Annotated in this window: 65 protein-coding genes (1 of these 65 running past the window's edge); 33 read left to right on the top strand and 32 right to left on the bottom strand. The window is 65.9% G+C overall.

Features of this window, described 5'->3' with window-relative positions; translation table 11 throughout:
- The 3 genes in view from C450_RS16765 to C450_RS16755 are tightly spaced (each overlapping or abutting the next) and all read right to left on the bottom strand, a layout consistent with a single transcriptional unit that may run on beyond the window.
- Window positions 1-229: the beginning of a transglutaminase TgpA family protein gene (locus C450_RS16765; protein WP_005045474.1), read on the bottom strand. The gene continues 2,039 nt to the left of window position 1, outside the view; only the first 229 of its 2,268 coding nucleotides appear in the window; it begins with the start codon at window positions 227-229; the stop codon falls past the left edge of the window.
- On the bottom strand, window positions 226-1,209 hold the full coding sequence (locus C450_RS16760) for a DUF58 domain-containing protein (RefSeq protein ID WP_005045473.1): 984 nt from the start codon (window positions 1,207-1,209) through the stop codon (window positions 226-228). Before C450_RS16760 ends, C450_RS16765 begins: the two co-directional genes overlap by 4 nt.
- Window positions 1,206-2,198: an AAA family ATPase gene (locus tag C450_RS16755; RefSeq protein ID WP_005045472.1), complete on the bottom strand. Its 993-nt coding sequence runs from the start codon at window positions 2,196-2,198 to the stop codon at window positions 1,206-1,208. The genes C450_RS16760 and C450_RS16755 overlap by 4 nt, the downstream gene beginning before the upstream one ends.
- Before the next feature lie 251 nt (window positions 2,199-2,449).
- Here C450_RS16755 and C450_RS16750 point away from each other — a divergent pair, with 251 nt between their 5' ends.
- Window positions 2,450-2,968, top strand: a complete 519-nt coding sequence (locus tag C450_RS16750) for a DUF5797 family protein (protein WP_005045470.1) — start codon at window positions 2,450-2,452, stop codon at window positions 2,966-2,968.
- On the opposite strand, the gene C450_RS16745 is transcribed toward C450_RS16750, so the two are convergent.
- Complete coding sequence (locus C450_RS16745; protein ID WP_005045469.1) at window positions 2,969-4,042, bottom strand: DUF5787 family protein; 1,074 nt, start codon at window positions 4,040-4,042, stop codon at window positions 2,969-2,971.
- Window positions 4,043-4,376: 334 nt separating this feature from the next.
- Window positions 4,377-4,802, bottom strand: a complete 426-nt coding sequence (locus tag C450_RS16740) for a bis(5'-nucleosyl)-tetraphosphatase (RefSeq protein ID WP_005045468.1) — start codon at window positions 4,800-4,802, stop codon at window positions 4,377-4,379.
- 159 nt (window positions 4,803-4,961) lie between these two features.
- Here C450_RS16740 and C450_RS16735 point away from each other — a divergent pair, with 159 nt between their 5' ends.
- Window positions 4,962-5,288 (top strand): uS10/mL48 family ribosomal protein, encoded by a 327-nt coding sequence (locus C450_RS16735; RefSeq protein WP_005045467.1) that lies wholly within the window; start codon window positions 4,962-4,964, stop codon window positions 5,286-5,288.
- Between the two features lie 34 nt (window positions 5,289-5,322).
- Here C450_RS16735 and C450_RS16730 read toward each other — a convergent pair whose 3' ends face one another.
- On the bottom strand, window positions 5,323-5,532 hold the full coding sequence (locus C450_RS16730) for a hypothetical protein (RefSeq protein ID WP_005045466.1): 210 nt from the start codon (window positions 5,530-5,532) through the stop codon (window positions 5,323-5,325).
- 345 nt (window positions 5,533-5,877) lie between these two features.
- Here C450_RS16730 and C450_RS16725 point away from each other — a divergent pair, with 345 nt between their 5' ends.
- A complete protein-coding gene (locus C450_RS16725; RefSeq protein WP_005045464.1) occupies window positions 5,878-7,155 on the top strand; it encodes an amidohydrolase in 1,278 nt (425 codons plus the stop codon).
- An 854-nt stretch (window positions 7,156-8,009) separates the two neighbouring features.
- Here the strand turns inward: C450_RS16725 and C450_RS16715 are convergent.
- Complete coding sequence (locus tag C450_RS16715) at window positions 8,010-10,235, bottom strand: CDC48 family AAA ATPase (protein ID WP_005045463.1); 2,226 nt, start codon at window positions 10,233-10,235, stop codon at window positions 8,010-8,012.
- Window positions 10,236-10,372: 137 nt separating this feature from the next.
- Between C450_RS16715 and larC the strand changes: the two genes are divergently transcribed.
- The gene (gene larC, locus C450_RS16710) at window positions 10,373-11,662 is read left to right on the top strand and encodes a nickel pincer cofactor biosynthesis protein LarC (protein WP_049910353.1); all 1,290 of its coding nucleotides are present in this window, start codon (window positions 10,373-10,375) and stop codon (window positions 11,660-11,662) included.
- Window positions 11,659-12,486, top strand: a complete 828-nt coding sequence (locus C450_RS16705; protein ID WP_005045460.1) for a sugar nucleotide-binding protein — start codon at window positions 11,659-11,661, stop codon at window positions 12,484-12,486. Before larC ends, C450_RS16705 begins: the two co-directional genes overlap by 4 nt.
- A 6-nt stretch (window positions 12,487-12,492) precedes the next feature.
- On the opposite strand, the gene C450_RS16700 is transcribed toward C450_RS16705, so the two are convergent.
- Together C450_RS16700 and C450_RS16695 are read right to left on the bottom strand one after the other, a co-directional pair.
- Window positions 12,493-13,104, bottom strand: coding sequence for an NUDIX hydrolase N-terminal domain-containing protein (locus tag C450_RS16700; protein ID WP_005045459.1), 612 nt, complete (start codon window positions 13,102-13,104; stop codon window positions 12,493-12,495).
- Window positions 13,101-13,832, bottom strand: coding sequence for a hypothetical protein (locus C450_RS16695; RefSeq protein WP_005045458.1), 732 nt, complete (start codon window positions 13,830-13,832; stop codon window positions 13,101-13,103). Before C450_RS16695 ends, C450_RS16700 begins: the two co-directional genes overlap by 4 nt.
- A 65-nt stretch (window positions 13,833-13,897) precedes the next feature.
- Between C450_RS16695 and radB the strand changes: the two genes are divergently transcribed.
- On the top strand, window positions 13,898-14,647 hold the full coding sequence (gene radB / locus C450_RS16690) for a DNA repair and recombination protein RadB (RefSeq protein WP_005045457.1): 750 nt from the start codon (window positions 13,898-13,900) through the stop codon (window positions 14,645-14,647).
- 335 nt (window positions 14,648-14,982) lie between these two features.
- Here the strand turns inward: radB and C450_RS16685 are convergent, their stop codons facing one another.
- On the bottom strand, window positions 14,983-16,125 hold the full coding sequence (locus C450_RS16685) for a CBS domain-containing protein (RefSeq protein WP_005045455.1): 1,143 nt from the start codon (window positions 16,123-16,125) through the stop codon (window positions 14,983-14,985).
- Window positions 16,126-16,219: 94 nt separating this feature from the next.
- Between C450_RS16685 and C450_RS16680 the strand changes: the two genes are divergently transcribed.
- The 4 genes from C450_RS16680 to C450_RS16665 all read left to right on the top strand — a co-directional run bounded on the left by C450_RS16680 (window position 16,220) and on the right by C450_RS16665 (window position 18,954).
- Window positions 16,220-16,540: a lycopene cyclase domain-containing protein gene (locus C450_RS16680; protein WP_005045454.1), complete on the top strand. Its 321-nt coding sequence runs from the start codon at window positions 16,220-16,222 to the stop codon at window positions 16,538-16,540.
- Between the two features lie 75 nt (window positions 16,541-16,615).
- Window positions 16,616-17,794, top strand: a complete 1,179-nt coding sequence (gene priS / locus C450_RS16675) for a DNA primase small subunit PriS (protein WP_005045453.1) — start codon at window positions 16,616-16,618, stop codon at window positions 17,792-17,794.
- Window positions 17,791-18,738, top strand: a complete 948-nt coding sequence (locus C450_RS16670) for a hypothetical protein (protein ID WP_005045450.1) — start codon at window positions 17,791-17,793, stop codon at window positions 18,736-18,738. Before priS ends, C450_RS16670 begins: the two co-directional genes overlap by 4 nt.
- Before the next feature lie 24 nt (window positions 18,739-18,762).
- Window positions 18,763-18,954, top strand: coding sequence for a hypothetical protein (locus C450_RS16665; protein WP_005045448.1), 192 nt, complete (start codon window positions 18,763-18,765; stop codon window positions 18,952-18,954).
- Between the two features lie 57 nt (window positions 18,955-19,011).
- Here the strand turns inward: C450_RS16665 and C450_RS16660 are convergent, their stop codons facing one another.
- Window positions 19,012-20,382, bottom strand: coding sequence for a geranylgeranyl reductase family protein (locus tag C450_RS16660; RefSeq protein ID WP_005045447.1), 1,371 nt, complete (start codon window positions 20,380-20,382; stop codon window positions 19,012-19,014).
- Between the two features lie 139 nt (window positions 20,383-20,521).
- On the opposite strand from C450_RS16660, the gene C450_RS16655 reads away from it, so the two are divergent.
- From C450_RS16655 to C450_RS16645, 3 genes are all read left to right on the top strand, one after another.
- Complete coding sequence (locus C450_RS16655) at window positions 20,522-20,851, top strand: 2Fe-2S iron-sulfur cluster-binding protein (RefSeq protein ID WP_005045446.1); 330 nt, start codon at window positions 20,522-20,524, stop codon at window positions 20,849-20,851.
- A gap of 185 nt (window positions 20,852-21,036) precedes the next feature.
- Window positions 21,037-21,381 (top strand): glutaredoxin family protein, encoded by a 345-nt coding sequence (locus tag C450_RS16650; RefSeq protein ID WP_005045445.1) that lies wholly within the window; start codon window positions 21,037-21,039, stop codon window positions 21,379-21,381.
- A gap of 93 nt (window positions 21,382-21,474) precedes the next feature.
- Window positions 21,475-22,065 carry a DUF7110 family protein gene (locus C450_RS16645; protein WP_005045444.1) on the top strand — a complete coding sequence of 197 codons (591 nt, stop codon included), beginning with the start codon at window positions 21,475-21,477 and terminating at the stop codon, window positions 22,063-22,065.
- A 55-nt stretch (window positions 22,066-22,120) separates the two neighbouring features.
- Here C450_RS16645 and C450_RS16640 read toward each other — a convergent pair whose 3' ends face one another.
- The 5 genes from C450_RS16640 to C450_RS16620 all read right to left on the bottom strand — a co-directional run bounded on the left by C450_RS16640 (window position 22,121) and on the right by C450_RS16620 (window position 24,577).
- On the bottom strand, window positions 22,121-23,092 hold the full coding sequence (locus tag C450_RS16640) for an ArsA family ATPase (RefSeq protein WP_005045442.1): 972 nt from the start codon (window positions 23,090-23,092) through the stop codon (window positions 22,121-22,123).
- 14 nt (window positions 23,093-23,106) lie between these two features.
- On the bottom strand, window positions 23,107-23,403 hold the full coding sequence (locus C450_RS16635) for a hypothetical protein (protein WP_005045440.1): 297 nt from the start codon (window positions 23,401-23,403) through the stop codon (window positions 23,107-23,109).
- Between the two features lie 94 nt (window positions 23,404-23,497).
- Window positions 23,498-23,722, bottom strand: a complete 225-nt coding sequence (locus tag C450_RS16630; RefSeq protein ID WP_049910350.1) for a hypothetical protein — start codon at window positions 23,720-23,722, stop codon at window positions 23,498-23,500.
- A 112-nt stretch (window positions 23,723-23,834) separates the two neighbouring features.
- On the bottom strand, window positions 23,835-24,242 hold the full coding sequence (locus C450_RS16625) for an SRPBCC family protein (RefSeq protein WP_005045438.1): 408 nt from the start codon (window positions 24,240-24,242) through the stop codon (window positions 23,835-23,837).
- A gap of 14 nt (window positions 24,243-24,256) precedes the next feature.
- On the bottom strand, window positions 24,257-24,577 hold the full coding sequence (locus tag C450_RS16620) for a hypothetical protein (RefSeq protein WP_005045436.1): 321 nt from the start codon (window positions 24,575-24,577) through the stop codon (window positions 24,257-24,259).
- Window positions 24,578-24,695: 118 nt separating this feature from the next.
- On the opposite strand from C450_RS16620, the gene C450_RS16615 reads away from it, so the two are divergent.
- Both C450_RS16615 and upp read left to right on the top strand, forming a co-directional pair.
- Window positions 24,696-24,875: a hypothetical protein gene (locus C450_RS16615; protein ID WP_005045435.1), complete on the top strand. Its 180-nt coding sequence runs from the start codon at window positions 24,696-24,698 to the stop codon at window positions 24,873-24,875.
- A 51-nt stretch (window positions 24,876-24,926) separates the two neighbouring features.
- On the top strand, window positions 24,927-25,601 hold the full coding sequence (gene upp, locus C450_RS16610; RefSeq protein WP_005045434.1) for a uracil phosphoribosyltransferase: 675 nt from the start codon (window positions 24,927-24,929) through the stop codon (window positions 25,599-25,601).
- A gap of 412 nt (window positions 25,602-26,013) precedes the next feature.
- Here upp and C450_RS16605 read toward each other — a convergent pair whose 3' ends face one another.
- From C450_RS16605 to hisB, 4 genes are read right to left on the bottom strand one after another with little or no spacing between them, the layout of a single operon-like run.
- Window positions 26,014-26,661: an IMPACT family protein gene (locus C450_RS16605; protein ID WP_005045433.1), complete on the bottom strand. Its 648-nt coding sequence runs from the start codon at window positions 26,659-26,661 to the stop codon at window positions 26,014-26,016.
- Window positions 26,658-27,161, bottom strand: a complete 504-nt coding sequence (locus tag C450_RS16600) for a hypothetical protein (RefSeq protein WP_005045432.1) — start codon at window positions 27,159-27,161, stop codon at window positions 26,658-26,660. Before C450_RS16600 ends, C450_RS16605 begins: the two co-directional genes overlap by 4 nt.
- A 52-nt stretch (window positions 27,162-27,213) precedes the next feature.
- Complete coding sequence (locus tag C450_RS16595; RefSeq protein ID WP_005045430.1) at window positions 27,214-27,615, bottom strand: nucleotidyltransferase domain-containing protein; 402 nt, start codon at window positions 27,613-27,615, stop codon at window positions 27,214-27,216.
- Between the two features lie 24 nt (window positions 27,616-27,639).
- The gene (gene hisB / locus C450_RS16590) at window positions 27,640-28,224 is read right to left on the bottom strand and encodes an imidazoleglycerol-phosphate dehydratase HisB (RefSeq protein WP_005045428.1); all 585 of its coding nucleotides are present in this window, start codon (window positions 28,222-28,224) and stop codon (window positions 27,640-27,642) included.
- A gap of 129 nt (window positions 28,225-28,353) precedes the next feature.
- Between hisB and C450_RS16585 the strand changes: the two genes are divergently transcribed.
- Together C450_RS16585 and C450_RS21775 are read left to right on the top strand one after the other, a co-directional pair.
- A complete protein-coding gene (locus C450_RS16585) occupies window positions 28,354-29,607 on the top strand; it encodes a DUF7350 domain-containing protein (protein WP_005045426.1) in 1,254 nt (417 codons plus the stop codon).
- A gap of 214 nt (window positions 29,608-29,821) precedes the next feature.
- Entirely contained in the window at window positions 29,822-30,196 is a 375-nt protein-coding gene (locus tag C450_RS21775) for a hypothetical protein (protein ID WP_152424526.1), read from the top strand.
- 186 nt (window positions 30,197-30,382) lie between these two features.
- Here C450_RS21775 and hisA read toward each other — a convergent pair whose 3' ends face one another.
- Window positions 30,383-31,111: a 1-(5-phosphoribosyl)-5-[(5-phosphoribosylamino)methylideneamino]imidazole-4-carboxamide isomerase gene (hisA, locus tag C450_RS16580; protein ID WP_005045424.1), complete on the bottom strand. Its 729-nt coding sequence runs from the start codon at window positions 31,109-31,111 to the stop codon at window positions 30,383-30,385.
- Between the two features lie 129 nt (window positions 31,112-31,240).
- On the opposite strand from hisA, the gene C450_RS16575 reads away from it, so the two are divergent.
- From C450_RS16575 to C450_RS16565, 3 genes are all read left to right on the top strand, one after another.
- Window positions 31,241-32,446, top strand: coding sequence for an inorganic phosphate transporter (locus C450_RS16575; protein ID WP_005045422.1), 1,206 nt, complete (start codon window positions 31,241-31,243; stop codon window positions 32,444-32,446).
- Between the two features lie 128 nt (window positions 32,447-32,574).
- Entirely contained in the window at window positions 32,575-32,964 is a 390-nt protein-coding gene (fer, locus tag C450_RS16570) for a ferredoxin Fer (RefSeq protein WP_005045421.1), read from the top strand.
- A gap of 503 nt (window positions 32,965-33,467) precedes the next feature.
- A complete protein-coding gene (locus C450_RS16565) occupies window positions 33,468-34,124 on the top strand; it encodes a CRISPR-associated protein Cas4 (protein ID WP_005045420.1) in 657 nt (218 codons plus the stop codon).
- 17 nt (window positions 34,125-34,141) lie between these two features.
- On the opposite strand, the gene C450_RS16560 is transcribed toward C450_RS16565, so the two are convergent.
- From C450_RS16560 to C450_RS16550, 3 genes are read right to left on the bottom strand one after another with little or no spacing between them, the layout of a single operon-like run.
- Entirely contained in the window at window positions 34,142-34,726 is a 585-nt protein-coding gene (locus C450_RS16560) for an L-threonylcarbamoyladenylate synthase (RefSeq protein ID WP_005045418.1), read from the bottom strand.
- Window positions 34,727-34,728: 2 nt separating this feature from the next.
- On the bottom strand, window positions 34,729-35,241 hold the full coding sequence (locus C450_RS16555; RefSeq protein WP_005045417.1) for a redoxin domain-containing protein: 513 nt from the start codon (window positions 35,239-35,241) through the stop codon (window positions 34,729-34,731).
- Entirely contained in the window at window positions 35,241-35,543 is a 303-nt protein-coding gene (locus tag C450_RS16550) for a glutathione S-transferase N-terminal domain-containing protein (RefSeq protein ID WP_005045416.1), read from the bottom strand. The genes C450_RS16555 and C450_RS16550 overlap by 1 nt, the downstream gene beginning before the upstream one ends.
- Before the next feature lie 200 nt (window positions 35,544-35,743).
- On the opposite strand from C450_RS16550, the gene C450_RS16545 reads away from it, so the two are divergent.
- Window positions 35,744-37,150 (top strand): hemolysin family protein, encoded by a 1,407-nt coding sequence (locus C450_RS16545; protein ID WP_049910349.1) that lies wholly within the window; start codon window positions 35,744-35,746, stop codon window positions 37,148-37,150.
- Between the two features lie 6 nt (window positions 37,151-37,156).
- Here C450_RS16545 and C450_RS16540 read toward each other — a convergent pair whose 3' ends face one another.
- Both C450_RS16540 and C450_RS16535 read right to left on the bottom strand, forming a co-directional pair.
- Window positions 37,157-37,861: a DUF5828 family protein gene (locus C450_RS16540; RefSeq protein ID WP_005045414.1), complete on the bottom strand. Its 705-nt coding sequence runs from the start codon at window positions 37,859-37,861 to the stop codon at window positions 37,157-37,159.
- A gap of 34 nt (window positions 37,862-37,895) precedes the next feature.
- Window positions 37,896-38,123 carry a hypothetical protein gene (locus tag C450_RS16535; protein WP_005045412.1) on the bottom strand — a complete coding sequence of 76 codons (228 nt, stop codon included), beginning with the start codon at window positions 38,121-38,123 and terminating at the stop codon, window positions 37,896-37,898.
- A gap of 159 nt (window positions 38,124-38,282) precedes the next feature.
- On the opposite strand from C450_RS16535, the gene C450_RS16530 reads away from it, so the two are divergent.
- A complete protein-coding gene (locus C450_RS16530; protein WP_005045410.1) occupies window positions 38,283-38,963 on the top strand; it encodes a hypothetical protein in 681 nt (226 codons plus the stop codon).
- A gap of 35 nt (window positions 38,964-38,998) precedes the next feature.
- Here the strand turns inward: C450_RS16530 and C450_RS16525 are convergent, their stop codons facing one another.
- Together C450_RS16525 and C450_RS16520 are read right to left on the bottom strand one after the other, a co-directional pair.
- Window positions 38,999-40,021 (bottom strand): prepilin peptidase, encoded by a 1,023-nt coding sequence (locus C450_RS16525; RefSeq protein WP_005045409.1) that lies wholly within the window; start codon window positions 40,019-40,021, stop codon window positions 38,999-39,001.
- 36 nt (window positions 40,022-40,057) lie between these two features.
- The gene (locus C450_RS16520; RefSeq protein WP_005045408.1) at window positions 40,058-40,846 is read right to left on the bottom strand and encodes an alpha/beta fold hydrolase; all 789 of its coding nucleotides are present in this window, start codon (window positions 40,844-40,846) and stop codon (window positions 40,058-40,060) included.
- Window positions 40,847-41,080: 234 nt separating this feature from the next.
- Here C450_RS16520 and C450_RS16515 point away from each other — a divergent pair, with 234 nt between their 5' ends.
- The 3 genes from C450_RS16515 (at window position 41,081) to C450_RS16505 (ending at window position 44,181) form a co-directional block, all read left to right on the top strand.
- Window positions 41,081-41,320: a DUF7127 family protein gene (locus C450_RS16515; protein ID WP_005045407.1), complete on the top strand. Its 240-nt coding sequence runs from the start codon at window positions 41,081-41,083 to the stop codon at window positions 41,318-41,320.
- The gene (locus C450_RS16510; protein ID WP_005045406.1) at window positions 41,317-43,584 is read left to right on the top strand and encodes a CDC48 family AAA ATPase; all 2,268 of its coding nucleotides are present in this window, start codon (window positions 41,317-41,319) and stop codon (window positions 43,582-43,584) included. Before C450_RS16515 ends, C450_RS16510 begins: the two co-directional genes overlap by 4 nt.
- A gap of 156 nt (window positions 43,585-43,740) precedes the next feature.
- Complete coding sequence (locus C450_RS16505) at window positions 43,741-44,181, top strand: NUDIX hydrolase (protein ID WP_049910347.1); 441 nt, start codon at window positions 43,741-43,743, stop codon at window positions 44,179-44,181.
- 268 nt (window positions 44,182-44,449) lie between these two features.
- On the opposite strand, the gene phoU is transcribed toward C450_RS16505, so the two are convergent.
- Window positions 44,450-45,121: a phosphate signaling complex protein PhoU gene (gene phoU / locus C450_RS16500; RefSeq protein WP_005045404.1), complete on the bottom strand. Its 672-nt coding sequence runs from the start codon at window positions 45,119-45,121 to the stop codon at window positions 44,450-44,452.
- A gap of 258 nt (window positions 45,122-45,379) precedes the next feature.
- Here phoU and C450_RS16495 point away from each other — a divergent pair, with 258 nt between their 5' ends.
- Window positions 45,380-46,375 (top strand): phosphate signaling complex PhoU family protein, encoded by a 996-nt coding sequence (locus C450_RS16495; RefSeq protein ID WP_005045403.1) that lies wholly within the window; start codon window positions 45,380-45,382, stop codon window positions 46,373-46,375.
- A 383-nt stretch (window positions 46,376-46,758) separates the two neighbouring features.
- Here the strand turns inward: C450_RS16495 and C450_RS16490 are convergent, their stop codons facing one another.
- Window positions 46,759-47,130, bottom strand: coding sequence for a 30S ribosomal protein S8e (locus C450_RS16490; protein WP_005045402.1), 372 nt, complete (start codon window positions 47,128-47,130; stop codon window positions 46,759-46,761).
- Between the two features lie 82 nt (window positions 47,131-47,212).
- On the opposite strand from C450_RS16490, the gene C450_RS16485 reads away from it, so the two are divergent.
- Window positions 47,213-47,677 carry a DUF2240 family protein gene (locus C450_RS16485; RefSeq protein WP_005045401.1) on the top strand — a complete coding sequence of 155 codons (465 nt, stop codon included), beginning with the start codon at window positions 47,213-47,215 and terminating at the stop codon, window positions 47,675-47,677.
- On the opposite strand, the gene C450_RS16480 is transcribed toward C450_RS16485, so the two are convergent.
- Complete coding sequence (locus C450_RS16480; protein ID WP_005045400.1) at window positions 47,670-48,326, bottom strand: HAD family hydrolase; 657 nt, start codon at window positions 48,324-48,326, stop codon at window positions 47,670-47,672. The genes C450_RS16485 and C450_RS16480 overlap by 8 nt on opposite strands.
- Before the next feature lie 80 nt (window positions 48,327-48,406).
- Between C450_RS16480 and pyrF the strand changes: the two genes are divergently transcribed.
- Complete coding sequence (gene pyrF, locus C450_RS16475; protein ID WP_005045399.1) at window positions 48,407-49,231, top strand: orotidine-5'-phosphate decarboxylase; 825 nt, start codon at window positions 48,407-48,409, stop codon at window positions 49,229-49,231.
- 161 nt (window positions 49,232-49,392) lie between these two features.
- Window positions 49,393-49,683: a PadR family transcriptional regulator gene (locus tag C450_RS16470; protein ID WP_005045398.1), complete on the top strand. Its 291-nt coding sequence runs from the start codon at window positions 49,393-49,395 to the stop codon at window positions 49,681-49,683.
- 32 nt (window positions 49,684-49,715) lie between these two features.
- Here the strand turns inward: C450_RS16470 and C450_RS16465 are convergent, their stop codons facing one another.
- Window positions 49,716-49,919, bottom strand: coding sequence for a hypothetical protein (locus tag C450_RS16465; protein ID WP_005045397.1), 204 nt, complete (start codon window positions 49,917-49,919; stop codon window positions 49,716-49,718).
- Window positions 49,920-49,991: 72 nt separating this feature from the next.
- Here C450_RS16465 and C450_RS16460 point away from each other — a divergent pair, with 72 nt between their 5' ends.
- The 4 genes from C450_RS16460 to C450_RS16445 all read left to right on the top strand — a co-directional run bounded on the left by C450_RS16460 (window position 49,992) and on the right by C450_RS16445 (window position 53,651).
- On the top strand, window positions 49,992-50,534 hold the full coding sequence (locus C450_RS16460; RefSeq protein ID WP_080510325.1) for a J domain-containing protein: 543 nt from the start codon (window positions 49,992-49,994) through the stop codon (window positions 50,532-50,534).
- A 77-nt stretch (window positions 50,535-50,611) separates the two neighbouring features.
- Complete coding sequence (locus C450_RS16455) at window positions 50,612-51,325, top strand: phosphoglycolate phosphatase (protein WP_005045395.1); 714 nt, start codon at window positions 50,612-50,614, stop codon at window positions 51,323-51,325.
- A 301-nt stretch (window positions 51,326-51,626) separates the two neighbouring features.
- The gene (locus C450_RS16450; RefSeq protein WP_005045394.1) at window positions 51,627-53,225 is read left to right on the top strand and encodes a GTPBP1 family GTP-binding protein; all 1,599 of its coding nucleotides are present in this window, start codon (window positions 51,627-51,629) and stop codon (window positions 53,223-53,225) included.
- Between the two features lie 87 nt (window positions 53,226-53,312).
- Window positions 53,313-53,651 (top strand): DsrE family protein, encoded by a 339-nt coding sequence (locus C450_RS16445; RefSeq protein ID WP_005045392.1) that lies wholly within the window; start codon window positions 53,313-53,315, stop codon window positions 53,649-53,651.
- Window positions 53,652-53,765 lie beyond the last annotated feature (114 nt).

Below are 53,765 nucleotides of genomic sequence, written 5' to 3'. Positions count from 1 at the left end.
GCGCCAGCACGGCCGGCAGGAAGCGCGCGAGCAGCGTCGCCGCGACGAACCCCGCGACCACGAACAGCACGAGTCGGTCGCTCCCGCCGGCCACGTCGGTCACGTGAAAACAGACGGTGAGAAACGAGGCGATGAGCAGCCCCGCCGCACCGAGCGCGAGTCCGCGCCGCGCGCCACCGGCGAACCACGACGATCGATCCGTCAGCGTGGATCGGGCGGTCGTGCTCACGATCGACGCCCCCCGTCGGCGGCCGCGGGCGTCGGCCGCCCGCCGGTCAGTCGGTCGAACGGCGTCTCGCGATCCGCGACGGTCACGTGGGTACCGCCCGCGTCAGCGAGTACGTGGATGTCGGCATCGCTCGCCTCGACCCGACCCGGTCCGGCACGGGCGAGCGTGCGCAACACCCGCTCGCGCTGTGGGTCGCCGCCCGCCTGCTCGATCCGTCCGCCCGGATACACCAGCTCGATCGCGAAGCCGGCGTCGAGGAGGTGGGTGACGATGCTGGCCGCCGCCGCCGCCATCGCGTCGTCGTAGCCGGCCACCGCCTCGGCAGCGACGGTGACCTCGCTCGCGTCGGCCGCGCTGTCGAACTCCATCACCACGAGATCGTCGCGCTTCGCGCTCGACTTCCAGTGGACGTCCCTGAGACTGTCGCCCGGGACGTACTCCCGGAGTTCGTCGAACGCCTCGCGGTCGTCGAACGGGTCGTGTCCGCCGAACGCCTCGTTCATGCCAGCGAGCCGGTAACACTCGGGGTAGACGAGCACCGGCGTGCGTTTGGCGTACGTGAACTCCCTCGTGAACAGTCCGAGAACGTCCGTCGCCGTGAGCGTGAGCGGTCCCAATCGATGTTCGCCACGCTCCGCCAGTTCGATGTCGTATTCGAGGGTTGCCGGCAACGCCCGCCTTGCAGGCGAGAAATCGGCCCCGAGCCCATCGTCGACGACCTCCTCGATCCGTGCGGTCAGCGCGTCGTCGGCGTCGATGTCGACGCGAATGGTTCGTGATTCGCCGGGAAAGCCTGCCGCCGGCTGGTGTCGGTCGATCGTCGGCCGATCGGCGAGTCGGAGCTGGACCGCGCCGGCAGCGAGCGCGACCACTCCGGGGACCACGACCGCGTTGAGCGAGCGCGCGCCGAACGTCGCGGCGAGCCAGACTGCGAGCGCACACACGCCGGCGAGCACGATCGCCCGGCGAGTCGGTCTCATTCGACCCGGACCGACGACAGCGCCGCCCTGATCACGTCCGCGCCGGTTCGATCGGTTCCCGACGCCGGCCGGATCCGATGAGCGAGTGTCACCGCGGCCTCGTGCTGGATGTCGTCGGGGATCACGTACCCGCGGCCGTCGAGCGCGGCCCGTGCCTGGGCTGCCCGGAGGAGCGAGAGCGATCCTCGAGGACTGACCCCGAGTTCGGCCCGCTCGCGGGTGTGGTTGGCGAGCCGCGTGACGTACTGGCGGATCGGTGCTTCGACCGTGACCTCGCCGACCGTGGCGCGCGCACCGCGGAGCTGCTCGAGGGTCGCGACCGGTTCGAGACGGTCGATCGGATGCGTTCCCACAGTTCTATCGAGCATCGCCGACTCGGCGTCGGGCTCGGGGTAGCCGAGTTCGAGACGTTTCATGAACCGGTCGACCTCGGCGACCGGAAGCTCGTAGGTGCGACCCCGTTCGATGGCGTTCTGGGTGGCGATCACGGTGAACGGTTGTTCGAGCGCGTGAGTGGTGCCATCGACGGTGACCTGGGTCTCCTCCATCGCTTCGAGGAGCGCGCTCTGGGTCTTCGGCGGCGCACGGTTGATCTCGTCGCCGAGCACGACGTTGGCGAAGATGGGGCCGGGACGGAAGTCGAACTCCCGTGTTTTCTGGTTGAAGACGTTGGTGCCGGTGACGTCGGAGGGAAGTAGATCGGGAGTGAACTGGATGCGCGAGAAGGAGCTCTCGAACGAGCGCGCGATCGCGCGCGCGAGCATCGTTTTCCCGACGCCGGGAACGTCCTCCAACAGGACGTGGCCGCGGCCCAACATCGCGGTCACGATGTGTTCGATCGCGTCGTGGCTGCCGACGATCACCTGCTCGGTGTTCTGGATGACGGTTCGGGCGAGGTCGCCGACCTCGTCGATCGACAGTTGGCGTGGGGTTTCTGGCTGTGTCGTCTCGACTCGGCCGGGCTCTGTGTCGGTGTTCGCATCCGTCATGGATTGTAGGCTAGCGTGGGTAACGGGCCGACATCGGAGACGCTCGCCGACTCGTTCTCGTGGCTGTTTCTGGGGCCGCACGCTTGTAACCTTACTGTTCGCATGCGACTGTCACGCACCCTCGGAGCAGGCGGATTCACCGGACAGTAACGGACATCGGCAGCCGAGCCGGGCAGCGAGGGCGACGAGGGCAGCACGCCTCCGGCGGAGTCCGGAAAGCCGATATACCGGGTTGGTCTACACCACGTTCGATGGGGCTCTCCGACGAGGCGACGGCGCGTCTCGAAGACGTGGTCGCACTCCAGCCGACGAAAAACGCCGAGCTCGCCGAACGGTGGGGGATGGACGGCGGTAGCGAGGTCCACCAGTACCTCGAAAACGAACTCGCCGATCACTACTACCGCGACGAGAACAGTCTGATCCGCGCGACCGCCGACGCCGCGACGCTGGTCGGCGAAGAACCCGACGAGGACGGTCCGCGAACCGTTCGCGTTCCCGCCCTCCAACATCGGGCGTTCGGAGTCGTCGCCGACCACGACGAGCGCGCCGAGAGCGTGGTCTCGGTGCTTCACAAGCTCCGCGACGCTGCGGCCGACGTGGACGGAGCGGGAGGTTCGACCGACGACGATCTCACTGCCGACGACGTGCGCTCGGCACTCCGCGGTCTCGAACGTCGGGGATGCGTCGAGGTGGTCCAGCGGACGGTGCCGACCTTCCGGCTGGCAGTCGAACGCGACGCAGTCTCGGTCGAAGCGATCGACGACGAGTAGTTACTCCGTCGCGTCAGGTCGTCGTCGGTCGCGTCGCCGCGCCAGCAATCGCTTCACGGCGCTGCCTGGCCCGCCCTCGATCGGCCAGCCCGCAGCGCGCCAGCCGGGGGGTTCGGGCTCGAACGCCGAACACGACCCCGCACACTCGGCCGCGGTCTGTCGGCGCTCCTTCGCCGCACACCACGGCAGCACGTCCCGATTCCCGTTGCGCGCGTCACGGCGCAGTTCGAAATGGCGACAGTCGGGTCGCATCGTGTCGACGTACGACCGCCAGCCGCGCTCGTACGCGCGCTCGGCGATCGCGAGCCGCTTGTCGCGTTTCCACTCGGGGCTCGCGTACTCGAAGCGCGCGGCCGACTGATCGTGGGTCCCACCCGTCGGCCGCTCCGTGATCCGCGTCCCCGGCTTGTCGACCGCGAGCGTTCGGGGATGCCACGCGACGCTCGCGTCGTCGTCAGTCGAACCCCCACCGAGAACCAGCACGCCCGCCTCGACCGGGAAATCTTCGAGGAGGACGGGTTCGATCGCGTCGTCGGTCGCGGCGGTGGCGACCCAGACCTCGTCGGCGAGGCCGAGTGCGACGTCGTGTTCGATCTGGCCCGCGAGGGCGCGCGCGGCGCTCGCGGTGAGGTCGGGTTTGTTCTCGATCGCGATCACGCGCTCGACCCAGTCGGGGTAGGTCCACTTTCGCCGGAGTTCGATCCGGTTTCCCTGCTGGCGGGTTTCGAGAATCCCGCGATCGGCCGCACGGTGGACCGCTTCGCGGACGTACCGCCACGGATAGTCGGGCTCGGGGAGCGCATCGCGATACCACGTCCACTCGGTGGGTGCGTGCCGAACGACGCCGAGGAGATCCGAATCGAGCCGCGTGGAGCCGAATCGGGCGCGCGTTTCGAGCTTTTCACGACTTGCCTCGACGATCACGGTGTCCCATCGTCGGTGTTTCGTGCCGAGCTGGCGCGCCACGATCGCCATGGTGTCGGGATCGTGCTGTCCGCCCGGCGGCCAGTTGCGCTCGGCCCACGCGCACACCCGGAGTTCGAACTCGAACTCGCTCTCGGCGCTCTGCGTCACTTCGGAGGGTGCGTCGTGTGGCGACTAAGCCGTTCGGTTCCTACGGCCCACAATCATTCATTCGTCTCGTTTCACGTTGATTTCATCGATCCTGTGATCTGACGACGGAGTCCGATCGTTCGGTGACTAATCCCGGCACAAATGAGAACCGCAAGCCACACGCCTCCCCAACCGATTCGCTCCGCTCGCGCTGCTCGCGTCACTCATCCACCGTCAGAGCTCCGCTCTGACGAGCCTGCACTCGATTTCTCGTGCAGACCTCGCGCGGGTCGGGCGCTTCGCGCCCTCCCGCGCGCCACCGCCTCAGCCAAAAACACAATCGGCGGACGAGTGGTCAGTACCCCTCGTCGTCGAGGAAGTCGTGAGCCTCCCGGAAGATGTCGCGCGGGCCGTCCTGGGTGATGGTGTTGATGGCCTGTTCGTAGTCGCGCCACTGGTGATCTCGGTGTTCGTGGGAGAGCTCGGCGCTCGCCTCCTGGGATTCGGCGATGAACAGGTGGACGGTTTTGTGGATCGTCTCGCCACCGGCCTGGAACACGTAGTTGTACTCGCGGCGGAAGCCGTTGAGGAGGCGGAAATCGGTGATTCCGGCCTCTTCGCCGACCTCGCGGATCGCGGTCTGTTGGAGTTCTTCGCTCCCTTCGACGCCGCCTTTGGGGAACTCCCAGTCCCCGGGGCGGCTCTTGAGGAGCAGGTACTCGCGGCGGCCTCTCGTGTCACGGAAGAGGATAGCCCCCGCGCTCGTCGCTTCGACTGCCATTGCGTGCTGTACACGGTCGGCGTTTAATTGGTTGCTGCTTCGGCACGCCGATGGAATCCTGCGGTGCTTTTCTGCGGGGTGTGCCGATCGGCCGGGAAGGGTCGAACAGGAACTGTAGGTTTTTACCCGCGGACTGGCGAGTGACGAGACACGATTACCATGCCCTTCGTCACGAAACTCAGACTCACGAGCGGCGACCGAGGCGCGCTCGATCGGGAGATCGCCGATATCAAGACGGCCGCCGCGCGCAAGGGCGTGGAGTTCAACGGGCCCCATCCCGACCCACTCGCCGAGCGTCGCGTCCCCCAGTCGAAACACCTCTCAGCCCACGGTGGCCGCTTCGAGGACTGGACCTACACCGTCTACGCCCGCTCGATCGAGATCGTCGGTCACGACGAGTTCGCCCGATCGGTCGCGGACGGGTTCCCCGCCGGGATCCACGCCGAAGTCGAGATCGAACGGATCCGGTCGGCGAATTCGAGCTGACGAACGCGACGAGCAGGCGGTGGAAAATCACAGTTCAGGGAATGTCGTGCTCGCGAAAGTAGAGCAGTCCGGCGATCGCCGCGAGGACCGTCCACACGAGCAAAACGACCGCGGCGAACCAGTGGGAGGTCGCAGTAGTGTTCACCGCCATCTCAGCCGTCGAAAAGGAACTAAACCGTCCGCCAGGCGTCGAGATGAGCGGATGGCCGTTCTCGAACTCCGCGAACAGCGTCGTGAGCTTCACGTAGGCATTGATGGGGTTCGACCGACCGACCCAGAAGAACCACTCCGGGCGGGGTACGGCTCCTCCAGCCCCTGAAGTCCGAGATGCTGGATCGCGGGCCGTCCCACTCGAAAGACGACGAACGCCACGATCACCACTGGCCGACGGCGATCACGTCACCGTACTGCTTGGTGAAGTTGTCCATCTCGATGGCTGACATCGGGGTTGTCAGTGCGGCGATGGGTACGAGTACAAGTCTTCTCCAACTTCGAACGGGGTTGGAGTGGCTCCGGTCGCCTCGGGACCAAAACAGGTTATCACTGCTCCCACCCCACAGTATAACCTTCCGGCCCGTGAGCGCCCACCATGCAGCAACAGCGACACGACGACCTGATCCAGCTGCGACGCGATCTCCACCGCCACCCCGAGCCTGCGTGGCGCGAGTTCTACACCACCTCACGGATCGTCGAGGAGTGCGAACGGATCGGTGTCGACGAGCTTCTCGTTGGACCGGAAGTACTCGCCGACGGCGAGCGGAACGCGGTCCCGGACGACGACGAACTCCGGCGCTGGCACGACCGCGCCCGCGAGGTCGGCGCGCGCGAGGACGTCCTCGAACGAACCGAGGGAGGTTACACCGGAGCTATCGCCGTCCTCGAACGGGGTGAGGGACCCACCGTGGGGCTCCGGGTCGATATCGACGGGCTGCTCCGCGAGGAGGCCACCGACGACGACCACGCGCCGGTGCGGGAGGGGTTCCGTTCCGAGACGGAGGGGATGCACGCCTGCGGGCACGACGCCCACGCGACCATCGGGATCGGAGTGCTCGAAGCGGTGGCGGAAAGCGACTTCGAGGGCACGTTCAAGCTGTTCTTCCAGCCGGGCGAGGAGATGGTCGCGGGCGGCAAGCCGATGGCGAAAAGCGGGCACCTCGACGACGTCGACGCTCTGCTCGCCGTTCACGTCGGACTCGACCACCCCACTGGCGAGGTCGTCGCGGGCGTCGGTGGCTTCCTCGCAGTGCATCACTTTCGGGCCGATTTCGCCGGCACGCCCGCCCACGCCGGTGGCAAGCCGAACGCAGGCGAGAACGCGGTTCAGGCGATGGCCACCACGATCCAGAATCTCTACGCGATCCCGCGTCACGAAGACGGTCCCACACGCGTCAACGCCGGGATGGTCGGCGGCGGCACCGCGACCAACATCATCCCCGAAGCGGCGTTCATCGAGGGCGAGGTACGGGGCGAGACCACCGAGCTGATGGAGTACACCCGCGAGCGCGCCGAGCGCGTGCTCGACAGCGCCGCCGCGATGCACGGCTGTTCGGTCGATCTCTCGACGGTAGGCGAGGCCCCGAGCGCGACGAGCGATCAGGCACTCGTCGACGTCGTGTTCGACGCGGCGACCCGGAACGACGCTGTCGACACGCCGACCGAGCGCGACGACCTCGGCGGGAGCGAGGACGCGACCTATCTGATGCAGCGCGTTCAAGAGAACGGTGGCCACGCGGCCTACGTCGGCGTCGGCACCGACCATCCCGGTGGACATCACACCGCGACGTTCGACGTCGACGAGGCGTCGATCGCGATCGGCGTCGACGTGCTCACCGACTCAATACTGGAGATCGCCGAGCAGAAGTCGTAGACGGACCGAATCCACGGTTTCGACTGAAGGGCAGTAACGATGCTGTGGCAGTGACCGCTGTTTGGTCGAGTTTTTCCGTGGCTTCTGTACCAAATGGTATTACGTAGATGTGTTTGGTATCAATATGGAGCATCGCGTCGATCGAAAAATCGTCGGCATGGGGGCAATGATCGCAGTCACATCCATCGGTCTCGGTCTCATGATGGGGGCGACGATCGGGTTCTCGGCCGAATACTGGTGAGTTGGCGTTACCGTCGCCATCGCGACAGGCGTCCTGAGCGCGGCAGCGGAGCGCAGTCGTGCCGGCCTGTGGATAGCGACTGTCGTGGCTCTCGTCGGCATCGCCGCGCTCGGCGTGGTAGGAGCCAGCAACGCGTTCGTCCCCGGTGTCATCGCGATCGTGATGGTCGGTCTCGGTGTTGGTACCGCCTGTAATCGTTTCGTCTTCGGCGTCTTTCGGCCAACACCGGAGGAGTATCGTGACCGTATGCGGTCTACCCGGTAGCGCTGTCCTCGTGAGTGACGGTGCAGTCCTGGCGTCTCGACGAACGAACTGAGTCGAGGCTCAAGAGAGCGAAGCTCTCCTGGCGTCTCGTGTGAGTGAAACGAGCACGAGGCTTGTCGGAGATTTCTCTGACAGCGGCTGAAGGGCGAGGCGTACGAACGCTGGAGCACGCGCTGTGCGTGGTTCGAAAAGAGTCCGCTTTCTCGTCACCACGAAAGGTACGAAGCGCCTTTCGAACGACCCCGAGCTTTCGTTCGCTTCGCTCGCAAGAACACCGGGAAGGAGCCGCGGTTTCAGTGAAGGTTTTGCGAGGGAGCGCCTCGTCAGGGGCGCGACCGTCGCAAAAAGTTCATCGGAAGCCGATCCGGCTGCCGCCCCGATCCTGGGCGGTGTCGGCCCCACCGCCCTTGAACTCGTCTTCCATCCGGTCGTAGTAGTCGAGGATGTCCTCGGTGATCGTTGGTCGGACCGATTCGAGCGCTGCCCGGAAATGGCGCATCGCCACGGTCTCGGCCTCTGGATCGTCACGAAGCGCGTGGATCGCGGCCTCGCGCGCGATGGATTCGAGATCCGATCCGACGTAGCCATCGGTGATCTCGGCCATCTCTCGCAGGCTCACGTCCGCCGTGAGCGGCGTATCGTCGGTGTGGATCCCGAGGATCTGCTCGCGGCCCTCGACGTCGGGCTGGCCGACCATCACGAGCCGGTCGAACCGGCCCGACCGGATCAGCGCGGGATCGATCATGTCCGGCCGGTTGGTCGCGCCGATCACCATCACGTTCTTCATGTCCTCCAGCCCGTCGAGCTCCGTGAGGAGCTGATTGACTACTCGCTCCGAAACGTTGGAGCCGACGTCGCCACCCCGACTCGGTGCCAAACTGTCGAGTTCGTCGAAGAAGATTACTGTTGGTGAGACCTGCCGCGCCTTCCGGAACGTCTGGCGGATCGCTTTCTCCGACTCGCCGACCCACTTCGACAACAACTGCGGGCCCCGCACCGAGATGAAGTTGGCGTTGGTCTCGTTCGCGACCGCCTTCGCCATCAGGGTCTTCCCCGTCCCGGGCGGCCCGTAGAGCAACACCCCCGAGGGCGGTTCGATCCCCAGCCGGCTGAACCGCTCGGGGCTCGACAGCGGCCACTCCACGGCTTCTTTCACCTCACCTTTCGCGTCGTCGAGCCCGCCGACGTCGTCCCACGAGATCTTCGGGAGTTCGACGAGCACCTCCCGCATCGCACTCGGCGACACCTCGTTCAGGGCCCCGTCGAAGTCGTCGCGCTTGATGATCATCCGGTCGATCAGCGACGGCGGCACGTCCTCCTCGTCGAGGTCGATCTCGGGGAGATACCGCCGCAGCGCCTTCATCGCCGACTCCTTCGTGAGGCTCTCGATGTCGGCTCCGACGAACCCGTGGGTCTCGTCGGCGAGGTTCGCGAGATTGACGTCGTCGCTCAGCGGCATCCCGCGCGTGTGGATCTGGAGGATCTCTTCCCTCCCGCGCTCGTCGGGTACTCCAATTTCGATCTCACGGTCGAATCGACCGGGCCGTCGGAGCGCGGGATCGACCGAGTCGACGCGGTTGGTCGCGGCGATCACGATGACCTGACCTCGACTTTCGAGCCCGTCCATCATCGTCAGGAGCTGGGCGACGACGCGCCGCTCGACCTCGCCAGTGACGTCCTCGCGTTTCGGCGCGATCGAGTCGAGCTCGTCGATGAAGATGATCGCGGGCGACTCCTCGGTGGCGTCCTCGAAGATCTCCCGGAGCTGCTGTTCGGACTCGCCGTAGTACTTCGAGATGATCTCCGGGCCGGCGATCGAGAAGAAACTCGCCGAGGTTTCGTTCGCGACCGCCTTCGCGAGCAGCGTTTTTCCAGTGCCGGGCGGTCCGTGGAGCAACACCCCCTGGGGCGGCTCGATCCCGAGCTTCTGGAACACCTGGGGGTGTTTCATCGGGAGCTCGACCATCTCGCGCACCCGCTGGATCTCGCTGCCCAGTCCGCCAATGTCCTCGTAGGTGATTCCTCCACCCGTTTTCTCGAACCCCGAGATGGGTTCCTCGCGCAGCTCGACCTCGGTGTCCTCGGTGACGAGCGCCACGCCGTCGGGCTCGGTCTCGACCGCGATCAACGGGATCGCCTGGCCGGGCGAGCGCATGAACGGATGGTTCGTGCTCGACATGACGGGGACGATGTCGCGCTCGACTACCGGCCGCTTCAGGATCTGGCGCTTGACCATTCCGGCAGCATCGCTACCGAACTGGACGGAGGCCTCCTCGGGCGGTGCGAGCACCAGCTTGTCGGCCTTTCGCTCGTCGGCCTTTCGGATCTCGACGCGCTCGCCGATACCGATATCGGCGTTCTGACGGGTGAAACCGTCGATGCGGACGGTGTCCGTGTTCCAGTCCTGACGGTCCGCACGCCAGACTTTCGCGGCGGTGGTGTCGCCGCCCTCGATCTCGATGATGTCGCCGGGTGAGAGTTTGAGATGCAGGAGGGTATCGGGATCTAACCGGGCGATGCCACGGCCCGAGTCGTTCGGGTACGCCTTCGCCACTTCCAGTTGGACTTCATTCATGACTGGACCACGGGGATACCTCGTACTCCGTCGCTGGCGGAGTTATGCCTTTTGCCTCCACCGCGAGCCGGTTCGAGAACGCCGGGAGGGGGACGAACGACCGGGTGCTTTTTCGCCCCAGCCGACCGCGTTCGGGTATGCGAACGCTGGCTTTCGACGGGCGAATGGGAGCGAGCGGCGACATGCTCTGCGGGGCGCTGCTCGCCGCCGGCGCGGATCCGGACGTGCTGAGGCCGGTCGAGGATGCGCTCGACGTTCGGTACGCGACCGACGAGACGACGAAAAACGGCATTCGTGCGACCACGGTCGACGTGCTTCTCGACGCTGACGACGAACGCGACGATCACGACGCGGACGACGGCCACGGACACCACGACCATCGTCACGATCACGACCACAACCACGCGAACGGCCACGATCACACCCACGCGGAGGGAGCGGGTCCTTCGCGGAGCTACCCTGAGGTCGTCGATCTCGTCGAGTCGATGTCGCTCTCATCTGGCGTCGCGGCCGACGCGCTCGTGATCTTCGAGGTCCTTGGCTGCGCTGAGGCGGCGGTCCACGGCACCGACCTCGACGATACGCACTTCCACGAGGTCGGCGCTGACGACGCCATCGCTGACGTCGTCGGCGCGTCGCTCTTACTCGACGATCTCGACGTCGAGCGTGTCGTGACCACGCCGCTCGCGACCGGCGGCGGCGAAGTCACGATGAGCCACGGGACGTATCCAGTGCCGACCCCCGCGGTCGTCGAGGTCGCAGGACGCGCCGCGTGGTCGCTCCGAGGTGGCCCGGTCGAGACCGAACTCCTCACGCCGACGGGCGCGGCGATCCTCGCCCACGTCGCCGAGGGGGCAGAGCAACTCCCCACGCTTCAAGTCGATACATCGGGCTACGGTGCGGGCGATCACGACTTCCCCGAGCACCCGAACGTGCTCCGCGCGCTCGTCGGCGACGGCGAGGGCGAGCTGATCGAGGACGGGATTCGGGTGCTCGAAACGAACCTCGACGACGCCACGCCCGAGGTGCTCGGCGGCCTCCACGAGAGCCTGCGAGCAGCGGGCGCGCGCGACGTGTCGGTGGTGCCGACCACGATGAAGAAGTCCCGTCCGGGCCATCTCGTGAAGGTGATCGTCAAACCCGAGGATGTCGAACGCGTGGCCCGGCGGCTCGCGGTCGAGACGGGGACGCTGGGAGTGCGCGAGACCGGCGCGCGCCACCGCTGGATCGCTTCGCGCGAGTTCGAAACCGCCGCCGTCGGGATCGATGGCAGCGAGTACGAGGTCGACGTGAAGATCGCGAGCGATGCCGCGGGCGAGGTGTACGATGTGAGCGCCGAGTACGACGACGCGGCTGCGGTCGCGGCCGAGGCGGACGTGGCGGTGCGGGAGGTCGTGCGTCTGGCGGAAGCGAACGTTCGGAAATGAGTGGAACGCTCGTGGTCGGCGGGAGCGGGTTCGTCGGTGGCGAAGTCGTTGCCGCGCTGGAACGGGGCAGTGAGCGTGTCGTCGCGACACACCACCGCCAGGCCGTTTCGCACGCCCCGATCGCGTTCGATTTCTGGACCGACGACCTCGCGCCGCTGCTCGACGACCACGACATCGAGACGGTGGTCTTCGCCGCGACGGTCGAACACGGCTACGACCAACCCATCGAAGCGTTCGAGCGGGCCGCCGCACGCGTTCTCGACGACTGTAGGGACCAACGATTCATCTACGTGTCCAGCGATTCCGTGTTCGAGGGAGTCGATGGCCGGTACGCCGAGGACGACGACCGACGGCCGACCACCGAGTACGGTCGTCGACTCGTTGCGTTCGAGGACGTGGTTCGACGTATTCACGGAGATTACTGTATCGTCCGACCGGGCTACGTGTTCGGCTTCTCGCGGGGCGAACTCGATCCGCGCCTCGCCGATACTCGCGAGCGCCTCCAAGCGAACGTTCCGATCGAATACTTCGACGACATGTACAAGAGCCCGATCGCGGTCTCAGAACTCGCGGCGGCGATCCGGACGCTCGCGGCCGACGACTACGTGGGCGTCGTTCACGCTGGCGGACCGCGAACGAGCGTCTATCGCTTCCACTGTGACGGCATGCAGGGCCTCGGGATTTCACCGGATTCCATCGTGTCGACGGTGATTCCCAGCGATATGGACGTGCCACCGGACCTCTCGCTCGTCGCCGAACGGCTCACGGACCTCACCGGAATCGAGCTATCTCCGGTTCGAGACGCGATCCGCTCCGACAAGTGAGACGCGCTACTGCTTCTCGTTCATCTCGGACCACAGTTCGTATGCGTCGGTCGCCAGCTTTCGAGAGCCGGGATGCCAAACTGGAACGTCGTCGATGTCCCAGTATCGCACGTCCTCGGTTTCGTGTGACGGCTGGAGTCTCCCATCCGTTCGCTCGCAGAGATACTGAAGGTGAATGATCGAGTGCGGACTCGATTTGCCTGCTTCCCTGTGAGACACTCCGATCAGTTCGTCGACTCGTACGTCAACCCCGGCCTCTTCTTTGGTTTCGCGCACTGCGGCCTCGGCGGCCGATTCGTTCGGTTCGACTCCACCAGCTGGAAACCCCCATTTTCGGTTATCTGCGCGTTTCACCAGCAGTATCTTTCCGTCGTCGTTGAAAACAGCCGCCCCTGCGCCGACCTTCGCCGTAGCGTAGCCGAGTTCCTTCTCTAGTCGATCCTGGACCTCCGCCGGCGGCACGTCGATCGTCTTCCCGTAATACTCGCTCGCGAGTTCGAGAAGTCGTTCGTTTCGTTCCCGGTCGTAGGGGCTGTCGGCGTCCATCAGCCCGTTCTGTCCGATGGCTCGAAGTTCGTCGAGCAACGGTAGGATGTCCACGCTTTCGTCGTCGGTCATCGGTTCCGGTGTTCCGCGAGCGCCTCCTTGATCGTCAGTTCGCCCGCCGCAACCTGTCGGGCGAGTCCCTCGTCGATCTCCCGGTTGCCCTCTGACTGCTCGCGTGAGCGGGCTTTGATCACGTCGAGTTCGCCGACGGTGGGTTCGACGGTGCGCTCCCTGATCCGATCGCCCGAGCGCCGCGCGATGTTGACGGCGGCGAGCACGTCGCCCATCCCGCGCGCGCCGGTGCCGAGGTAGGGCGTGGTCCCGGTCTCGTCGACCAGCTCGACGGGTGTATCGAGGTCGTCGATGAGCGCGGCCCCTTTGAGTCGTGCGCCGTCGCCGATCCGGACCACGGGATCGGTCGCTTCGTCGATCTCGTCGGCGATGACACCCGCGGCGTCGGCGAGGGGGACGTGAAACGCCGCGACGACGCTTTCACCCGAGAGCACCGCGATCCCGGGGCGTTCGCCTGGATCGACGCCGATGATCGTTTGGCCGCCGTCGCGCAGCGTCGCGAGCGCTCTATCGACTGCCCGGCGCGGCTCCTCCGGATCTGCCTCGACGCGCTCGATGTCGGTATCCGTATCGAGTTCGAACTCGTCGTCCGAACTGGCGACGAGTACGCGCGCCCGCTCGGGGATCGCGTCGCCGGGTTCGACGGTAGTGAACTCGACCCCGCGCTCCCGGAGGTCGGTGACGACCCCGTGGTAGACCTCGAAATCCTCGGTGGCGACGACGATCACTCTCCGGTGTTCGCACCCGGCGCAATTAAACGCTCACCCGGGTAGCGTGGCTGGGGGAAGGTGGGATGACCGACGAGGCCGATGGGTTCATTTTTGTTCGGCAGGTGCGAATCGAGGGTGTGAGCGATCCGATCTCGACGGGCTGTGCGACCATCGACGAGCTCCTCGGCGGCGGCCTGTCGCGCGGGGCCATCACACAGGTGTACGGCACGCCGGCGGCCGGCAAGACGAACATCGCGCTGTCGGCGGCGGTCGATGTCGCCGCCGACGGCGGGACCGTCTGCTATCTCGATACCGAGGGACTCTCGGCCGAGCGGTTCGAGCAGATCGCGGGGGCGCGCGATGCCGATCTCGGCGACCTCTCCTCGCGGATCGTGGTCTCCGAGGCGCTGGATTTCGGCGAGCAGGAGGAGGCGGTTCGGGACGCAGAACAGCTCGCCGAGCGCGCGTCGCTGATCGTGCTCGACAGTGCGACGGGGTTCTACCGCCTGGAGCGCACCACCGAGGACAGCGGCGAGACGCTTCGACGAGTGGGTCGTCAGCTCACCCACCTGCTCGGGCTCGCGCGCCGGCACGATCTCGCGGTGCTCGTCACGAATCAGGTGTTCTCCGATCCCGAGTCCGACTCCGGTCGCGCGCGGCCACTCGGCGGTCACACGCTCGCCCACCTGACCGGCGTGATCGTCCGGCTCGAACGGTTCAGAGCGGGGAATCGCCGCGCGACGCTCGAAAAGCATCCCGCGAAGGCTGCCGGCGACACCGTTCGGTTCGCGATCACCGATACGGGACTCGAAGGCGTCGAGGAGGACGTGTAGCGGCTGCGGAGGCGGATGCGGTGCGGTGGCGGTGCGGCCCTCGGTGGATGAAGGGCGAGGGCGCGAGTGAACGAAGTGAACGAGCGCCCGAGGGCTTCGGCGGCGCGGTTGCGGTTTGTCGTGCGGTTGCGGGCGGTCCTCGGCGGATCGAGGGCGAGCGACCGAAGGGAGCGAGGGCTCGGGCGGTGCTGTGCGGGGCGGTTGCGGAGAAGGCTAGTGGATGTACCGCGAACGAGCGCCGTCGGCGCTCGTTCGCGGGGGTTTTTAGTCCAGGTTTTTGCGACGAGCGGTGCGCGAGCGCAGCGAGCGCACCCGAGGAGTAAAAAAGTGGGTCTCTAGATCTGATTGAGCTTCCGGAGGAGCTGGCCCTGGCGTTCGGCGTCGCTCCGGATCCCCTTCTGTTCGAGGACGTTGCGTTCGAGCTTGTCGAGGGCGACTCGAAAGGCGCTGTCAGCGCCGTAGCCCTCACCGGTGCCGGCGACCTGACCCTGATCCGTCCGGAGGCGGATCTGGGTCTGGATCAGCGGCGTGCCCCGGAGTTTCTCCTTGTGCTTGTGAAAGCGGACGTGAGCGTGCTGGACCTGCATCTCCTGGTACTTATCGGACACCTGGGTGATCGACTCGCGGATCGACTCCCGAGAGATGGTGTCCAGCAGGTCGATGTTGGTGATCTGGACGTCCATGTGGTCGTCCTCGGTGTAGCTGAGCGCGCGGAGGACGTCGGTCTTGGTGAGGACGCCGGCGACCGTCCGGTCGTCCTCCGGTGGCGTGACCACGACGCCGTTGTAGTCGTTCTCGAGCATCCTGTCGACCGCCTCGCGGACGGACGACTCGCCCTCGATCGTCGCCACAGGCGAACTCATCATGTCGTACACCGGGATGTCGAGCATCCGCTCGGAGTCGCCCGACCGGTCGCCCTCGGTGGGCTGGTCCATGCTGCGCACCACGAAATCGACGAGGTCGTGGGTCGTGACCATCCCCGTGAGGTAGCCTGCCTCGTTCTCGACCGGGAGTCGGGAGATGCCGTGCTCGCGGAGGAGGTTGATCGCCCGACCGACCTGGGTGTCCTCGGTGACGGTGATGACGTCGTCGGTGTGGATCTGGTCGACGACGAGCGCGTCGAGGTGTTCGAGCACCGCTTCCAGGATCGCGTCGGCGGTGACGATCCCCCAGAGCTCGTCGTTCTCGAACACCGGTGAGACCTTGGTGTTGCCCTCGACGAGCATCCGCGCGACGTCCCGAACGTCCGCCGTGCGCTCGATGGTGGGGGCCGTGTCGGCGAGCGCACTCACCTTCGTCGAGTCCTCGACGTGGGACTGCATCAGCGCGCGTTGGGTTATCACGCCGGCGTACTCGCCGTCGTCGACGACGATGATCCCGCGCGGGTTCTGCTCCTCGAAGATCGCGCGCACTTTCCCGAGACGCTCGTCGCTCGTGACCTCGGCGTGGTCCGGGGTCGCGATGTCGGCAATATCCATCGTACTCACTCCACTACCTTCGCTGCCGGGGGTAATCAACACTTTGCCGAAACCCCCCACCACGCATTTGGTTCCCGGCGACCTACGAAACCGAATGCTACCGGATCTGCTGCCGGACATCGGCGTCTTCGGTCCTTATACGTATCTCGTGACCGAGGTGATCTTCGGCGCGCTCGCGCTCGGGTTGCTTTTCGTGACCGACGCACTCCGTCGCGCCGCGCGGACCGTCGTTGCGCTCTATCCCCTCGCATACTTCTGGGACTGGTACACCCTCGAAGTCGGTGTGTTCGAAATTCCACTCCGAACCGGCGTCGAGTTTCTGTGGATTCCGATCGAGGAACACATCTTCATGATCGTCGTGCCGGCGCTGGTCGTCGGGATCCACGAACTCGTCAACGGACCGCCGATCGACTGAGTCGCGGACGCGCTACCGAACGTTCGAGGACGAGGCGGCAACGTTTTGCCGACGTTTCCCGAACGGGAGTGCCAGATGGAAGAGCGCACGCGTGCGTACCTCCGAGGGCGGTTCCGGGATCATTACCGCCGGACGGAGCCGACGCCGCCGCCTGACGCCGACGCGCGCGAGTGGGGGTACATCCCGTGGACCTCCAGTCCGGGCACCACGATGGTTCGGCACAAGTCGACCCTCGATCTCGGCGACTTCGGTGATTTCCTCGCGCGTGAGCGCCCGCGCCATATCTACTTCTCGGCGGGACGATACGACGAGCCCGCTGCGGGGAGCATGGACGAAAAGGACTGGCAGGGGTCGGATCTCGTGTTCGACCTCGACGCCGACCATCTCCCCTCGGTGGAGCTCGGCGAGGACTCATATGCAGAGATGCTCGGAAAGTGCAAGGACGCGCTCCTCCGTCTGCTCGACTTCCTCGAAGACGACTTCGATTTCCGGGAGCTCGACATCGTCTTCTCTGGCGGTCGGGGATACCACGTCCACGTTCGCGACGATGGAGTTCAGGACCTGGAGCGCGACGCCCGACGTGAGATCGTGGACTACGTCCGCGGGATCGGGCTCGATCTCGACGGCCTCATCGCCACGGAAGCAGTCGGCGGGACCGCCGGGCGGAAGAGTCCGGCTCAGAAGCGCACGCTCCGAACCGAAGGCGGGTGGAGCGCGCGCGCACACCGCCACCTCCTCGGGTTCGTCGACGACTTGCTGGAACTGGACGACGAGGCGGCGATCGCTCGTCTCCGCGAGTTCGACGGGATCGGCGAGGGGAAGGCCAAGGCCGCGCTGCGCGCCGCACGCACCAACTACGAGTCGATCGAAACAGGAAACATCGACGTCCATCCCGCGTTCTACGGCCTCGCACAGCGCCTGGTTCCCGAAGTCGTCGCGGCGGACAACGCCCCGATCGACGAGCCCGTGACGACCGACACGAACCGGCTGATCCGGCTGCCCGGCAGCCTCCACGGCGGGAGCGGCCTCCGTGTCGCGCCGATCGATCGCGATCACGTCGAAGCGTTCGATCCCCTCGTTGAGACGATTCCCGAGACGTTCCGCGGTCAGGAAATTTCGATCGAGCTCGACGAGGAACATCTGATCGAACTCGACGGCGATAGCTTTACACTCCCGGCGGGCAGACATGAGGTCCGTGAATACGTCGGCGTGTTCCTGATGGCACGCGGCCACGCCGAGAAGGGCGAAGAATGAACCTCGGAGATCTCCAATCGACACGGAGCAAGGAGCGTCAGAAGGACAGCCTCCAGCTTCTCCGTGAGGAGTTCTACGCCGAGGTGGGCGCGTTCGTCGAGGAGCTTCGCACGGAACGCGAGCGCGCGGCCGCCGCGGCCGACGATCCGTTCTCCGCGCCCGAGGTCCGCCGGCTGACCGACGACATCGAGACCGCCGAGAACACCGCCGAAGCGATCTACGAGCGCCGGGTCGGCAAGCTCGTCAAGCTCGCCAGCCTCGACGCCGCCGGGATGCCAGCCGACGAGGACGGACTCACGAGCGAGGAGCGCGAACTGTTCGAGACGCTCGTCGAGTCGATCGAGTCGAACCGCGCGCACGTCCTCGACGACGTGCTCGCCGGCGATGGCGACGCGGCCGCCACGGATGACGAAGCCGAGACCGACTCGCCGACCCCATCGGACGGGACGACGGGCCCGGCTCCGACCGACGGGGTTCGCGCTGCTGGAGCCGGTAGCGACGATTCGAGCCCCGCCGAAACCGGCGCTGGTGTCGAGCCTGCCGGCACCGCCGAACCGGATGGTGGTGTCGAGGCTGTCGACGGAACAACTGGACGAACAGCACCGGGCGAGGCCGAGGGTGGCGTCACCGCGGCCGACGCGATGGGCAGCACGGCGGACACGACCGCCGACGCATCGATGAACGACCAGTCACCGACCGACGAGCCGCCGACCGAACCCGATCGCGCGCCGGCCGGGGCTGACGACGCGGGCGGCGAAACCGCCCAGCGGACGACCGACGACGACGACACCGACCGAACGACCGTCCGGATCACGCGCGACGTCGGCGAGATCATGGGCGTCGACGAGCGGACCTACCATCTCGCGAGCGAGGACGTGGTCACGCTTCCCGAGGTGAACGCGACCCCGCTGCTAGAGCGCGACGCGGCCGAACAGCTCGAATAGGCGGTTGTGGTAGCACGTCGATCGATGCACCCGATTCTCGGTTTCAACCGTCGAAACCTCACCGCGCTCGCGGCCGCCACGACGGTACTCGTGTCGGCGTACGTTCTCGTTCCCCATCCAGTCGTCGAGTACGGCGCGTGGCTCGTCGTGTTCACGATCTGGATGCTGTGGTTCGTGCTCGCCGCCGTCGAATGGCTCTCACGGGCCGATTTCTGACAGCACGAATTACACCCGAACCCTACTTCTCGTGGGTTCCTCTCCCCGGTCGCCCGATCAGTACTTCGCGTCCGCGCCGGTGGTGGCGTAGATGACGTCCATCAGGCCGTCGCGCTGGGCCTGCCACGCGTCGAACTCGTTCGGATGATCGGGGTACTCCTCGTAGTGATCGAGCAGGCGGTCGGCCTGGCCCTTCGTCTCGTAGAGATCGTAGAGTGTTCCCCAGTGGCCGAAGCTCTTGATCGCGGTCCGGAGTTTGAGCGCGAGACCGACGTTCGCGCTCCCCGAGTAAAGCGCGTCGGAGAGCTTCTCGGCGGGGAGTGTCGCGAGCAGTCCCATCAGGTCGTTGAGGCCGGTCGCGCCCACGAGGATGTTGTAGACGTCGAGCGCGGCGTAGCGCCCGCCGAAGTGGTCCATCACACGCTCGTTGTACTCCCAGAGGCCGGCCTCGCTCGTGTCGCCGGTCTCGATCGCCTCGATCGCCGCCTCGCCCGCGTACTTGCCGGCGTAGGCCGCGCCCGCGATTCCCCCACCAGTAGTGGGGTTGACGTGGCCCGCAGCGTCGCCGATCGCCATGAAGCCCGGCGCGATCCCCGAGTCGTACGGCCGGCGCGTGGGGAGGGCGGCCCCGAGCTTGTCGACCACGGTCGCGTTTTTGAACTCCGGTCGAGTTCGGAGGTCGCGTTTGAGCGCGTCGACGAGTTCCATCGGCTCCTCGGCCATCTGGAACCCGAGTCCGACGTTTATCTGAGTACTCGTCCGCGGGAAGTACCAGAGATAGCCTGCGGCGCGCTCGGTTGGTTTGAGAACGAGCGCGTCGTCCCATTCGACGGGTTCGTCGACTTCGAGAACCTCGCGGTAGGCAGAGGAAAACTGTGAGTAGCTGACGTTGGTGTCGAAGGTCGCGTTGCCGAGATCGGCCTTGTCCTGGAGGATCGAGAGCGCGCCGGCGGCGTCGATCACCACGTCGCCACGGTACTCGACGGGATCGCCCTGGCGGGTGGCGCGCAGGCCCGTCACCCGGCCGTCGTCGTTCTGGATCACGTCCTGGACCACCGTGTCGTAGTGGATCTCCGTCCCCACCCGCTCGGCCCCGTCGATGATGAGTTTCCCGTACTCCAGGCGGTCGATGACCGCGAGCTCTCCTGGTACTGGGATGTCGAGGACGGCGTTCTCCTGAGGAATCTCGAACCGGCCGTGATCGACGTCGGTGTTGGTGAAGGCGGGTTCGATCGCGGATTTCGGGATCGCCTCGGGGAACGCGTCGGCTCCCTTGAGCGCGTCGCCGCAGGCGATGTGCCCCGCCTCTGCTTCGGGTTTCCGTTCGACGATCGTGACGTCGTAGCCCGCCCGTTCGATCGTCGCTGCGGCGTAGCAGCCACCGGTGCCAGCGCCGACGATGGCGACGTCCGGCTCGTAGGTCGTCATTGGTGGGTGGTTGCGGGGCGGGTGGAAAACTCTTCTCCAACGTTCCGACAGTCGCTCTCCCGGTGTCCGCTCGCGGTCGTGGGGTAGAACGTCAACGAGAGAGGTAAAGGATTTTATCGGGTCCCCACGCACACCGGGTATGACCGATCATACTGTGGAGTTCGTGGGCACCGGCGAATCGATCACCGTCTCCGAGAAGGAGACCATCCTGAGTCGGTGCATCGAGGAAGGGATCGCCCAGGAGTACTCCTGCCGTGTCGGGATGTGTCTCGCGTGCTCGGCCGAGATCCTCGACGGCGAGGTGACTCAGCCGGCGGCACGCGGCCTCTCCGATACAGAGTCCGAAGGGTACGCGCTGACCTGCATGGCCCGTCCGCTTTCCGATCTCAAACTCGACCGCGGGAAGTACCCGCCGAGCATCGAGGGCGACGCCATCGCTGGCGGCGAGCCCGCGTCAGCCGACGATTGAAAAGCGTCTGCTGGTCGGTGCCACTCGGTCACTGGCACGAATCAGACTACCGGTTCGGCTCATATTTGGGAAATTTGTCGCGCACGTCGTTTTCTTCGATGGTCTCACTACTGACGAGGTCGTTGGAGGGACGAGCACGATCCAGACGGCGACACGTCTTTGTGGCGACGGCGAGTAGGAAGGGTATGGCGTTTCAACGCGGCGACGACCTCGACCAGGAAGCGGTCAACGAACGCGTCGACACCGCCATCGACGAGCACGAGGTCGTCCTCTTCATGAAGGGAAACGAGCTGATGCCCCAGTGTGGCTACTCCGACCGCGCGCTCGGGCTCATCGGCCAGTATCGCGAGGAGTTCGAAACCGTCGACGTACTCGAATCGCTCGACGAGTATCGGGTCGCGCTCGAACGCCACAGCGGGTGGGAGACGACTCCGCAGACGTTCGTCGACGGCGAGTTCGTCGGCGGCAGCGACGTGCTCGCCGAACTCGACGAGCGGGGCGATCTCGAAACGACGCTTGTAACGGGGTGACTCCGTGGCCGAAAGACAGGGAATATACGTCCGGAGTGCGTACTTTCCGTCGGACGGGCAGCGTCGGCAGCACGCCCGACTGCCGGGAACACCATGACCAACTGCGTATTCCAGCTTCACTCCACGCTCGAACTGCCCCTCGAAGACGTCCACGAGTTCCTCGAGGACCCTGATCTCCCCGAGGGCGTCGAATCGATCGATTTCACCCGTCGGAACAACACGCTGATCGTTCGTGCGGTCGCCGCCGACGACTCCATCAGCAAGTACACCCCGACCGCCCAGCTCAAAGCCAGCGTGACCGAAAACCGGGTCTACGAGGAACTCCCCGAAGACGAGCAGCCACCCCACCCTGGCGGTCCCCAGTGGGGCGGCGGCCCGGGCGAGGACGAGGAACCACCGCCCTCTGAACTCGTCGAGTACGCCTGTTTCAAGGGCGATCGCGAGACCGTTCTCCAGAACACCGCGCTCCAGTACTCGATGTTCGAAGTGCTTCGCGAAATCGCCCGCATCGCCGAGAAAGGCACGCTGACGGCGATCGCCGCGGTCGACGAGGAGCTCGAAGCCACCCGGATCGTCGACGGTGAGGAGCGCCCTGCCTCCCTCGAAGTCGTCGAGGACCCCACCGAAGGCCCGGCTGCGAGCAAGGGCGTCGACTGGCGGAACAACGAGTTCATCTCCGAGTGAGGACGGTCCGCTTTTCGTCGATTGCTCCCGCGCGTGGCGTGAACCACCGTGTCGATTACTGCTCGCTGGCCGTAGCCACGGCCGCGATCTCGAGCTCGGCGGCGACCTCGTCGAGCAGGTCGCCTTTGACTTCCTCGACGCGCGTCTCGATGGTCGCCACCACCGGCTGGGCGAACTTCTCGTGGATCCGGGCGACGCGCTCGCGCTCGGTCGCACACCGTTCGCGGAGGTAGGTTCCGCCCCGGCCGTGTTCGTCGTCGTCGGGTTCGGGCGTCAGCCGGTTGACGACGAGGCCGCCGACGTCGAGACCGTACTCCGCGAGGTCGGCGAGCGCGTCGTCGGTTTCGCGGATCGAGAGCTCGTCGGGGTTGAGCACGAGGTAGAAGGTGGCCTCTTCGCGGAGCGTCCGCCCCGCGAACTCGAACATCTCCTTGCGTTCGCGCAGCCGCGCGATGATCGGGTCGTCGTCGAGCTGCCGGCGTGCCTCGCGGTCGCCGATCGCCGCGCGCTCGTAGAGGTCGATACTCGTGGTTCGCTTCTCGATGAGGCGGTCGATCCAGTCTTCGAGGAACTCGGGCAGCGAGAGCAGGCGGAGCGCCCCACCCGTGGGGGCGGTGTCGAACACAACGCGGTCGTACTCATCGGCGTTTTCCATCACGTCGATGAACCGGTCGAACAGCGCGGCTTCGTACGCGCCGGGAGTCTGGTGGGCGAGCTCGATCTGCTTGTCGATCTCGTTGACCATCGCGGGGCTGACCTGATCGGCGAGCGCGCGTTTGGTCTCCATCAGATGGTCGTCGACCGCCTCGTCGGGATCGATCTCCATCGCGTCGAGCCCATCGTGGCCCTCGACCGGACGAGGCTCGTCGCCGAAGGGTTGGTCGAACACGTCCGACGTGCTGTGGGCGGGGTCGGTCGAGACCACGAGCGTGGCGAGCCCCTCGCGCGCACACTTGAGTGCGTACGCGCTGGATACCGTGGTCTTGCCGACGCCACCCTTGCCGCCGAAGAAGACGAATTTCTCCATAGTGCTATCGAGTTTCAGAAGTGATACTGCTGGCCCTTGCGCTCGACGAGCGTGCCGCGATCCCAGAGCCGGCGCTCCCAGCCGGCGAACTCGTCGGCGAGATAGGGGAGCAGCTCGGCGGTGTAGTACGAGATCGGGCTCGGGATGCCGAACGCGTCGGCGAAACACGCGAGCATGAACACATCATCGGTGTCCTCGGCTTCCTTCTCGATCAGCTCGAACGCCGGTCCCTCTACCATCCCGTGATAGAGGCCGTGGAGCCACTTCTCGATGAGGTCCCGATAGGATGCGATCCGATCTGCGAGCGTCATGTGTGCTCACATGCCGCCCGTCTACTTAAACCGCTGCCGACTGCGGTCCGGTGGTCTGGTGGTCCGGTAGTCGGGTAGTGCTCCCGACTTCGACTCAACACGCACACCCGGTCGAAGAGGGCGAGCGTTCGAACTCCATCGCTGCCTCGCAGTCGGGGCAGTCCGGTGGATCGTCGCCCGCCACGTCGACGTCCCGGATCCGCTCGTCGCAGTCGTGACACCAGTACGCGCCCTTCGAGCCGTCGCCTTTCCCGCCGCCGCGGTTCGCGGACTCCGAGGACGCTTCCAGCATCTCGCTGACCGTGCCGAGGATACCCATACCGTTGATTCGATCGTGATGGACATAAACCCGCGCGTGATCGTGTGCCGTCTCCACACGACCGTATCCACACGCCAACTGTGCGCCAACTGCGGTCGGCCTCGAACCATCCTCACTCGATGGCGTTCGCGAGCTGCCGGAGTGCGCGCCGGAGTTCCCCGCGGCGCTTCCACGCGGCCACCCGGTCGGTGAGTGCGGGGAGGGGGAGGCCAGCGCTCACGCCGGAGGTCATTTCGATGCGGGTGCCCTCGTTTTCGGGGCGGTAGGTGACCGTGGTTTCGAGCGCCTCCAAGGGACCGTCACCGCGCTGTTCGTACACCAGACCGTCCTCGCGGGCCTCGAACGCGAGCGCGAACTCGACACCCCGGGAGCCGGCGATCACGAGCCAGCCGTCGTCGGTATCCTCCACCTCGTAGACGGTGAAACTCCCCTCGTACTCCACGAGCGACGCCGGGGTAAGCGCGCGCCCAACCGCCGCCGGGGTCGCTCGGACGAACCGCGACGCCGCCACTTCGCGCATGCCCCCCGTTCGGCTCACGGGACTAAAAGTGGCAGCGACAGCAACGCGAGCAGCGCGATCCCCACGATGATCGCGTAGAACAGCCGCCCGAGTCGCGCTTCGGCCGGAATCTCGCCCGCCAACTCGGGTCGCGCGGCGCTGACGAAGCGGTGATAGGCCGCTCCCGCACTGAACGAGAACACGAGCGTCGAAACGACGAGCCCCGCCGGTAGCGAGAGACCGAGCGCCATGCAGTAGATGGGACCGTACGAGAAGCTCACGAGGAAGGCGAACGACGCGACCACGAGAAACGGCACCGGGTCGACCGGTGTCCCGTGGCGATTGGTGAGCTTCACGCCGGCCGTTGGCGCTCGACCGTCTACATCCTGTCGCCGCCCGTGTCGGCTCTCAGTCGTCGATGACGGATCGGTGAACGGAACAGAACTAAGTCGGCGCGCCAACCATCTCGGGTGAATGGCCTCACAGGGTGACATCCGGGTGCTGCTCGTCATGGACCTCCTCCTCTCGGGGGTGTTCAGCGCCGTCGCGGTGTGGGGACTCTCCGTCGTCGGGCTGCTCGCGTTCTCGTGGCCCACGGTTGGGCTCGCCACCCTGCTGGTGGCCATGCTCACGTATATCGCGGTTCTACGGTGACGAGCGACGCGTGACGGATGATTTTATACCCTTCGGGAGAACTCGTCCAGTATGCCCATCGAGGACCGCGATCCCGCTTCGCTCATCACGCACGCGCTCGCCCGAGACACGCTCTCACGGCTCCGCAGCGTCGAAACCGAACAGGTCGCCTTCCGAAAAGGACTGGTGAAACTCGGTCGGATCTGTGGCTACGAGATCATCGACGGCGCGATGGAGACCGAGTACGTCTCGATCACGACGCCGCTGGCCGAAACCACCGGCGAACACGTCAAAGGTCTCGACGACGTGGTGATCGTGAACGTGCTCCGTGCGGCGACGCCGTTCGTCGAAGGCCTCCTGAAGGCGTTCCCACGCGCGAAACAGGGCGTCATCTCCGCCGGCCGCGACGAGTCAGCCGGGATGACCGACGGCGAGTTCCCGATCACGATCGACTACACCAAACTCCCCGAGATCACCGAAGACGACACCGTGATCGTCGCCGATCCGATGCTCGCCACCGGGAGTACGATGTGTCGGGTGCTGGAACACGTCCTTAAGGACGCACCCGAGCCCGAGGACCTGTTCGTGCTCTCCGCAGTCAGCGCGCCCTCGGGACTGCTCCGCGTCGGCGAACGCTTCCCCGAAGCCGACCTCCTCACGGTCAGCATTGACGATCGTCTCGACGACGACGGATTCATCGTTCCTGGTCTCGGCGACGCAGGCGACCGCGCGTTCCGCACGCAGTAAGCGTCCTCCTGCAACGAGTCTCGACGCTAATCCCCCCTCTGGATTTCGAGTGGAGACCCGACTTGCTCCGAGCAGCTATGGCCTCCCTATCTGTTCTTGGCGGCCGTTGGCGTGCGGGAGTGGTGCGAGGTGCGAACGTAGTAAGCACCTCGACTGCGAACGGGGAGCGGAGCGACCCGTGAGCACGCCGGAGGCGTGCGACTCGTGCGAGGTCTGCGCGAGCAACGCGAGCGCAGGCTCGTCAGAGCGAAGCTCTGACGGTGGATGAGCGAGCAGAGTGAGCGAAGCGAACGAAGCGAGTGAATCGGCTGGGGAGGGTGTGGCCTACGGTCATTCATTTGTCTCGGGATTCGCGGTCGCGACGTAGCTCGTGACTGAATTCGTGGTGAGGTTCACCGAACATCGAGCCTCGTCATTCTCCGTCCGTTCGGCCGTCCTCCTGACTCTCGTCGCCGGTATCGATCGCCGCCCGTCCGCTGGTCGCGCTCAGCACTCGCTCACGGAGCGCGTCGCGTTCCGCCACCGGTACACGAACCTGAAACGCGACTCGTTCGCCGTACGTCGCTTCGAACTCGACGTCCGACCCCTCGATGATCCCGCGGACGGTCCCCGAGTCGTCGTACTCGACCACGATCGAGACGGTCTCGTGGGGCTCCTCCGTGACGATGTCGGCCTCGTCGACTCCGAGCTTGACCGCGCGGCCGTAGGCCCGCGACAGCCCGCCGACCCCGAGGTTGGTCCCGCCGTAGTAGCGTGTGACGACCGCGACGACGTTTTCGAGCTCCTCGCGTTCTAAAACCGTCAGCGCCGGCTTGCCCGCCGAGCCACCGGGTTCGCCGTCGTCGCTCGCGTACTCTCTGAGTGGATCGGCGCGGACGCGGTAGGCGGGCACGTTGTGGGTCGCGTCCGCGTACTCTGCTTCAATCTCCGCGACGAACGCCTCCGCAGCGTCGACCGAGTCGGCAGGGGCGACGTGACCGAAAAAGCGCGATCCCTGGACCTCGAAGGCTGCCTCGCCGCGCCCCGCGACGGTCCTGTAGGTCTCGGCCGCGTCGCTCATTCGAGTTCGAGCTTCCGGACGAAATCGAACTCGCGGATTTCGGTCAGCACTGCGCCGGGCAGCGGCTCGTCGGTGATGATCGAGAGTCTGGGTTCGTCGGTGAACTCGGGGTCCTCGCTGATGGTCTGACGAACGGAGATATCGTGGGCCGCGATCGCGCCGGTGACGACCGCGACGATCCCCGACCGCTCGGCGTCCGCGACCGCCACCGTCAGCACCGAGAGGTCGAGCACCGGCGCGAGATCCTTGAGACTGGGGACCGCGGAGATGTTCCGGAAGATTGGACGGAGTTCGTCGTCCGCGAGCAGTGCGTCGGTGGTCGAGTCCACGACACGCCGATCGACCCCGATCTCGCTGGCGACCTGGGTGTTCGGGATCTCGATCCCACCCGAGACCACCCGGCCGTCGGCGTTGACCGAGAAGCCACGTTCGAGCAGCAGCCTGACGACTGCCTGCTGGCTCGGACTCCCCTCGAACTTCTCCATGATTTCGTCGAACATAGACGGAACTCGTGATCGTCCACGACAACATCCTCCCGGGACTTAAGTCGGTCTACTCCCGGCGAGCGTCCTTCGTCTCCGCCGGATCTGCGTGAATCTCGCTGCCGTTCGGCTCACTGAGGAGAACAATACCCTCCGCGCGCGCTCTGTCGGGCAGCGTCCGTTCGTCGCGCTCGCGGAACTCGTTGTACTCTTCGGGCGTATAGCAGAGCACGTCGACCGGGCCGTAGCGAGCGTGCTCCCAACGTTCGAGGATCGGCGCGGGACGTCGGTAGCCGGGAACGCCGGCGAAGTCGGCTGCGACGAGCAGCAGGTCGGTGTCGCTCGCCTCGGTCGCAGTCCCGCGGACCCGAGAGCCGAAGACGACGCCGAGTTCGATCGTGATTCCGGCATCCTCGATGACGGCTTCGAGGTGATCGCGGATCGCGTCGAGATGGACCGTGTGCTCGCTCATCGGTTCGCGTTCTCCGTGATGGCGTTATAGCGCGCCCTTGGTGCTTGGAGTGCCCTCACGGCGCTCGTCGGGACGGGTGGCGTCGTCCAGCGCGCGTGCAAGTGCTTTGAACAGCGCCTCGATCTCGTGGTGGGCGTTCTCGCCCTCGACGCCGGCGTGGAGAGTCAGCCCGGCGTTCATCGCGAGCGATCGACAGAAGTGGGCGGCCATCGTGCTCGTGAACTCACCGACCCGATCCTGAGAGAACGTGCCGTCGAACCGGAACAGCGGCCGGCCCGAAACGTCGACCACGACGCTGCCGATCGCCTCGTCGAGTGGCACCTTCCGGTCGGCGAACCGTCGAATCCCTGCCCGATCGCCAAGCGCCTCGTCGAACGCCTCACCGAGGGTGATCGCGACGTCCTCGACGGTGTGGTGGTCGTCGATGTGGAGATCGCCGTCGCAGGTCACGTCGAGATCGAACAGCCCGTGTTTCGCGAACGAGGCGAGCATGTGATCGAAGAAGCCGATCCCAGTCTCGACGGTCGACTCGCCGTCGCCATCGATCGTCAGCGAGATCTCAACGGTGGTCTCGGCGGTTTCGCGGGTCACAGTCGCGCTCCGCGTCATGCGCTCACCTACAGTCGGACGTACAAGGCGGTTGTGCTCCGCCCGTCGAATCGTGGCTGTCTCCGGTTGCCACGACCGTCGACAGCCGAACCAGAACCGGTATTTTCGTTCGTCACCAACGCGAGTCGAATGGAGCGCCGACGATACCTTCGGCTCGCTGCCGCCTCGTCGGTCGCGCTCGCCGGCTGCTCGGCGATCGAATCCGTCGGTGAGCCGGACAGTTCGTCACCGTCCGAAACCACGTCGACGGGATCGGCCACTGCTGCATCCGACGACACGGCCCCCGACAGTGCTGACAACGGAAGCGATCACGGCGTGTACGTCCAGCCGTTCGCGGAGTCGATGTACGTCGTCGGCAGGGGAGTTATGGGCGCTTCGGGCGGCACGACTGGCGGGACCGGGACGAACGCAGCGGACACGATAACCAGCGCGAGCCGGACGAACACGACGACCGCCGACACCACCGCGACGAGAACGACCGACGGGACCGACGCCACGCCGATCGCTGGCGACTACCGGTTCGCGCTGATGTACGCCGCTCCACACGTCTTCTGGACGGTCGACGGCGCAGAAACCACGAGACAGCCCATCGAGCAGGGTGACTCGCTGCATCTCATGAGCGTGGTGTGGGACCCGGAAACCGGGACGGTACTGCCCGACACGGGGCTCTCGGTCGAGATCAGTCGGGATGGCGACCTCGTGGGCCAGGAAGTGATCTATCCGATGCTCTCCCAGCGGATGGGGTTTCACTACGGCGCGAACTTCCCGCTGCCCGGTGACGGGAGCTACACCGCGACGCTCAGCGTGGGCGGAACGGGGGTCCGACGGACGGAGGCGTTCGCTGGGCGGTTCGCGGAGCCGGCGAGCGTCACGATCGAGTTCTCGTTCACCCAGACGACGCGCGAGCAGGTCGTCTCGCCGAAGGCCCCACGAGCCGGCGAGCCGGGCGCGATCGCACCGATGGAGACGAGTACAGTCCCGTCGGCGGTCGCCCCGACGAAATCCGAGCTGAGTGGGGCGTTCATCGGTCGTGCCACGAGCGGCGACGCGGTGTTTCTCGTTACCCGACTGTCTCCGGACGAGAGCCCACTCGACGACGGTAGTCCGTACCTCACGGTGTCGGCGCGGACGCCGTACAACAGTTTAGTGCTCCCCGCGATGGCGCTCTCGGCAACACTGAAACGCGACGGGACCACCGTCTTCGACGGGCCGCTGAAGCGCACGCTCGATCCCGACCTCGGCTACCACTACGGTGCGAGCGTCGAGAGCGCACAACCGGGCGACCGACTCACGATCTCGGTCGCGACGCCGCCCCAGGTCGCCCGCCACGAGGGCTACGAGAACGCATTTCTCGACATGCCCAAAATGAGCGTGACGCTGTAAAGAGATGAACACTATTGGGGTCAGAGCGGTACCGAGCGTGTCTTTCGTAGGCTGAAACGGCGTACTCCTCCGTTCCGATACTGCTCAAATCACGTTGACGAAGCAACTACCGATAGATGACCTGATTATTTATCTTTGAGAAAACTAACTCAGATGGACGTTACTGCCATCCCGGGGGAAAACTATTAATATTCACCTCTTCTGCTACTTCAACATGACAGCAGTAAACGTGCGTGAAGGTATCCGGTATGGCGTATCACTCCTTGGATACTTCGTAGTTCTGTTTATCGGTGGGGGCGTCATTATCGCCATCGGCTTCGCGCTGCTTCCTCTCGACAGCGTCATTGCAACTTTGATTGGGTTTATATTCTTCCTCATAGGATCTGTCATATTTTATGCAGGTTTCCTTGGTGTTGGATATAAAGTCATCGCTGATGGAGTTGCGAAAGGTATCCAATCCGTCCAACCCTCGACCAGTAGTACTGAGACGGGTGATATGACTGGCAGCGGAGGGCTGATTAACTCGATCACAGAAGACACAGAAGATGGAACTACGGAACGATCCGAGGGGCCGCGAACACGCGAGTAAGGTACTGAGAAGCTCACGCGACGTTGTCACTTCTCTCGCACGGTCATCCGTGTATCGGATCACCGATCACTAAGGGGTGCGGCTTCGCGGAGCGAACACACTACCCGGTCCGCTCAACTACACTCGGTCCGTGGATCGGGTACTGGACGGCTGTGGCCCGGGGCGCGTAGCGAGCCCCATCGTCATTTAGCCGTCGTCGATCGCCGCGAGTGCGTCGTTGAGCGTAAACCGACCCTCGTAGAGCGCGCTGCCCACCACCGCGGCGTTCGCACCCGCATCGCGGAGCGCGCGGATGTCGTCGATCGTCGCCACGCCACCGCTCGCCACCACAGGGATCTCGACGGCATCGACGAGCCGACGGACGGGATCGGTCTGGACGCCGTCGAGACGGCCCTCGACGTCGACATCGGTGAACAGGATCGCGCCCGCTCCGCGGTCCTCGTACTCCGCGGCCGCCGTCGCTGGATCGAGGCCTGTACCTTCGGTCCAGCCCGAGATCACGACCTCGCCACCCTTGGCGTCGAGACTCACCACCACGCTCCCCGGATGGGTTTCGCTGATTTCCGCGACGAGTTCGGGGTTCTCGACCGCGGCCGTCCCGAGGATCACCCGGTCGACGCCGCGATCGAGCAGATCGCGCGCGTCCGCGGCGGTGCGGATGCCGCCGCCGAGCTGCACAGGGATATCGACCGTCTCGACGATCCGTTCGATCGCAGCGGCGTTCGCCCGCTCGCCCTCGAACGCCCCGTCGAGATCCACGAGATGGAGAGTGCGTGCGCCGGCCGCGACCCAGCGTTCGGCCGCATCGATCGGGTCGCCGTACTCGTTTCCAGTACTGCGCTCGCCGCCGACGAGCTGGACCACCTCGCCGTCCTGAACGTCGACCGCAGGCACCACTTCGAACCCGGAGAACATGGTGGCGGTCGGAGTCGTCACAGCCTAAACCCACCGGAACTCGCGGCCGTGCTCGATGGGGCGATAACTTATGAGATGGATCTCCTGTGGTTGGGAAGAACTATATGTCGAGCGCCACTCGAATCGAGCATGGCGCTTTCGGTGCTTCTGCTCGTTGGACTCGGTGTCGTGGTCTTCGTCGGGTTCAACATCGGTGGCTCGAACGTCGGCGTCGCGTTCGGGCCGGCGGTCGGGTCGAAGTCGATCTCGACGACGGGCGCGGCGGCGCTGATGACGGTGTGTTTCTTCCTCGGCGGCTGGACGGTCGGGCGCGGTGTCGTCCGGACGATGGGTGGCCGGATCGTGCCGTCGAGCGAGTTCACCTTCGTGGCCAGCATCGTCGTTCTCTTCTTCATCGGTCTCGCGCTCTTTCTCGCCAACGTCGTCGGCGTCCCCGCGTCGACCTCGATGACCGGCGTCGGCTCGATCGCCGGCCTCGGTCTCGCGACGAACACCTTGAACTGGACGACGATGGGCGAGATCGTCTCGTGGTGGGTCGTCTCCCCCGTGATCGCCTTCTGGGTCAGCGGCGTGATCGGCCGGTACTTCTACCCCCACTTGAACCGGCTGTTCGCCGTCAAGCAGACCGCAGGCTCGCTGCTCGAACTCGACCGCTCGCGGACGCCGCCGCGACCGACGCTCGGCGTGAACACCACCGTCCGAGAGCTCGTCGGCACGCTGCTCGTCGTCGTCGTCGCCTGCTATACGGCGTTCAGCGCGGGGACCTCGAACGCGGCGAACGCGATCGCGCCGCTGGTGGGGGCCGAAGCGATCGACATCGGCCCGGGGATCATTCTTGCCGGTCTCGCCGTTGGCCTCGGAGCGTTCACGATCGGCCGACGGACCATGGACACGATGGGGAACGACCTCACCGAAATGCCGCTGCTCGCGGCGCTGATCGTGGCGATGGTGAGTTCGACGCTCGTAACGCTGCTCTCGTGGTTCGATATTCCCGTCAGCGTCGTCATCATCTCCACGATGAGTATCGTGGGGCTCGGCTGGGGGCGCGCCACGCGAACCGTCACCGTCACCGACGTCCGGCAGGGCGAATCGCCGGCCGTCTCGGTCGACGCATTCGCCACCGACGCCGACGGACAGACCGTGGGCGGCGGTGGGAGTCCACCCGATCCGGGGACGAAGCCGGCCCCGATCGGCGACGAGACGGCTGACGACGAGTCGGCGGTGGATCTGTTCAAACCGGGGGCGAGCGCCCGCGTCATCGCCATGCAGAACCTCGTGCCGGCGATCGCGACCCTCACCTCGTTTCTGCTCTTTCGGTTCGTCGTGCTCTCCTGAGAGAGGTCCGTGCCGTCGGCGATGTGGTCCGTGGATTCCACCCGATTGTTCCTGCATTTGTGCCGAGAAACACGTCGACGCCACCGAAACAGCAAGGTCTAACAAGCCGGGGCGAGAACGCCGACGTGATGCCTACCGTAGAATACGTCAACTACGAAGTGTTCGACGACCAGGGCTGGGATCTCGAGGACGACGACCTCTTCGAGAAGGCCGAAGACGCCGACCTCGGGGAGGAGGATTACGGCTCCCTCGACGTCAACGAGTCCGAGTACATCCTCGAAGCCGCCGAGGCTCAGGGCTACGACTGGCCGTTCTCGTGTCGGGCAGGCGCGTGTGCGAACTGCGCCGCCATCGTCACGGAGGGTGAGATCGACATGGACATGCAGCAGATCCTCAGCGACGAGGAGGTCGAGGATCGCAACGTCCGCCTGACCTGCATCGGTAGCCCCGCCGCCGACACCGTGCAGATCGTCTACAACGCGAAACACCTCGATTACCTCCAGAACCGCGTCATATAAACCCACTTTTTTAGACGGGGGCATCGCGCGCCTGCGGCGCGCTCAACCCCCGACCAAAAACCTGGACTAAAAACACCCGCTCACTCGCGCCTTCGGCGCTCGTTCGCGGTACGACTGCTGGCGCTCTCCGCGACCGCTCTGCAACCACCACCGCACAGCACCGCCCGAGCCCTCGGCTTACTCACTCACTCCGTTCGCTCGCGCACCTCGCCCTCGATCCACCGAGGACCACCGACCACCTCCGCTACCGCAACTACTACCGCCCCGCTACCGCAACCACCACCGCCCCGCTACCGCAACTACTACCGCCCCGCTACCGCAACCACCACCGCCCCGCTACCACAACCACCACCGCCCCGCTACCGCAACCACCACCGCCCCGCTACCGCAACTACCACCGCCCCGCTACCGCGGTCAGCACTGTCTCGCCCCCGCAACCGCCCCGCCGCGCGACGCAGCCGCCGTGCGAGCGTTTATGACTGAAGCCGCGACCACCGCGCGGTATGCACGCGTTCAGCGATCTCCGAACGGCGGCCTACTGCCCCCGACAGTGCTACTACCGACAACAGGACGACGATCGCGAACCGCCACCCGAGGTCGAAGAGCGCCGCGATCTCGCCTTTCGGTATCCCGCGTTCCTCGACAGCGCGGACCTCACGAGTCACCCGATTTCCGTCACACCGACTCAGTACCGGAGCAATCTCTCGTGTGCGAAGGCCCGATTCGATGCGTTCGAGGAACTCTGCCGACCTGACTCGCGCGACGTGCTCCTCACTGGCAAGGAGTGTCGAGGTGTCGCTCACAAGATCCTCGACCTCGACACGCCGACCCCGTCGCTGATCTCGGCCGGCAGCCCACCCGAGAACGGCGTCTGGCACCCTCAAACCGTTCACGCCGTCGCGGCCGCGAAGGCGCTCGCGTTCGAACGTGAAACCGCCGTCGAGCGTGCGTTCGTCGAGTATCCGACGCACGGAATCATTAGGGATGTAAAACTCACCACCCGACGGAAGGCGGCCTATCGACGGGCAGTCCGAACGCTCGAATCGATCGACGGACCGCCGCCGCGCCTCGACGACGACGCGAAATGCGAGTCCTGTGAGTACCGCGAGGAGTGTGGCGTGAAGACCCGGTCACTGCGCTCGCTGCTCGGCCTCGGGTGATCACTACGTGGACTCGATTACTTCCGTTCGAGCCACGCCGCGATCTCGTCGGCGCGCGCGCCGCGACGGTGAATCGTCCTCTCGGCAACGTCGACCACGGTGCTTTCGGTGCCGGGGAGTTCGTCGCCACCGTCGATCACGGCCGCGCTCGCCTCCCGTACCGCCGCGTCGACCGCCTCTGCCCGCCGGGCGCTCGGGTTCCCGCTCACGTTCGCACTGGTTGCGGTGAGCGGGGCGACCTCTCGCAGGAACGCGAGTGCGGTCGGATGGTCGGGGACGCGCACGCCAACCTGGTCCCCACCGGCAGTCAGTACGTCGGGGACCGCCTCGCGCGCTTCGACGAGCACCGTGACCGGACCGGGCAGGAATTCGTCCATGAACCGTTTTTCCTGTGCGGTCGGCCGCGTGTACTCCGCCGCCGTCTCGACGTCGGGCACCGCGAGCGAGATCGGCTTGCTCCGATCGCGTCCCTTGACGGCGAACACCCGCTCGACCGCCGCCGTCGAGAGCGCGTCCGCGGCGAGGCCGTAAACCGTCTCGGTCGGATAGACCACGACCTCGCCCTCGCGGATCGCCGTGGCGGCGCGTGCGAGATCGACCACGTTCAGAGTGCGTCGATCGCGGCCTCGACGTCGTCGTAGTCGGGGAAGTCGGGCCACTCGCTCGCGACCCACGCGTACCGGACCGTGCGCTCGTCGTCGATCACGAACACGGCTGGCCGCGGCTCCGTGATCCCGGCCATTCCGTCGAGGTCGTTTACGATCCCGTACTGCTCGGCGACGCCGTTCTGCGGGTCTGAAAACAGCCGCGCGTCGATCCCGCGCTCGGCGATCAGCCGCTTGTGTGCGTACGGCGTCGAGATCGAGAGTCCGACGACCGCGATTTCGTCGGTCCACCCTCGATCCCGGATCTCGTTCCAGACGTACGTCGCGGGGAACGCCCCGTCCATCGGGTGGAAGACGAGAACGGCCGGTCCGTCGTCGAGCACGTCCGAGAGGGCGGTGTCGCTCCACACCTCGGCGTCGACGAGCGGTCGGACGAAATCGGGCGCTTCGTCGCCCTCGGTGGGATGGTCCGCCGCGTCGAGTTCGACCACGTCGAAGTCGAGCGCTGCCATCAGGCCGCGTCCTCCCCGTCGCCGTAGGTGCCGTCGAGATACGCCACGATGTTCGCGCTTTCGGACATCGTGACTCCCGTATTGGGATCGACGATCGCCGGCACGGTGCGCTTGCCGCTGATGCGCTTCACGACGTCGCGCTCGGAGTGCAGCGGCTCGATGAACTGCGACTCGTAGTCGACACCGAGCTCGTCCAGCCGGCGGACGACGCGCTCGCAGAACGGACACGCCTGGAGTCGGTAGAGCGTGAGTGGCTCGCTTGCCTCGACGGACGCGGTGCCGCTGGCTGCATCGGTGCTCATGCGCCATCCTTCGGGCGAGACGCGCGTAAGCCCTTCGCCTCTCCTCGTCGCTCGACCCGTCGGACTCCGATCGATCTAGTCACGTCGGTTCGGTCCGATCGGTCGGTTTCGTGTCTCCTCGGGTGGCTAACACCCTCCGATTGTCAGCATCGACCATGCGAACGTTTAATCCGACCGGCAGGCAAGACCACAACGTCGCTATGGGCATACTTCCACTCACGACGGCTTCGTCCGCGCCGATACCAGCAGTCACTCCCATCCAGATGGACGTGCTCGGGATTTCGCTCTCCCAGACGGCGTTCGCCGGCATCGGTGCGCTCATGATCCTCGTGCTGATCGGCTTCTCGGGGTTTTTCTCCTCCTCGGAGATCGCGATGTTCTCCCTGCCGGCCCACCGCCTCGACGCGATGATCGAGAAGGGCCAGCGTGGCGCGCAGACAGTCAAGGCCCTCAAGGAGGACCCCCACCGCTTGCTCGTGACGATTCTGGTGGGTAACAACCTCGTCAACATCACGATGTCGTCCATCTCGACGACCATCGTCGGCTTTTACTTCGACGCGGGCACGGCGGTGCTCGTCTCGTCGTTCGGTATCACGTCGCTCGTTCTGCTGTTCGGCGAGAGCGCGCCCAAATCCTACGCCGTCGAGAACACCGAGTCGTGGGCACGGCGCGTTGCCCCGCCGCTGCGGGTCGTCGAGAAGGTGCTGTGGCCGCTCATCACGCTGTTCTACTATCTGACACAGATGGTGAACAGGATCACCGGTGGCCGCTCGTCGATCGAGACCTCCTACGTCACCCGCGAGGAGATCGAGGACATGATCGAGACCGGCGAGCGTGAGGGCGTGATCGAAGCGGACGAACGCGAGATGCTCCAGCGCATCTTCCGTTTCAACAACACCATCGCGAAAGAAGTGATGACCCCCCGACTCGACGTGACCGCGATCGACGCCGAATCCACCGTCGAGCAGGCGATCGAGACCTGCGTCCAGAGCGGTCACGCCCGGATTCCGGTGTACGAGGGCAGCCTCGACAACGTCATCGGGATCGTCAACATCCGCGATCTCGTCCGGGACCTGAACTACGGCGAGTCCGCGGATCTCGAACTCGACGACCTCATCCAGCCGACCCTCCACGTCCCCGAGTCGAAGAACGTCGACGACCTCCTCCGTGAGATGCGCGCCGACCGCCTCCGGATCGCGATCGTGATCGACGAGTTCGGCACCACCGAGGGCATCGTCTCGGTCGAGGACATGATCGAGGAGATCGTGGGCGAGATATTGGAGGGCGGCGAGAACGAACCCATCGAGATCGTCGACGACGACACGCTCGTGGCTCAGGGCGAGGTCAACATCCACGCGGTCAACGAGGCGCTCGACATCGACCTCCCCGAGGGCGAGGAGTTCGAGACCATCGCCGGGTTCATCTTCAACCGTGCGGGTCGGCTAGTCGAGGCTGGCGAGAGCCTCACCTACGATGGGGTCGAGATCACGGTCGAATCCGTCGAAGACACCCGGATCACGGCCGCACGTGTTCATCGGCTTCCCGAAACCGAGACGAACGCCGAAGCGACCGCCGAGACCGATGGCGGGCCGGACGAGACGGACTGAGTCGGGTCAGTTCGCCGTGAAGTCGATGTCCGAGTCGGCATCGGACGCCGCTGTTTCCTCGGGCACTTCGCCGCCCTCGGCGGCTTCGAGCGCCTCGACGTTCTTCGGGGTGTCGACGTGCCACCGATCGACCTCGTCGTCGTACTCGGCGAGCCGGTCGGAGACTTCCTCTTTGAGATCGTCGTCGTTGACGTTGACCTCGAAGGCGTATCCCACGTCGTCGCCCTCGCGTGCGCGCCCCGAGCGCTGGAGGTTCGCGCTCACGAGCTCGTTGTCGAAGTAGTACGGCGCGACCTGGGTCATCACGTTCCGGTAGACGGTGTCTTCGACGGTGCGAACCGCCTTCCGGCCGGCGGAGTCGGCCGCGCGCGCGACGTAGTCGAGCGATTCGCTCCACGTGTCGACCGCCTCATCGGGATCGTCGAGCCGGTCGTAGGACTCGCTGAGCTTCTCGCCCGCACTCAGGAGGTCCTCGTTCGGCTCTTTGCCGGCTTTCTCTCCCTCGCCCTCTTCGATGCTCGCCTGCTCGGCGGTCTTCTCGTTGACGTCCTCGCCGAGGCGCTCGTGGCTCTTGGGTCGCCACTCGTCCCACTCCTCGAACGCCTCGCTCTCCGCCCCGAGTTCGGCGAGCGCGTGGGTGATCCGCTCGCCGTGTTCGACCGCGTCGTTCCATCCGCCCCGGATCTTGAAGCCTGAAATGCTCTCTTCCATCGAGTCCTGTGGTCCTCGTGTTTGTCGAACCGGGCTACTTCCCGTACGTGAGACGAGTCGCCACCGCGTCGATCCGGCGCTTCGCCCCGCCGAGCCACGCGGAGGGCGACACGCTCCGGAGTTCGTCCTCCGAGAGCTCGATGCGCGCGCCGGCGAACGGGTCCGCGGCCTCGCGGTCCTCGTCGCTCTGTCCGTCGGCGGCCACGCCGGTCACGGAGGACATGGCACACCGACCACACGCCTCGCGGTCAGTTCCACCCATAGTCGGTCGCCGGTACGCCGAGCAGGCGCTTAAACGTTCGTGTGGGCCGTGCGCTTTTACTCGCGCCCGTCGTGACGCTGCCATGGGCTATCGCGTTCTCGACACCGACGACGTCACGCCGAGCGACGACCGCCCCTGCGAGCCCCGAAACCACGACCCATGACCGCCGATGCGAACGGCGGCGAGGCGGGACGGATCGAACCCGACGCGACGGACGCCGTCGCCGAGGACGGTGCGGACGACGCCAGCGATGCCGCAGCCGAACCCGACACAGCCACGTATCCCGACGTTCCCGACTGGGACGACGAGTACGTGGATCGAGTGAGCGATCGACTGCTGTTCAACTACGATCTCGATCGTGATCGCCACGTCCGTGGCGAGCGATTCACGCTCTACGGCGAACTCCACATCGAGAGCCACAAACAGTTCTTCCACGAGGCGCTCTCGTACGGCCACCACGAGTCGGGCGAGCACCTGTTCGTCCGTCGGGCCGATCGGGTCGACGTCGCGGAACTCGAACGCCTCGTCGATCTCGGTCACAGGCTCGCCGACGAGTGGATCGCACCGAACGAGGAACATTACAGCACCGAGTTCACGTTCGCGATCGCGACCGACACGATCGACCCCGATACCCGATCGTTCGTCGAGGGGTTCACGGACCGCACCCTGCTGAAGTACGGCTACCACGGCCACTACGAGATCAACCTCGTGGTCGTCGCGCCCGAGCGTGAGGACATCGTCGCCAGCCGAAACGCCGACATCGCCGACGCCTTCGGGCTCTGGGACGACGCCGATTCGGGGGGACTGCTCGAACGGCTCGTGGCGCGCGTCCGTCGCTGATCCGCTCCTTCGCCGCGAGCTCCGTGAGAGTGGACTCAGAGCACTCCGAGCAGCGCGAGCCCGGCGTAGAGCAGATCGCCGTACGCCAGCGCGAGACAGAGTCCGCCGAACAGCGGGACGAGAAACGGGATGCCCGGCGAGATCCACACCGATTCCGCCGTCGTGAGGTGGTCGAGCGCCGTACGGAGGTTGGCGGGGGTCGCGCCGTAGGCGTCGTCCACGTCGTCACAAAACGCCGCTGCGCCCCACGAGTCGGCCGAATTCTGTACGCTCTCCCGATCGCTTGCCGTTGCGTCGCGGACCGGTTCAGTCGCTCGGCTGTCTCCGTGTCGCGGCCCGCCGTCGGTGGCGGCGTCGATCCGTCCGTCGCCGGGCGCGTTCGGTTCCGTCGGCAGGCTCTCGGGGTCGCGTCCTTCAGCAGGTGCGGCGCGGAGCGCGGCGAGACTCGTGTTACGCCACGCGAGATACATCCGGAGTGCGTCGAGATCGAGGCCCGCATCGAGCCCGTTCGCCCGCCCGAGCAGCCGGCCGTGGATTGCGGGAATCCTCTCCCACGAAATCGGCCGACCCACGGCCATCGTCGTCGTGATTCGTCCCGCGAGCGCGTTCCGGGCGGTAAGTGAGAGCGGGTAGACCGCGCCGACGAGCGCCGCGTTCGTGAGGATCGTCACGGCGAACGCACCGCTCACGGTCGTGAACGGGAGAACGAGCGACGGTGAGGTCGGGAGAAGATACGAGGGTGGTGTCGGAAAACACAGGCAGACCGCGGCGAGCGCCTTCGCATCAGCGCCGCCGAACGCGCCGAGCCACCAGAACAGGGTGCCGAGTGGGGCGATCACGCCCACGCTGACGGCGACGCGGACGACGAACAGTCGGCGTTCGGCGTCGAGGCCGCCGTGCCATATCGTCCACGCCTCCCACGCGAGCAGCGCGCCACCGAGGGCGACGAGCGGCAGCCACGTCCGGTTCGCCACCCGGCGCGTTCGCAGATCACGGACGGCAGCCCAGCCGAGCACGGGGAGCGCGAGCAGCCGGAGCAGGTCGACGGACGCGTTCACGATCCACGAGCCGGGCGCGGGAACATAGGTCTTTCCTCAGGATCGAGGCATCTCGTCTTCGATTTCCCGAACGAACCCCTCGATCGCGTCGTCGAACGCCGTCGGCTGCTCGATCATCGCGAGGTGGGCGGCGTCGGGGAGAACGGTGGCGGTCGCGTTCGGCACGTTCTCGGCGAGGTACTCGTGGTATCGCGGCGGGGTCAGTCCGTCGTGTTCGCCACAGATCGCGAGTGTGGGTGCGTCGATCCCATCGAGTTGCCCCCGGACGTCGAACCGGTGGCAGGTCTCGAAGTCCCGGCGAGTGGTCGCTTGGCCGACCGCGCGCATCGTGGCCTTCGAGCTCTCGACTGCGGGACGGTCGGTGTCGTGAAACAGTCGATCCTCGGCGTGGAGGAACTCGATGGCGCGGTCGAAGTCCTCGTCGAGCCACGCGCGCAGGTCGTCCATCACGGTGAGCTTCGCGCCGGTCCCGGCGAGCACGAGGCCCGCTGGCGACGCGTCGCGTTCGAGCGCGAGATGCTGACAGATCGCGCCGCCGAGCGAGTTACCGACGAGGATCTCGGCGTCGGTCGCGTCGGCGACTGCGAGCACGTCGTCGGCGTACGCCGAGAGCGCCTCGTAGCCCGGATCGGCGTCGACGTCTTCGGAGTCGCCGTGGCCACTCAGATCGAGCGCGACCGCCGGCCGCGTGTCCTCGTCCAACTGGGCACGCCAGATCTCCCTGTCCGCCCCGCTGCCGTGGACGTACAGCACCCGCGCACCATCACGATCGTCGCCCGCCCGTTCGTAGGCCGTCGTCCGGCCGCCGTGGGTAACGGTTTCCATACCCCGAGTTCGTCGGCGACGCACATATACTGTCGGCGAGAACGGGTCACCACGAAGCGCGTCCGGACCGACCGTCGACGACGGACGATTGGGCTGAGGTTTCCCGGGATCCTCGCCGCTGGGACTCCACTCTTCAACCTGAACCACAATACCAGCGATCGGTTCGTAGACTACCCACGTGCCGGGATCATGGGCAATACATTTATATATTAGAAGGACTAACCAAGGGTTAGGATGACACCAAAGCTCCAGCAGTTCGACGAGCGCGACACCGGCGAACTCCGGCGGTACGAGTACGACGATCAGGTGGTGTACGCGGTTGATGTCGGACTCGGTGAGACGACGGTCGACGTCGTCGGGAACACGGTACTGATCGTGGGCGACGACGATCAGGCCGAGTTCGAGGTGCCGGAATCGGGGACCGTCGAAGCCGGTATCAACAACGGCGTGCTTACTGTCGAGGTGGAACGATGAAGCTCACCGTCAAACCCCTGAAGCAGAAAGACGCCGGCCGCGGCCTCGCGGCGGTCGATCGGGCCGCGATGGAGGAGCTCGACCTCGAAAACGGCGACTACATCGTGATCGACAGCGGCGAAGGGCGCGCGATCGCGCGCGTCTGGCCTGGCTACCCCGACGATGGGGGCCGCGACGTGATCCGAGTCGACGGCCAGCTCCGCAGTGAGGCCCAGGTCGGGATCGACGATCACGTCACGATCGAGAAGGCCGACGTCAAGCCCGCCCAGTCCGTGACGGTGGCGCTCCCCCAGAACCTCCGCATCCGGGGGAACGTCGGACCGTACATCCAGGACAAGCTCTCGGGTCAGGCGATCACCCAGGGTCAGACCATCCCGTTCTCGCTCGGGTTCGGCCCGTTCTCGGGTGGGTCGGGCCAGCGCATCCCGCTGAAGGTCGCCGAAACGAACCCCGACGGAACGGTGATCGTCGCGGAGACCACCGAGATCGAAGTGAGTGAGAAGCCCGCCGAGGAGATCGTCTCCGACGCTACGGGCGGCGGCAGCGGCGCGAGCGCCCCCTCCGTGACCTACGAGGATATTGGCGGGCTGGACCGCGAGCTCGAACAGGTTCGCGAGATGATCGAGCTCCCGATGCGCCACCCTGAACTGTTCCAGCAGTTGGGGATCGAGCCGCCGAAGGGAGTTCTCCTGCACGGGCCGCCGGGCACCGGGAAGACGCTGATCGCGAAGGCGGTCGCGAACGAGATCGACGCCCACTTCGAGACGATCTCCGGGCCGGAGATCATGTCGAAGTACTACGGCGAGAGCGAAGAACAGCTCCGCGAGATGTTCGACGAGGCCGAAGAGAACGAGCCCGCGATCATCTTCATCGACGAGATCGACTCGATCGCGCCGAAGCGCGACGAAACCTCCGGCGACGTCGAGCGCCGGGTCGTGGCCCAACTGCTGAGTCTGATGGACGGGCTCGAAGAGCGCGGCCAAGTCACCGTGATCGCCGCCACCAACCGCGTGGACGCGATCGATCCCGCGCTCCGGCGCGGCGGCCGGTTCGACAGGGAAATCGAGATCGGTGTGCCCGACAAGGGAGGGAGGAAAGAGATCCTCCAGGTCCACACCCGCGGGATGCCGCTGGCCGACGATATCGATCTCGACCAGTACGCAGAGAACACCCACGGGTTCGTCGGATCGGACATCGAGAGCCTCGCGAAGGAGTCGGCGATGAACGCCCTTCGGAGGATTCGGCCCGAACTCGACCTCGACGAGGAGGAGGTCGACGCCGAGGTGCTCGAAGCGATGCAGGTCACCCGTGAAGACGTCAAGGGCGCGCTCAAGGGCATCGAGCCGAGCGCGCTCCGGGAGGTCTTCGTCGAGGTGCCCGACGTGACGTGGGAGAGCGTCGGCGGCCTCGGAGACACCAAAGAGCGCCTGCGCGAGACCGTCCAGTGGCCGCTCGACTACCCCGAGGTGTTCGAGGCGATGGACATGAACGCCGCGAAGGGCGTGATGATGTACGGGCCGCCAGGCACCGGCAAGACCCTACTCGCGAAGGCCGTCGCGAACGAGGCCGAGTCGAACTTCATCTCGATCAAGGGTCCCGAACTCCTCAACAAGTTCGTCGGCGAGTCGGAGAAAGGCGTCCGCGAGGTGTTCTCCAAGGCACGCGAGAACGCTCCCACGGTGATCTTCTTCGACGAGATCGACTCGATCGCGGGCGAGCGCGGCCGCAACATGGGCGACTCCGGGGTCGGCGAGCGCGTCGTCTCCCAGCTCCTGACCGAGCTCGACGGGCTCGAAGAGTTGGAGGACGTCGTGGTGATCGCCACTTCCAACCGACCGGACCTGATCGACAGCGCGCTCCTCCGGCCTGGCCGACTGGATCGCCACGTCCACGTCCCGGTGCCCGACGAGGACGCCCGCGAGGCGATCTTCGAGGTCCACACGCGGGGCAAACCCCTCGCCGACGGTATCGACCTCGCCGACCTCGCCCGCCGGACGAAGGGCTACGTTGGCGCTGACATCGAGGCCGTCACCCGCGAGGCCGCGATGGCCGCGACCCGGGAGTTCATCGAGAGCGTCGACCCAGAGGACATCGACGGCAGCGTCGGTAACGTCCGGATCGACGAGAGCCACTTCGAGGACGCGCTCTCGGAAGTGACCGCGAGCGTGACCGAGGAAACTCGGGAACGCTACGACGAAATCGAAGAACGCTTCGACAGCGGCGAACCCGCCGAGGATCGCGAGGTCGGCCGGACGTTCCAATAGCCGATCTCCACTTTGTTACTTCACCCCCGTCGCTCGTTCACTGCGTTCGCTCGCGGTAGGGATTGCTAGCCTTCTCCGCGACCGCACCGCCCCGCAGCCACACCACACTGCCGAACCGCAACTGCTATCGGGCCGACGCCGCTCTCCACGTTTCCTATGAGTTGGCGAGCCATCAGGCCGGTCGCACTCGCGGCCGTCCGTCGAGAGAACGGAGAAATTTTGGTCTCGAAGGACGACGAACCCGGCGAGGACGAGCCGTTCTACCGGCTCATCGGCGGTGGCGTCGAGTTCGGCGAACACAGCCGCAAATCGGTCGTCCGTGAGTTCCGCGAGGAACTCGATGTCGAACTCACGAACGTCAACCCCACTGGAACCTACGAGAACGTGTTCACCTTCGACGGCGAGCAGGGCCACGAAATCTGGCGGGTGTACGAGGGCGACATCGCCGAGGACTGGCCGTACGAGCGCGACAGCTTCGAGGGCCGCGAACCGGAACTCGACGAGACCTATGAGGCGACGTGGATGGCTCCCGAACGGCTCCGAGACGACGTGACGTTCTACGATCCGGTCGTGCTCGACGACCTTGGCCGGCGGTAGCGGTGCGGTTCCTGGTGTCTCGACAAACGGGGTGAGTCGAGGCTCACGAGAGCACGCTCTCCTGGTGGATGAAGGGCGAGCGGGTGCTCGGAGTGAGTGGGCGAGGGCTTCGGCGGTGCTGTACGGAGGAGGTGGCGGTGCGGCCTGCGGTAGTCGCTAGTAGTTCTACCGCGAAGCGACCGCAGGGAGCGAGCGGGGTTTTTCATGAACGCTTTTGCGAGGGGTTGAGCGCGCGAAGCGAGCGCGCGAACCCCCGAAGTAAAAACGTTCAGTAGATGAGCTCGTCGTCGTTCTCGACCATGTACAGCGTCCGTGCAGAGATGTTGACCGCGTGATCGCCGATGCGTTCGAGGTCGCGGATCGTGAGCAGGAGTCGCGAGACGTCAGCCATCATCTGCTCGACGCTCTCGCCGGCGTCGAGTTGGGTTTCGATCAGGTCCCGGACGACGACGCTCGACGCGCGCTCACACCGGTCGTCGAGATTGTCGTCGCGCTCGTCGATGGCGTAGCAGGCATCGATGTCTTCCTCGTCGTAGGCGGTCATGGCGTTCTCGACCATGTCGACGGTGTAATCACCGATCCCTTGGATGTCGACCTCGGGGAAGACGTCGCGTTCGGCCTGGAGAGTGTACTCGCCGAGATTGGTGGCGAGATCCGCGATGCGTTCGAGATCGGTGATGACCTTGAACGAGGAGGCGATGAAGCGTAGGTCGCCTGCAACCGGCTGCTGGAGGGCGAACAGATCGATACAGCTGCCTTCGAGATCGAGATACATCCGGTTGATCTCGGCGTCGCCATCGATGACCTCCTGTGCGGCCGCCTCGTCCTTGCGGGCGAGCGCGTCGAGACCCATCCGGAGACGTTCGAGGACGATCTCGCTCATGTAGAGGACGTCCTCGCGAAGCGTATCGAGCTGCTCCTGATAACTCTCGCGGGGCATACCACCCCGTCGGACCGTCCACGTAATGTACCCTTCGACGAATTTGGCACCGAATATTGGTAGTACTATTGCTGCCTATATATTACGATACACTACTATTATCGCGCTGTCTTCACCACACGCTTCTGAAGGTGTGAATCGAGTCTCCGTATCCCAACCAAGGGAGAGGAGACAGAATTTCATGGAGAGATCCCGTCCAGTTGCGGTCGCTATATATTTTTGAATAGATTTATTGTCGAGGGGAGTAGATCGGCGGCTATGGAGACGCGCAAGGTCCAGGTCACGGGCGGGTCGACGTACACCGTGTCGTTGCCGAAGTCGTGGGCGACCGACAACGGCGTCAGCGCCGGGAGCGAAGTCGAGTTTTATCCCGAGGACGAGTCGCTGTTGCTCGCCCCGCGGACCGAGGAGACCACGGCCGAGGGGACGCTCGACGTCACCGACCTCGAAGGGTCGGAGCTCACGCGCGCCGTCGTGATGATGTACGTCAACGGGTTCGACGTCATCACCCTGGAGACCGCGAGCGTCGACGCCGCCCAGCGCCGCACCATCCGCGAGGCCACCCAGGGACTGGTGGGACTCGAAGTCATCGAGGAGACCTCCGAGCGGGTCAGTCTCCAGGATCTCCTCGACTCCTCGGAGCTCTCGATCCACAACGCGATCACGCGGATGCGGCTGGTCTCACTCACCATGCTCGGCGACGCGGTCGAAGCGCTCAGTACGGGGGACCCCGACCTCGCAGCCGACGTGATCGAGCGCGACGACGACGTCGACCGGCTATGGTACATGACTGCACGGGTGTTCCGGACCGCGCTCCGGAGTCCAAGCGCGGCGACCGAGATCGGCCTGTCCCGCGAGACGTGTTTCGACTACCACTCGGCCGCACGCCAGCTCGAACGGGTTGCCGACCACGCGACCAAGATCGCCGAGGTCGTCGGCGACGTCGAGAGCGTCTCGGAGGACGTCGGCGAGGCGCTCGCCGCACTCCACGACGGGGCGGCAAACGTGATCGAGACCGCGATGGACGCGCTGCTCGCCGACGAGGACGACGACGCGCTTCGGCTCGCGAACGACGCGATGTCCGCGATCGACGAGATCGACGAACGCGCCCGCGAAGTCGATTGCCTGCTCCGCGACCGTGATTCGGAGCGCGCCCAGCGGCTCGGCCTCGTCGTGGACTCGCTCTCCCGGAGCGCCGACTACGGCGGGAACATCGCCGAAACCGCGATGCAGAAGGCCGCGCCGCAGCCCTAAATCCCCACCTTTTGCTACGGTCGCTCGTTCGCTTCGCTCTCTGCTCGCGGGCGCACGAGGCGGCGGAGCCGCCTCGAATCGCGGCGCGTAGCGCCGCGCATGGCCCGCTCGCACGGTACGAGGTTCCTTCGGAACCTCTCTACTCGCAAAATGTGGATCAAAAGCCTGCGTCACCCCCTCACTCCGTTCGGGGGATTCCTCGGCCCGCTCACTCGCCTACGGCTCGTTCGCGGTACACTGCTAGCGCTCTCCGCAAACCGCACCACCACTCCGCACAGCACCGCTGAAGCCCTCGGGCGCTCGCGACGCTCGCGCCCTCGCCCTTCATCCGCCAGGCCCGCACCGCTCCGCGCCACCAATCGTCGCAGAAACGAAAAGGTCGGTTACTCTTCGAGGACTGCGTTGACCTGACCGTCCTGGCCGGGTCGGGAGGTCACGCGCGCGAGGCCCTCGCTGGTCTCGATGAGCGCGCCCTTGGTCACGATGTTTCGCCGGACGTAGTTCGGGTTCGCGGGGTTCTCGGCGACGTCCTCGATCGTTGCATGCGTGGTCCCGTCGTCGGTCGCGACGGTCGCGTTGTCGGTCGCGATCGCACGGACCTTCTGGGTGTTGCCGCGCGCGTCGACGGTTTTGAGGGCCTGCTCGCCGACCTGTGTCTCGGTGGCCTCGCTGCCGAGTTCGTGTTTTCGCTTGCCGCGGATCGGCCGTCGTCGTCCGCCAGTGCGCTTCCGGACCGAGCGTCCCTGATCTTTCATACCCCAACACCGACGAGCACGCTACTTGAATCGATCGATGCCGCACCGTCAGGTTTAGGCGAGTTCCCGTCCCCGGTTCGTCGTGAGCCTCCGCAGTGCGGTCGCCGCACCGTTCGTCGGGCAGGGTGAGACCCGCCTCGCCGAGAGCGAGTTCGTGGTGGCGCTCTCGCTCGACCGCGACTGGTTCTCGCCGGAGCAGGCCACCCGGCTCGCCGATGTCGCGGTCGGCGAGGGACTGCTCGACCGGACCGACGACGGGCTGGTGCCGACGTTCGAGCCCGAAGACGTGACGATCCCCGAGGAGTTCGTGCCGAGCGAGGAACTCCTCCAGCAACGGTCGACCTTCGAGCGGGTGATCGAGACGGTGGTCGCGAGCGGCGTCGAGAAGCGCGAGGCGGTCGCGGAAATCAACCAGTTGCAGAGTTCGCTCGGCGTCACCGTCGAGGCCGCGGCAGTGGTGTACGCTCGCCGCCGAGATATCGACGTGAGCGACGCGGCCGAGCGCGCACTCGACGATCTCGACGCGGGATCGCTGGAGCTCAGTTGAATCCCGCGACGACCGCCGGCAGTCGCTCGGCGAGCGCGTCGCGCTCGATCGTGGCGTCGGCTGCCGGCGACGACTCGCCGTTGTCGAGGACGTGGATCGCCCGAAGGCCGGCAGCGCGCGCACCGGCAATGTCGAGTTCGGCGGAGTCACCGACGTAGATCGTCTCGTCGGCGGTCGTCCCGAGCGCGTCGAGTTCGGCCCGGAACGCACGGTCGTCCGGCTTTCCCGCCGCCAGATCGCCGGTGATCACGACCGCATCGAACAGGTCGTTCCAGCCGAGCGCGTCGAGCTTCGCCTGCTGGGCGCACACCGGCCCGTCGGTGAGAAGGCCGACGCGGTACTCCTCACGGAGCGATCTGACGAGCTCTTCCGCCCCTGCGACCGGTACGAGCGCGTCGGTGATCGCCTCGCGGTAGGTGTCCGCGAGCGCGCCTGCCGAGGCGTCGGTCTCGCGGTCGGTGAGCAGATCGTCGAAGATGGGTTCGCGAGTCCGGTTCGTGAGGTTCCGGCGGTGGGCGTCGAGGTAGGACTCACGTGAGAGGGAGGGGCCGTCGACCGCCGCGCTCGCCTCGTCGAGCAGCGTCTGACGGTCGCGTTCGGGGACAGCGAGGGTGTAATCGAGATCGAACGCGACCGCCCTGATGGTCATACTCACCCGTAGGCCGCTTCCCACATGAGTGTGGCGAGACGAACCCGAAAGTCCTTGCACAGTCACGAACAGCGGAGCGTATGGGATTTTTCGACCGGCTCGCCGACCGGATCGACGCGACCGACAGCGTGCTCTCGATCGGGCTCGATCCCGACCGCGACCGACTCCCCGATCACCTCCACGATCACGACCTGCCGCGGTGGGCGTTCAACCGCCGGATCATCGACGCGACACACGACCACGCCGCGTGCTACAAGCCGAACGCCGCCTTCTACGAGGACCCCGACGGCTGGCGCGCGCTCCGTGAAACCGTCGCCTACGCCCACGGCAAGGACGTTCCGGTACTCCTGGACGCAAAGCGTGCCGACATCGGCAACACCGCCCGCCAGTACGCGACCCACCTCGATGCGGCCAGCGGGCACGCGGCAAACGAGACGGCCGCCGACGCGATCACCGTCAACCCCTATCTCGGCCGGGATTCGCTCGAACCGTTTCTCTCCCAGGAGGCGGGCGTGTTCGTGCTCTGTCGGACCTCGAACCCTGGTGGGAGGGACCTCCAGAACTGCGAGCTCGCCGACGGCGAGCGCCTCTACGAACGGGTCGCGCGGCTGGCCGACGGCTGGAACGAGCGCGGCAACGTCGGTCTCGTGGTCGGTGCGACCGCTCCCGAAGAGCTCGAAACGGTGCGCGACCTCGTTCCCGACCTCCCCTTCCTCGTCCCCGGTGTCGGCGCACAGGGTGGGGACGTCGAAGCCGCGATCGAGTACGGCCTCGCCGATGGCGTCGGGCTCGTGAACTCCTCACGCGGAATCATCTTCGCCGGCAAGGATCGCGGCGAAGAGTTCGCGCGGGCGGCTGGCGAGGCGGCGAAGCGACTCAAGCGACGGCTGAACGAACATCGCTGAACGAGTATCACGGAACAAGCAGGCACGTGCCGGGCTCGTCGAGGGGGAACCCGGAAGTCCAATAACGCTGTGCCCATCCGTCGAGGTCCGTAGTATTAGTTCCGATAAAGCACGAAAATATAAGATGCTTCGCAGTCGTGGTGGAAACCGATGAAGCAATGATGGACGATCTCACGGGGTTTCAGCGCGACCTCCTGTACGTCATCGCGGGGATGGACGACCCGAAGGGGCTCGGTGTTAGCGAGGAGTTACAGCACGCCTACGACAACGACATCAACCGGGGGCGACTCTACCCGAACCTCGATACGCTCGTCGAAAAGGGGCTGGTCGAGAAGGGGTCGCAGAACGAACTCACCAACTTCTACGCAGTCACCGAGCAGGGCCGGGCGGCGATCGCGGCCCGCCACGAGTGGGAGCGCCAGTACGTCGACCACGACGCCGTCGGCGATTGAGACGGCGTCGTACTGCATGCCGCTTTCAGGACTCAGAACCGAACGTCGTCGCCAGCGTCGCTCCGGCCAGGACCGTCATCGGTTTCGGCACCACCACCGCCGGCTTCTGCCGAGCAGTCGAGGCAGAGGCCGAACGCGTCGTTGTGGTGCTGGTCGCAGACGGCCCGCCCGCACTGATCGCAGGTGTGGCTCGCTTCGGCGCTCTCACAGACCTGACACAGCCCGGATACGCTCATATCCGGGGTTCGTCATCAGGAAACTTCAACTTGTGGCGGGAGACTTACGCCGTTCGGGCCACAAGCACTGTCGTGACTAGGTCGGGGCTCGTAGTTGGGCTCGGCGGAGTGTTCGCCGGACTGACCGTCTTCACGACGGTGCTCGGCTTCGTCTACAGTCCGGTAGCGCTCGCACTCGCGGTTCCGTTCGGGGCCGTGACCTACTTCCTCTGGTATCACGTGAGTGGTCGGCTCCGCGAGCGGGTGTACCGACAGACACGCACCGCGGGTCCCCGACGAACCGAGCGAACGACGCGAGCCGGCCAAACGACACGAACCGGCCGCGCCGAGACCGGCGGGTTCGGTGCGGGGCCGCGCGAGGAGTGGACCGGGCCGCGAAGCGACGGTGGTTTCGATGCCGGCGGTCGGCGACGAGCGACTGCCGGCGGGCAGCGCCGGCGTGGCCCGAGCACGGCGGCGGCGTACCGCGCCCTCGATCTCGAACCGGGTGCGGACGAAGCGGCTGTCAGAACCGCATACCGCGAGAAAGTAAAGGAAGTTCATCCCGATACCGACGACGGCAGCGAGCGCGCGTTCAAGCGAGTACAGAACGCCTACGACCACCTCTCGGACTGACGACCGCAGGAGCGTCCCAGCGCTCGGCCGCACACTGCGATCCGAACCCGTAACCACCCGGCTCGCCCACGTCACGTATGAATCGCGCAGACGCCGCTCCCGAGGCGCGACCGCCCCTCGCGGTCGACATCGACGGCACCCTCACCGATCGCAATCGAGTCGTCGATCCACGAGTCTTCGACGCGCTCCGAGAGTGGCCCGCACCGGTCGTTCTCGCCACCGGCAAGGCACTTCCCTATCCGGTCGCCCTCTGTGAGTTCGCCGGTCTCGCGACGCTCGTCGTCGCCGAAAACGGCGGCGTGGTCTGTCTCGATACCGAGACTCGCGACGATATCGTCGTCGACGGCGATCGGACGGCCGCCGACCGCGTCGCCGCGGCCTACCGCGACGCCGGCCACGATCTCGGCTGGGGGAGTCTCGATCTCGTCAATCGATGGCGCGAGACCGAGATCGCGGTGAGTCGCGACGCGCCCCTCGACCCCCTCCGAGAGATCGCCGTCGAATACGGACTCGACGTGGTCGACACAGGGTTCGCGTACCACGTCGTCTCACCCGATGTTGACAAGGGCCGCGGGCTCTCGATCGTCGCCGACCGCCTCGGACGCGATCCCGAGGAGTTCGTCGCGATCGGTGACTCCGCGAACGACGTCGCGACGTTCGAGGTCGTGGGGCGATCGTTCGCGGTGGCGAACGCCGACGAGGCAGCGACGCAGGCGGCCGATCTGGTGACTGATGCGGCGTACGCCGACGGGTTCATAGAGGCACTTTCGACGGTTCGATCTTCCTCATAAAATCCAGCAACGGCAGTCTCGCCACAGCGTCCGGCGGGGACGGCTGATTCGCCGAGGACGAATCACGACACAAATGAGAACCGCGAGCCACACCCTCCCCAGCCGATTCCTTCGCTCGCTCACTACGTTCGCTACACTCAGTCATCCCTCGCACGAGTCGGGCGTCTCCGACGCCCTCCCGCGCGCCACAGCCATCAACAATGGCCGAGCTTCGCCTAGCGTTCTGCCGATCAAATACCATGAATCGTGCCATCATACACCAGAGAGAAGGGCTTTTGCGCCCGGCACGCTACGATCACACATGGCCCCCGACCGGGCCGTCCTCAAGCGGGCGCTCGATGCGGGCGAGCGCGAGGGCGGCAGCGTCGAGTTCAAAGAACGGCTCACGAAGGACCTCCACCTCGCCGACGGCAAGCTCGAAAGCCTCGCGGCACAGCTCCGCCATCGGGTGCTCTCGGGCGACGGCGAGGCCACGTACGTGGTGGGCGTCACCGACGACGGCGGGCTCGCGGGGATCCCCCACGACGACTTCGCGGAGTCGATAGACGTGCTCTCCTTGCTCGCCGAGGAGGCCGACGCCCACATCGAATCGGTCGACACGTGGGGGATCGAGGACGGACTCGTCGGCGTCGCCACAGTCAGAGAAGGCGCGCTGCTGGAGGACGACGGTCACATCGTCGTCGGCACCGCAGGTCACGTCGACCATGGCAAGAGTACGCTGGTCGGGTCGCTCGTCACCGGCCAACCGGACGACGGCGAGGGGAGTACGAGAAGCTTCCTCGATGTCCAGCCTCACGAGGTCGAGCGCGGCCTCTCGGCGGATCTCTCCTATGCGGTCTACGGGTTCACCGATGGCGAGCCGATCCGAACCGACAACCCCGACCGGAAGACCGACCGCGCCGCGGTGGTCGAGTCGGCCGACAAGCTGATCTCCTTTGTCGACACCGTGGGCCACGAGCCGTGGCTCCGAACCACGATCAGGGGATTGGTGGGCCAGAAACTCGATTACGGCCTCCTCACGGTGGCAGCCGACGACGGCCCCACCAAGACCACCCGCGAGCATCTCGGCGTCCTCCTCGCGACCGAACTCCCCACGATGGTCGCGATCACGAAGGCGGACATGGTCGACGGCGAGCGCGCCCTCGAAGTCGAGCGCGAGGTCGAGCGCCTGCTCCGAGACGTCGGCAAGACACCGCTCCGCGTCGAGCGTCACGGTGTCGACACGGCGGTCGAGGAGATCGGTGGTGGTGTCGTGCCGGTCCTCCGAACGAGCGCGGTCACGATGGAAGGACTGGGCACGCTCGACGACCTGTTCGAGCGCCTGCCGAAGACCGGGGAGAGCACGGGCGAATTCTCGATGTACGTCGACCGGAGCTACAAGATCACGGGCGTCGGCGCGGTCGCCTCTGGTACTGTGCGCTCCGGCACCGTCGAGGCGGGCGACGAACTCCTGCTCGGCCCGTTTCCCGACGGCTCCTTTCACGATGTGGAGGCGCGTTCGATCGAGATGCACTACCATCGTGTGGACCGCGCGAAGGCCGGACGAATCGTTGGCATCGCGCTGAAGGGCGTCCGCGAGGCCGACGTCGAGCGCGGGATGGTGCTCCTGCCACGCGAGGCCGATCCCGACCCCGTCCGGGAGTTCGAGGCCGACGTAATGGTGCTGAATCATCCGACGCGGATCGACGACGGCTACGAGCCGGTCGTCCATCTCGAAACCGTGAGCGAGGCCGCCGCGTTCCACCCCGCCGAGGGCCAGCTTCTTCCCGGCGACACCGGCTCCACGACGATCCGGTTCAAGTTCCGACCCTACCTCGTCGAGGAGGGCCAGCGCTTCGTCTTTCGCGAGGGCCAGAGCAAGGGCGTCGGGACCGTGACCGACGTATTGCCCGTCAAGTGAGAGAACTACCCGAGCCAACCCCCGTCGAACCCGCGCTCGTCACGCCGAACCGCATCGTTTGAGTCGCCGACGACGCTATCTGGGTGCGTGAAAGCCGTCTTCCACCACTCGAACGACGACACCGGCCTCCACGAGCGGGTCGTGAACAACGTCGCCAACTTGCTCGACGACGGCTCGATCGATCTCGACGCGATCGCAGTGGTCACGAACAGCGGCGGGCTCGCGCTGGTCAGGGAGGACTCGCCACAGCGCGAGCACGTCGAGACGCTCATGGAGTACGGAGTCACGTTCAAACAATGCCAAAACACCATCGCGGGCACCGACACGACCACCGAGGACCTCATCGACGGCGTGGAGCTCGTCCCCGCGGGCGTCGGCGAACTGACGCGCCTCCAAGCGGAGGGCTACGCCTACATCAAGCCATAGCTCGTGAACTCGTGTGATCCGAGCGTGTGCCGGTTCGCGCTGAATCAGAGGAACAGCGGCGGAATCGTGTTCTTGAAGATGTTGAGCGCTGTCTCTTATACACATCTCTGATGG

Source organism: Halococcus salifodinae DSM 8989 (genome assembly GCF_000336935.1).
Classification (GTDB): Archaea; Halobacteriota; Halobacteria; order Halobacteriales; family Halococcaceae; genus Halococcus; species Halococcus salifodinae.
The sequence above is the reverse complement of the archived record's forward strand: the minus strand, read 5'-3'. Positions and strand labels throughout refer to the sequence as shown.

Coding starts and splice junctions, on each gene's coding strand:
- C450_RS16760 (WP_005045473.1), bottom strand. CDS start 1,209: ATGAGACCGACTCGCCGGGCGATCGTGCTCGCCGGCGTGTGTGCGCTC.
- C450_RS16755 (WP_005045472.1), bottom strand. CDS start 2,198: ATGACGGATGCGAACACCGACACAGAGCCCGGCCGAGTCGAGACGACA.
- C450_RS16750 (WP_005045470.1), top strand. CDS start 2,450: ATGGGGCTCTCCGACGAGGCGACGGCGCGTCTCGAAGACGTGGTCGCA.
- C450_RS16740 (WP_005045468.1), bottom strand. CDS start 4,802: ATGGCAGTCGAAGCGACGAGCGCGGGGGCTATCCTCTTCCGTGACACG.
- C450_RS16735 (WP_005045467.1), top strand. CDS start 4,962: ATGCCCTTCGTCACGAAACTCAGACTCACGAGCGGCGACCGAGGCGCG.
- C450_RS16725 (WP_005045464.1), top strand. CDS start 5,878: ATGCAGCAACAGCGACACGACGACCTGATCCAGCTGCGACGCGATCTC.
- C450_RS16715 (WP_005045463.1), bottom strand. CDS start 10,235: ATGAATGAAGTCCAACTGGAAGTGGCGAAGGCGTACCCGAACGACTCG.
- larC (WP_049910353.1), top strand. CDS start 10,373: ATGCGAACGCTGGCTTTCGACGGGCGAATGGGAGCGAGCGGCGACATG.
- C450_RS16705 (WP_005045460.1), top strand. CDS start 11,659: ATGAGTGGAACGCTCGTGGTCGGCGGGAGCGGGTTCGTCGGTGGCGAA.
- C450_RS16700 (WP_005045459.1), bottom strand. CDS start 13,104: ATGACCGACGACGAAAGCGTGGACATCCTACCGTTGCTCGACGAACTT.
- radB (WP_005045457.1), top strand. CDS start 13,898: ATGACCGACGAGGCCGATGGGTTCATTTTTGTTCGGCAGGTGCGAATC.
- C450_RS16685 (WP_005045455.1), bottom strand. CDS start 16,125: ATGGATATTGCCGACATCGCGACCCCGGACCACGCCGAGGTCACGAGC.
- C450_RS16680 (WP_005045454.1), top strand. CDS start 16,220: ATGCTACCGGATCTGCTGCCGGACATCGGCGTCTTCGGTCCTTATACG.
- priS (WP_005045453.1), top strand. CDS start 16,616: ATGGAAGAGCGCACGCGTGCGTACCTCCGAGGGCGGTTCCGGGATCAT.
- C450_RS16670 (WP_005045450.1), top strand. CDS start 17,791: ATGAACCTCGGAGATCTCCAATCGACACGGAGCAAGGAGCGTCAGAAG.
- C450_RS16665 (WP_005045448.1), top strand. CDS start 18,763: ATGCACCCGATTCTCGGTTTCAACCGTCGAAACCTCACCGCGCTCGCG.
- C450_RS16660 (WP_005045447.1), bottom strand. CDS start 20,382: ATGACGACCTACGAGCCGGACGTCGCCATCGTCGGCGCTGGCACCGGT.
- C450_RS16655 (WP_005045446.1), top strand. CDS start 20,522: ATGACCGATCATACTGTGGAGTTCGTGGGCACCGGCGAATCGATCACC.
- C450_RS16650 (WP_005045445.1), top strand. CDS start 21,037: ATGGCGTTTCAACGCGGCGACGACCTCGACCAGGAAGCGGTCAACGAA.
- C450_RS16645 (WP_005045444.1), top strand. CDS start 21,475: ATGACCAACTGCGTATTCCAGCTTCACTCCACGCTCGAACTGCCCCTC.
- C450_RS16640 (WP_005045442.1), bottom strand. CDS start 23,092: ATGGAGAAATTCGTCTTCTTCGGCGGCAAGGGTGGCGTCGGCAAGACC.
- C450_RS16635 (WP_005045440.1), bottom strand. CDS start 23,403: ATGACGCTCGCAGATCGGATCGCATCCTATCGGGACCTCATCGAGAAG.
- C450_RS16630 (WP_049910350.1), bottom strand. CDS start 23,722: ATGGGTATCCTCGGCACGGTCAGCGAGATGCTGGAAGCGTCCTCGGAG.
- C450_RS16625 (WP_005045438.1), bottom strand. CDS start 24,242: ATGCGCGAAGTGGCGGCGTCGCGGTTCGTCCGAGCGACCCCGGCGGCG.
- C450_RS16615 (WP_005045435.1), top strand. CDS start 24,696: ATGGCCTCACAGGGTGACATCCGGGTGCTGCTCGTCATGGACCTCCTC.
- upp (WP_005045434.1), top strand. CDS start 24,927: ATGCCCATCGAGGACCGCGATCCCGCTTCGCTCATCACGCACGCGCTC.
- C450_RS16605 (WP_005045433.1), bottom strand. CDS start 26,661: ATGAGCGACGCGGCCGAGACCTACAGGACCGTCGCGGGGCGCGGCGAG.
- C450_RS16600 (WP_005045432.1), bottom strand. CDS start 27,161: ATGTTCGACGAAATCATGGAGAAGTTCGAGGGGAGTCCGAGCCAGCAG.
- C450_RS16595 (WP_005045430.1), bottom strand. CDS start 27,615: ATGAGCGAGCACACGGTCCATCTCGACGCGATCCGCGATCACCTCGAA.
- hisB (WP_005045428.1), bottom strand. CDS start 28,224: ATGACGCGGAGCGCGACTGTGACCCGCGAAACCGCCGAGACCACCGTT.
- C450_RS16585 (WP_005045426.1), top strand. CDS start 28,354: ATGGAGCGCCGACGATACCTTCGGCTCGCTGCCGCCTCGTCGGTCGCG.
- C450_RS21775 (WP_152424526.1), top strand. CDS start 29,822: ATGACAGCAGTAAACGTGCGTGAAGGTATCCGGTATGGCGTATCACTC.
- hisA (WP_005045424.1), bottom strand. CDS start 31,111: ATGTTCTCCGGGTTCGAAGTGGTGCCTGCGGTCGACGTTCAGGACGGC.
- C450_RS16575 (WP_005045422.1), top strand. CDS start 31,241: ATGGCGCTTTCGGTGCTTCTGCTCGTTGGACTCGGTGTCGTGGTCTTC.
- fer (WP_005045421.1), top strand. CDS start 32,575: ATGCCTACCGTAGAATACGTCAACTACGAAGTGTTCGACGACCAGGGC.
- C450_RS16565 (WP_005045420.1), top strand. CDS start 33,468: ATGCACGCGTTCAGCGATCTCCGAACGGCGGCCTACTGCCCCCGACAG.
- C450_RS16555 (WP_005045417.1), bottom strand. CDS start 35,241: ATGGCAGCGCTCGACTTCGACGTGGTCGAACTCGACGCGGCGGACCAT.
- C450_RS16550 (WP_005045416.1), bottom strand. CDS start 35,543: ATGAGCACCGATGCAGCCAGCGGCACCGCGTCCGTCGAGGCAAGCGAG.
- C450_RS16545 (WP_049910349.1), top strand. CDS start 35,744: ATGGGCATACTTCCACTCACGACGGCTTCGTCCGCGCCGATACCAGCA.
- C450_RS16540 (WP_005045414.1), bottom strand. CDS start 37,861: ATGGAAGAGAGCATTTCAGGCTTCAAGATCCGGGGCGGATGGAACGAC.
- C450_RS16535 (WP_005045412.1), bottom strand. CDS start 38,123: ATGGGTGGAACTGACCGCGAGGCGTGTGGTCGGTGTGCCATGTCCTCC.
- C450_RS16530 (WP_005045410.1), top strand. CDS start 38,283: ATGACCGCCGATGCGAACGGCGGCGAGGCGGGACGGATCGAACCCGAC.
- C450_RS16520 (WP_005045408.1), bottom strand. CDS start 40,846: ATGGAAACCGTTACCCACGGCGGCCGGACGACGGCCTACGAACGGGCG.
- C450_RS16515 (WP_005045407.1), top strand. CDS start 41,081: ATGACACCAAAGCTCCAGCAGTTCGACGAGCGCGACACCGGCGAACTC.
- C450_RS16510 (WP_005045406.1), top strand. CDS start 41,317: ATGAAGCTCACCGTCAAACCCCTGAAGCAGAAAGACGCCGGCCGCGGC.
- C450_RS16505 (WP_049910347.1), top strand. CDS start 43,741: ATGAGTTGGCGAGCCATCAGGCCGGTCGCACTCGCGGCCGTCCGTCGA.
- phoU (WP_005045404.1), bottom strand. CDS start 45,121: ATGCCCCGCGAGAGTTATCAGGAGCAGCTCGATACGCTTCGCGAGGAC.
- C450_RS16495 (WP_005045403.1), top strand. CDS start 45,380: ATGGAGACGCGCAAGGTCCAGGTCACGGGCGGGTCGACGTACACCGTG.
- C450_RS16490 (WP_005045402.1), bottom strand. CDS start 47,130: ATGAAAGATCAGGGACGCTCGGTCCGGAAGCGCACTGGCGGACGACGA.
- C450_RS16480 (WP_005045400.1), bottom strand. CDS start 48,326: ATGACCATCAGGGCGGTCGCGTTCGATCTCGATTACACCCTCGCTGTC.
- pyrF (WP_005045399.1), top strand. CDS start 48,407: ATGGGATTTTTCGACCGGCTCGCCGACCGGATCGACGCGACCGACAGC.
- C450_RS16470 (WP_005045398.1), top strand. CDS start 49,393: ATGGACGATCTCACGGGGTTTCAGCGCGACCTCCTGTACGTCATCGCG.
- C450_RS16465 (WP_005045397.1), bottom strand. CDS start 49,919: ATGAGCGTATCCGGGCTGTGTCAGGTCTGTGAGAGCGCCGAAGCGAGC.
- C450_RS16455 (WP_005045395.1), top strand. CDS start 50,612: ATGAATCGCGCAGACGCCGCTCCCGAGGCGCGACCGCCCCTCGCGGTC.
- C450_RS16450 (WP_005045394.1), top strand. CDS start 51,627: ATGGCCCCCGACCGGGCCGTCCTCAAGCGGGCGCTCGATGCGGGCGAG.